The organism is Streptomyces sp. A0592, from assembly GCF_004795115.1.
GTDB classification, from domain to species: domain Bacteria; phylum Actinomycetota; class Actinomycetes; order Streptomycetales; family Streptomycetaceae; genus Streptomyces; species Streptomyces erythrochromogenes.
Map to the genome: position 1 here is coordinate 1 of NZ_SSBM01000048.1, position 41,637 is coordinate 41,637.

A 41,637-nucleotide genomic window follows, 5' to 3' on the forward strand; every position below is an offset into this window, starting at 1 on the left:
CCCGGATGCGGGGCGGGGCCCCGGCCGCGGTGTCCGGGGCTGCCGCGGCGCCCGACCCCGCGCACGGGCAGGGGCCGGAGCGGGGGCAGGCGCCGGCCGCGGCCGGGTACGTCCGGCCCGCCCAGCTCCCCGCCGACATCGCCGACTTCAGCGGCCGTGCCGCCGAACTCACCGCCCTCACCGGCGTCCTGAGCGACCCGGCCCGCACCGCCCTGGCCGTCGCCGCCGTCAGCGGGATGGGCGGCATCGGCAAGAGCGCCCTGGCCCTGCGGGTCGCGCACCACGTCAAGGACGCCTACCCCGACGGCCAGCTCTATGCCGACCTCCGCGGCACCGGCAGCGACCCCGCCGACCCCGGCACCGTCCTGGCCAGCCTGCTCGGCGCCCTCGGCGTGCCCCGCCGTGAGGTACCGCCCTCGGCGGAGGACCGCGCCCGGCTCTTCCGTACCGTCCTGGACGGCCGCCGGCTGCTCCTGCTGCTCGACGACGCCCGGGACATCGCCCAGGTCAAGCCGCTGCTGCCGGGCGCCGCGGGCTGCGCCGTGGTCGTCACCAGCCGGGCCCGCCTGGGCGGACTGCTGTCGGGACGCCACGTCCAGCTCGAGGAGTTCACCCCGGAGGAGGCGCTCGGGCTGCTGCGCCAGATCGTCGGCGCCGACAGGGTCGACCGGGAGGAGGAGGCCGCGGCCGCGCTGGTCGAGGCCTGCGCCCGGCTGCCGCTGGCGGTCCGCATCGTCGCCGCCCGCCTCGCAGCCCGGCCCGGATGGACCGTCGCGCACCTGGTGGCCCGCCTCGCCGACGAGCGGCGCCGGCTCACCGAACTGCGGGCCGACGACCTCGCCGTCGCCGCCGTCTTCGAGCTGGGCCACCGCCAGCTGACCGGGCCCCAGGCGAGCGTGTTCCGCCGGCTCGCCCCCGTCTCCCGGCCCGGCATCGGGCTCGCCGCGGCGGCCGCCGCCCTGGACCTGGCCGAGCCGGAGGCCGAGGAGCTGCTCGAAGCCCTGGTCGACGCCGCCCTCCTCGAATCACCGGCGCCGGGACGCTACCGCCACCACGAGCTCGGTCGGGACTTCGCGCTCAACCTGCCCGCTCCGGCCGGTGAGTTCGGCCCGCCGGTGCAGCACCGCCTCCTGCACCACCTGCTGGGCATGGCGGCCGAGGCCTTCCAGTGGATGATTCCCGGGGACCCGGTCCACCGCTCGATCGTCGCGGCGGCCGCCGAACCGGGGGAGGGGCGGCTCGCGGACCTGACCGGGGCCCGCGACTGGGTCGTCGCGGAGTTCGACTGCGCGCTGCACGCCGTCCAGCTCGTGGTGCGGCGTCCGGACGCCGCGGACACGGAGCCGCTGACGATGGCCGCCGACCTGCTGGTCGCGCTCAGCTCCTTCGGGCAGGACATCCCGTACGCGCGGATCACCGCGACCGCCGCCGAACTGGCCCGGGCCGCGACGCTGCGCGGCAACGACCGCGCGGCCGGGCGCGCCCACTTCCTGATCGGGAACGCGGCGCTCCAGGCCACCGATCTGGGCCGGGCCCGCGCCGCCTCCGAGCTGGCCGTGCGGGCCTGCCGCCGGGCGGGCGACCGGGCGATCCTGCAGCAGGCGTACAACGACCTCGGCGTGATCGCCCAGTTCGAGCACCGCTTCGGCGAGGCGGCCGAGTGCTTCGACGAGGCGCTCGTCCTGGCGGAGGAGCAGGGCCACCGCTCGGGCGCCCTGACGATCACCCTCAACGCGGCCCTGGCCCGCGTCCGCGGCGGCCGGGCGGCCGAGGCGCTGCCCGCGTGCGAGGAGGCCCTGGAGGCGCTGCGGGAGATGGCCGACCACCACGGAGTCGCCCACGCGCTGTGCGTGCGCGGGCAGGCCCTGCACGAGCTCGGTCGGCTGGAGGAGGCGCTGGCCGCGTACGAGGAGTGCCTCGACCTGTGCGACGCGGTCCGGATCCCGGGCCAGCGCGCGCAGGCCGACTACCGCTGCGCCCGGACGCTGAGCGACCTCCGCCGGCCCCGGGAGGCGCTGGCGGCCTCCGCCCGGGCCGTGGCCCATCTGCGCGAGGTGCCGGGCCGGGGCCGGGACCGCGGATACGCCCTGCTGATCCACGCCGGGGTCTGCCTGGCGGCGGGCCGGCGCGAGGAGGGGCTCAGGCACGCGGGTGAGGCGCTGGAGGTGTTCGAGCGGGCGGGCCTCCCGGAAGCCGCGGAGGCCCGCGTCCTGCTGGAAAGGGGCGTGGCGGTCAGGCTCGGCTGTTGAACTCGTTGTGGTCCACGCGCGGGCGGGGCACGGCGCCGTCGCCGGCCGAGACGCTCGTGCTGCGGTCCGCCGTGAGGACGGGGGCGCCGGCGGTGGCACCGACCGCGACCAGCGCGACCAGCGCGACGAGCGCGGCGGGGACGAGGAGGGCCGGACGGCGCGTGACGGACGTGCGGATGTGCGGCACGGTGGATCCTGTCTTTCGGTCCAGGTGCCGTGTGCGGCCCCTGGCTGGCTTGCGGGCTGTTCTGCCGAGGAGACTCGCAGCAGTCCATCTACGTTTCATATACGCGGGCTCCCCGGCCACCGGGCCCTGGCCCCGGAGGCCGCATTCCGGGGCACGAGGGATACCGGTGAGCTCGCCCGCGCAGCCGGGAAATGCGCCGTCCCCGCAGGTGGGCCCTGGTCCCGCGCGGTGCGTCAGCCCTGCGCGGTGTCGTCGTTCGGCTGCGCGGCGGCCTCGGCCCCGCGTGCTTTCTCGCGCATCTTGCGCACCAGCTCCGCCTTCTTGTCGGCGGCACCCTTGCGGTCGAGGTTGCGGTGCGGGCCGTTGTTCTGCCGTTCGGCGCGGGACAGCTTCTTGCGCTGGCCGCCGCCCTGGCCCACGGGGTTGTTGATGTTCTTGCTGTCGGTCACGGTTTCTCCCGGTGGTGATGTGGAGTGATCTACGGATGCATCGGTGGGGGGACGGGCGGCGGCGTCCCAGGACGCCGGCAGGGGCCCATCACGCCCTCACTCGTAGATCGGCCTCTGGAAGAACATGACCACGACGGTACCCGGTTCCGCCGGCCCCGCGCGCCAGCCCTTTCGCCAGCCCTTTCGCCGCCCCGACGTCGGCCGGACCTGCGGCGAGCGCCCGGGACCAGCGGTTCCTTCCCTGAGCGCGCCCGCGCCTCCTACTCGGGCAGCGCCGGGAACACGATCACCGAGCCCTCCTTGTCGCGGGCCATCTCGATCGCCACGTCTGTCGTGCGGCTGCTGACCGTGACGCCGTCACCCAACCTGTGGATCCGGTGTGCCGCGCTCATGAGGCGATCGACTTCACCGGTCGTGAAGACGGGTCGCAAACCGTTCGGTCGTGCCAGTTCCAGTGCCGACAGGCGTAGCAGGACAGCGGCGATGCTCGACTCCAGTTCGTCGAGGCGCTGCTGATCGCGCTTGAGTGCGCGGGTGAAGTTCTCGAAGGGATTGCCGGGGTCGCTCTGGGCGTGCTCGACGGCCTGGAGGACAACCACCCGTCGCTTCAGCGCGACAGCCAGAGAAGCCAGTTCGAGGTGGGTGCGGAACGTGCCGCCGTCGTCGTCGATGCCGGGGAACGACTTGGTCAACGTGCCGAGTTCGACGGCCTCACCCTCGGGCAGTCCGTCCAGTGCGCTCTGCCATCGGGCAAGGCGGCGGTCGGCTTTGCCCAGCGCCGTGTTGATGGCGTGCACCGCCGAGTCGAGTCCCAGCGAGAGACCGGGCCTGCCCTGGTCGAGCAGAATGGCAGTGGCCTTGTCGATGGCGTCCCGGCAGCCGTCGAGTTCACTGTGCTCGTCCTCGAGCTTGTCCTCCTGCAGTTGTTCCAGCAGCTTCGTGATGTGCTCGATGGCCTTCTGGCGCTTTCGGTCGGCGTGCGCGCTCACCCCCACCGCGACGGCCATGAGCACGAGCGGAGCGGCCACCGTGAGTGCCGTCCCGCCGGCGGCCGCGACGCCGGCGCTCGCACCGGCCCCGCCGGCCGTGCCCACCGCTGCCGCCCCTCCGACCGGCACGAACCTCGCCTGGGCGGTGATCCTGCCCGTCGAGTTCACGAGGGCACCGTGGAAGCCGCCCGCCGCCCCCTTCGCCACCATCGGGCGAACGATGCCCTGGCCGAACCGGGCGGCGACCTTCGCCGGGACCACCATGCGGTACAGACCCTCGCCGGAACCGGTTGCTCTGGCCACCGTAAGGGAACTTCGCGCCGATTGAGTGATGAACTGTGACAGGTGCTGGGCCAGCGGACTCGCGGCGTCGAGCGGGATGCCACGGCTGCGGTCGATCTTCTCGGGCAGCGGATGCACCTCGAGAGTGACGATCGGCTCGTCGGCCAGGACGGCCAGCACTCCGCGCAGTTCAGCCAGGCGCTCAGCCGTCATCGACTCGCCCGCGGCCAGACCCGGCACTCGGACATCAGCGGTCGCCAGCGTCCACACGGGCACGGTGGTCCTGCGGTCGTCGGTCATCGTCTCCCCCTCTTGTCCGACAGCAGCCTACGTCTGAGATCGAGCGGGAACGGCGCTCGTGGTCATCCTCTGCCGACCACGACGCTGACGCATCGTTGTCATGACGGTCGACGCCTCGGCCCAGCGCGCCCAGGTCATCGCATGACGGGCATGAAGTCTCTCGGACGAGGGGAAGGACAGGGGGACCTGGGGAGGGACCATGGACAGCACACCGCCTGAATCTCGCACCTTGCTGAGCAGATTCCGCATCGCCCTTGCCATCTGCATTCTCCTGGCGGGATTGAGCCTGGCCCTGGTCTCCAACGGCCGTGACGGCTTCGGCTGGTCCGTGCTCAACGAGCTCGCTGTCTTCGCCGCCGCCGGTGTCGCCATCCCCTTCTACTACGACCTTTTTCTGCGTGACGCCGAACGGCAGCGGTTCCTCGGAGAGATGAACCAGCTGCTCGATGAGAGGCTGCCGGTCCATGAGGGCGCCCGCGGATTGACCGTTCACGCCCAGGGACGCCCGTCGCCGACGGAGAAGGCGGCGTTCATCGCCGGCGCGCATTCCGAGATCATCGAAGTCGGAATCTCGCTGCGCAGCCTGGCGAGCTTGTTCGTCTCACGTCCCGAGCGGGATTTCACCGCACCGGTACGCCAGCTCCTGAGCAGGGGCGTGAACATCACCTACGTCGTGGCGGACCCCGACTCGGTGCTGTTCGGGGAGTACAGCCGGAGCATCGGAGACCCCCGCTTGCCGCAGCGGGCGTCCGACTCCGCTCGCCAGCTGCTGGAGATCGCCCGGCGATTCGAGTCCGAAGGACACCGCGGAGGGCTGACGGTGCGCTTCACCCGACAACTGCCTACCTCTTACATCAGCATCGTGGACCCTGATTCCGAGACGGGCCGCTGTCGGACTTCCCCCTATCTGGCGGGCGTACGCAGGTCCGACTCGCCCGTGCTCGACATTGCGCGGAGCACGCAGCCTGAACTGTTCGAACGTTACTCGACCTATGTGCGGACGACCCTGACCGACAGCACACCGGTGGACTTTCCGTGAGCAGCGGCGGACTGCAGTGTTGCTGACGAACCGCTCCCCGTGAGGCGGCGTGCCCCGGCCGGAAGCACTACCGCCGCGCGCCATCGGGCCGGTCAGCTGGCTTCAGGTGGCGTGGGCGGGGTTCCGGGGTCGTCCCTGCGATCGCTGTCGGCCTTCTTCGCCCCGGGTGCCTCGTCCTGCGCCGGTCCGATGCGGATCTCGAAATCGCCCGCGTACTTCTCGTGGCCCGCGATCACGGCTTCCTCCATCGCCTCCTCCGCGAGCTCGCCCCGCACGATGAGCGGGTCCTTGCGCAGGTCCCGCAGGAGGGCCCAGCACATGCCGATCATCACCAGGACGAAGGGGGCCGCGACGAGGATCGTCAAGTGCTGCAGCCCCGCGAGGGCGTCGCCCTTGCCCTCCCCGACCAGCAGCATCACGGCCGCCACACCACCGGTCACCACCCCCCAGAAGACGACGATGAACCGGGCGGGTTCGAAGGATCCCCTCTGGGAGAGGGTGCCCATCACGATCGAGGCCGCGTCGGCGCCGGAGACGAAGAAGATGCCGACCAGGACCATCACGAGCAGGCTCATCACGCCGGCGATCGGGAACTCCTGGAGCACGCCGAAGAGCTGGGCCTCGGGCGTGGTCGCGTCGGCGAGGTCGCCCTGCTCCTGCAACCGCATGGCCGTACCGCCGAAGACGGCGAACCAGACCAGGCTGACGGCGCTCGGCACCAGGATGACACCGCCGATGAACTGGCGGATCGTCCGGCCCCGGCTGATGCGGGCGATGAACATGCCGACGAACGGTGTCCAGGAGATCCACCAGGCCCAGTAGAAGACCGTCCAGCTGCTCAGCCAGTCGGCGACGTCCCCGCCGCCCGTGGACGCCTCGGTGCGCCCGACCAGCTGGGGCAGCTCGTCGAAGTAGGCGGCGAGGGAGGTGGGGATCAGGTCGAGGATCAGGATCGTGGGGCCGACGACGAAGACGAAGACCGCGAGGGTCACGGCCAGCACCATGTTGATGTTGGACAGCCATTGGATGCCCTTCTCCACGCCGGAGACGGCGGAGAAGACGAAGCACACCGTCAACACGCCGATGATGGTGACGAGCAGCCCCGTCCCGGCCTTGCCCAGCCAGCCCACCTCCTGCATGCCGCTGCCGATCTGGAGCGCACCGAGGCCCAGGGAGGTGGCGGAGCCGAACAGCGTGGCGAAGATCGCCAGGATGTCGATCACCCGGCCGGGAGCGCCCTCCGCCCGTTCCTTCCCGAGGAGCGGGACGAAGACGGCGCTGATCGTCTGCCGCCGGCGCCGCCGGAAGGTGCTGTACGCGATGGCCAGGCCGACCACCGCGTAGATGGCCCACGGGTGCAGCGTCCAGTGGAAGAGCGTGGTCGCGAGCGCCGTCTGCATGGCGTCCGCCGCGTCGGCGGGGTCGGTGCCCGGCGGGGGATCGGTGTAGTGCGCGAGGGGTTCGCTGACGCCGTAGAACATCAGGCCGATGCCCATGCCGGCGCTGAACATCATGGCGACCCAGGAGACCGTGCTGAACTCCGGCTTCTCGTGCTCCTGACCCAGCTCGATCCGCCCGTACCGGCTGATGGCGAGCCACAGCGCGAAGACGACGAACCCGGAGGCGGCCAGGACGAAGGCCCAGCCGGCGTTGTGCATCAGGCCGTTCAGCAGGGTGTCGGAGACGCTCTCCAGCGTGCTGGTGGCCGTGACTCCCCAGAGGACGAATCCGAGGGTCAGGACCGCGGTCACGCCGAAGACCACCCGGTCGGTGACGGGCGCCGCGTCCTCGTGCGGATGGGCACCGGGCAGGGCCGCCTTCACGGGCAGCCGCAGCCGCTGCCTCCGTTTGCGTTCCTCCTGGGACACGGGCGGCACCTTTCGCAAGCACGGACCGATTTGGCCTCGTGTATCCCGTATCACGACGTGCACACCTGTCCCTGCACCAACAGGCCTCCAACGGGTGCCGCTGTCCGCCCGGTTACGCCGCACGGGTGTCGCGCAGGTGCGTCACGAGGCGCGCCCGCCAAGAAGCCCGCCGTCCGATCCCGGAGTGGGGGCGGACGGCGGGCGGTGATCCCGGACCCGGGGGTGGCGATCAGGCGCCGCTGGCGACCTTGCCGAGGTCGATCCAGCCGTTGCCGCCGGCGGGGTCGCCACCGTTCCAGGCGAGGACGGAAGCGCTGCTGCCGGCGCCGGCGAGGACGTAGTCGGCGTGCGTGTCGGCGTTGAAGTCGACGAACTGGACCTTCGTCTGGTCCGTGGTTCGTCCGCCGGTGATCCGGCCGACGACGTTCCAGCCGTTGTCCGGGACGACGTCGCCGCCCCGGTTGAGGTGGAGGTCGACCTTGCCGTCGGGCTTGACGGCGTAGTAGTCGGCCTTGCCGTCGCCGTCGCCGTCGGCGAACCGCACCCGGCCGGGGTCGGTGGTGGCGCCCGTCGTCACACGTCCGACGCCCTGCCAGGGGGCGACCTGGTCGCCGCCCCGGTTGAGGAAGACGTCGACGGCTCCCGTGTCGTTGAAGAAGAGGTAGTCGGTGCGGCCGTCGCCGTCCCAGTCGGCGAAGCGGACCTTGGCGGGGTCCGTGGTGAGGCCGGTGGCGACCTGGCCGAGGGGTTTCCACGGCGCGACCCTGTCGCCTCCGCGGTTGAGCCATACGTTCACAGAGCCGTTGGCGTTGACGACGAGATAGTCGGCCTTGCCGTCCCCGTCGAAGTCGGCCAGACGGACCCGGGAGCGGTCGGTGGTCGTACCGGCCGCGACCTGGCCCATGCCCTGCCAGCCGTTCGCACCGGCAGGGTCGCCGCCGCGGTTCAGCCACACGGACACGGCCCCGTTGTCGGCGACGGTGATGTAGTCGGGCTTGCGGTCCCCGTCGAAGTCCGCCCAGCGCACGCGGTCGCTACCGCCGGCCTCGTTCACCGCTGCGGAGGGACGCGGGTCGGCGGGCAGGGTTCCGCTGGCCCAGAGGGCGCCGCCCTTGCCCTCGCCGCCTTCCTTCCTGTAGACGACGAGGTTGCCGTCGTTCTGGAAGGTCAGGTACGCACCGGGGTTGCCGAAGGTGGCCGTCGACCAGTAGGAGTTGCCGGTCGCCTCACCGCCGCCCTTGCGGTAGGCGACGAGATTGCCGTCACGCTGCATGGAGAGGTAGGAGCCGTCGCCGCCGGCGGCGTCGGAACTCCACACCTGCTTGGCCTGGTTCTTGTCCCAGATGTACAGACGCCCGTCGGCGGCCATGACCAGGATCCTGTGGGGGCTGTCGGCCCAGAAGCCGGCCGGGAGGCGGCCGTCGCCGGGCAGGGTGTTCGGGCGCATTGCCGTCTCCGACGACCACAGGCCGCCGCCGGTGCCCTCGCCTCCGTCCTTCCTGTGGACGACGAGGTTGCCGTCGTTGTGGAAGCGCAGGTAGGCGTCCGCGTTGCCGAAGGTGGCGGTGGACCAGAGGTGGCCGCCCCTGCCGTCCCCGCCGTCCTTCTTGTAGACGACGAAGTTGCCGTCGGCCTGCATGATCGCGTAGGCGCCCGGGTTGCCGTAGGTGTTGGAGGACCACAGCGCGGCGCCCTTACCCTCACCACCGCTGTTGTGGTAGATGACCAGGTTGCCGTCGGCCTGCATGGAGAGCTTGAGGTTCTTGCCGACGAGAGTCGTACCCGACCCGATGGTCTGGCCGGGGCGGATCAGCATCGGATCGGTCACCGTGGCGATCCACTGGCCGAGGTCGTCGGTGCGGGCGGAGATGGCACCGGTGCGGGTCTCGGCGGGGTCGGTGCCGAGGCAACCGCCCTGCCAGGAACGGCTGTTGACTCCGACGAGCTCGCCGGCCGCGTTCAGGAGCGGGCCGCCGGTGTCGCCCTTGCAGAGCGCGTCGCCACCCTTGCCCGTGATCGCCAGGGTAGTGGCGTCGGCCGAGGCGACCGCGAACGTGCCGGTGTGGAGCCTGCCGGGCACCCACTCGGTCTTCGTACGGCCGAAACCGGCGGCGGTGAGGTCAGCTCCGGCGGCGGGGACGGCGGCGGCGGTCTTGACCGTGGCCGCACCCCGGGCGGGTATGCGCAGACGGGCCAGAACCACGTCACGATCAGTGCGCGGAACGAGTTCGGCCACTTCGAGGGCGCGGCCGTCCGCGAGGGTGACGGTCGACTTCGCCGCGGGCTCTCCGCCCGGCACCGGTCGGCCCGCGGTGGCGGCGAAGCAGCTGGCGGCGGTGGCGATCCACCACTCGTTGACGAGCGCAGCGGTGCAGGCACGGCCGGTGGCCGCGTCGCCGACGTTCAGCCTGACGACGGAGGCGAACTGGCCGTTGGGGGCCCCGGGGCCGGTGAGGGCCTGGGCCGGTGGGGCCGATGTGAGACCGGCCGCGACGGCTGTGGCGGCCGCGAGCAGGCCGGTCATCCGCGCGGTCCGCGGACGGGGAGCAGACATGTGTGTTCCTTGAAGCGGTGGGCCGGCCCGTCCCGCCACCACGGCGAGAAGGACCGGCCGGCGTGGGAGGGCGCTGGTTACAGGTGCCAGCTCTGGGTCGCGAAGGACGGGTCGGAGTGGTGCGCCCACTGCTGGGCGGGGGCGCCGTTGTCCTTGCTGGAGTCGCTGATCTCCAGGGTCTTGCCGCTGTTGACGTTGGTGATGTTCAGGCTGACGGTGCTGCCGGCCCGCTTGATCGTCCAGAGCATGGTGGGGATGTCGCGGCAGGTGTACTGCTGCGCGCGGGCCCCGTTGTCCTTGCTGGAGTTGATGATCTCCAGGCACTTGCCGCTGTTGACGTTCACGATCTGGTGGACACCGGCGGTGGCCGTCGGGCGGAACTCCCACTTCGCGCCGGGCTGCGTGCCGCAGGTCCACTGCTGGGCGATGGCACTGTTGTCCTTGCTGGAGTTGACGATCTCCAGGCACTTGCCGCTGTTCGCGTTGCGGATCTGACCGCCGGCGGGCAGGGGGAAGGGCGAGGGCCAGGCGTTGGCGCCGAGGGCCACGGCACCCTGGCCGTTGCCCTTGTAGAAGTTGAAGCGCTGCTGGTTGCTCCACAGGCCGCCGAGGTCGGTCCTGCCGTCGCCGTCGAAGTCACCGGCCAGCATGACGGGCATGTTGTTCCACGTCTTGTCGGGCCACATCGAGGCGCCGGCGTCGAGACCGCCCGCGGCGTTGCCGCTGTAGCGGCGCAGGGCGCCGTCGGGGGCGATGGCGACGACGTCGTCGCGGCCGTCGTTGTCGAGGTCACCGGAGGCGATCTTCTGGATGCCCAGCCAGGTGTTGTCCGGCCACATCTTCCGGCGCTCGCCGGTCAGCACGCCGTCGGGACCGGTGGAGTAGGCGTGGAGCGACCCCTTGGCGTCCCCCGCACCCCAGACGGCGAGGAGCCCGTCGCGGCCGGAGCCCGTCGCCCGGTACCGCTCCAGCTGGCGCATGGCGTCCCAGTTGGTGCTCCCGCCCGTCCACATCACCTTGCCGGCGGCCAGGCTGCCGTCGGGGCGTCCCGCGTACAGGCGCAGAGCGCCGTCGCTCCAGACGGAGGCGATGTCGGTGTACCCGTCGCCGTTGAAGTCACCCCCGATGATCTTTTTGGCGGGGGCCCAGGTGCCGTCGGCCCGCCACAGGGGGCGGCCGTACTCGAAAGTGCCGTCGGGGCGGCCGGCGAACGTATGGAGGTTTCCGTCGGTGGTGACGGCCGCGACGTCACTGCGGCCGTCGTTGTTGAAGTCACCCGAGGCGATCACGTCGGTGACGTTGGGCACGAGGGCCGCGAGGCGTACCGCAGGTGTGGTCCTGCGCACCTGGTCCACCCAGGCCGCGATGTCGTCGACACGGACGGCGAGCGCCCCGGTGCGCGTCTCGGCCGGATCGGTTCCCAGGCATCCGCCCTGCCAGGAGCGTGAGTTGACCGCGGCAAGCTCCAGGCCGCCGTCCTTCATGCGAAGGGCCGGGCCACCGGTGTCGCCCTTGCAGACCACCGCATCGCCCGAGGCGTCCAGTCCGAGCGCACCGCCTTCGGCGGAGGCCACGGTGAAGGCGCCCGTGTGCGCCTTGTCCGGGACCCATTCCGACTTCGTGCGCCCGAACCCGAGTGAGGTGAGCGTCTCACCGATCGCCGGGGCCGTGGTGGCGACCTTGACCGGTTCCACCCCGACGACCCGCCAGCCGAGTCTGACCATCACCAGGTCCCGGTCCGTGTGGGGTACCAGTTCCACGGCATCGACAACGGTGCCCGTGGACTGGGTGAGATCGGTGCGGCCCACGGTCACCGTCGTCTTCGCGGCTGGCTTGCCGGCCGGTACCGGTGCGGAGCCGTTGCGGAAGCAGGACGCTGCGGTGATCACCCACTGGGCGTCGACCAGGGCGCCTGAACAGGATGCTCTGTCACCGATGTTGAGCTTCGCCGTGAAGGCGTGGCCGGTGCCGGGGGCGTCGCTCCCGTTGAGGGCGAGGGCGGGACTTGCGGCGAGAAGGCCGGTTCCCACCGAGGTGGCGATCAGCGTGGCAGCCCACGCGACGCGTGAACCGTTTGCGGGCATGTCGATCCTTATGGTGTGGGGCTGCGTCCCGTCCGCGCCGGGGGAGAGGGCCGCGGCGCGGACGGGTCGGCGATGCAGGGGTCGGGGTGTTACCGGGTGGTGGTGGCGGTGAGGTCGGCCGGCGTGGCGACAGTGCCGGGAACCTGGCGCCAGGCGGTCCACTTGCCCAGGGTGGTGTCGAGGGTCGTGCTCTGGACCTTGCCGGCGGCGCCGATCGCGTAGACGTTGACGTTGCCGGCGGCGGAGGCGCTGGAGAGGCGGGTCAGTCCCGTGCCGCCGACCTTGGTCCAGGACGGCTTGAAGGCGCCGGCGAGGTAGTCGCCCGCCTGGCTGTAGAGGGCGCCGTCGGAGCCGATGACCTGGATCTGCACCGTGGCCCCGACGCGGGAGACCGTGATGTCCTTGGCTCCGGTGATCCCGCCGGGGATGTCGCCCCAGTTGTTCCAGGTGTTGTTGCGGGTGTCGAGGTCACGGCCGTAGACCTTGCCGCCGGCGATGCCGTAGAGGCGGACGTAGGGGCCGGCCTTGACGGAGGTGAGGCTGGTCAGACCGGTGAATCCCGGAACGGCGGCCCAGTTGGCGTTCCAGCGGCCGGAGTTGTAGTTGCCGACCTGCGTGTGGAGGTCGCCGTTGGAACCCACGATCTGCACGTACAGCACGTTGTCGATCATGGCGGCGGAGATGTCCTTGACACCTGCGGCGCCGCCCGGCACCTCGGTCCAGCTGCCCCAGACGTTGGTGGTCGGGTTGTACTCGCGGTCGTAGACCCGGCCTCCGGCCACGCCGACGTAGCGGATCGTGCTTCCGGTGTCGACGCTGGTGAGGTTGGTGATCGGGAGACCGTCGACGTTGTTCCACCCGGCCCCGAAGGCGCCGGTGGCCAGGGTGCCGGTCTGAACGGCCAGTGCGTTGTTCGCGGTCGCGGCCAGCGTCACCTTGGAGGGTGCGGCCAGGATCGCGGCGGACACGTCGCCGGCGCCGGAGATGCCGCCCCTGACTTTCCGGAACGCGCTCCAGGTACCGGTGCCCGTGTCGAGCCGGGCGTTGTCGACCCTGCCCGCGGCGTCGGTCGCGTAGAGCTCGACGCCGTTGCCCGAAGGCGCGCTGGTGATGTTCGTCAGGCCGGCGCCGCCGACCCTGCTCCATGCGTCGTTCCAGCGGCCGGCGTCGTAGTTGCCGAACTGGGTCCACAGGGCACCGTCACCGCCGATGATCTGCACCTGGACGTTGTTGCCGACCATGCTGGAGGCGATGTCCTTGACGCCGCCCGCGCCACCGGGTATCTCGCCCCAGGACGTCCACCTGCTGTTGCGGGTGTCGAAGTCGCGACCGTAGACGCGCCCGTCGGCGACGGCTTGGACGCGGACGATGGGACCGGCGGGCGCGCTGGTGACACGGGTCAGCCCGGATGCTCCGACGGCCTCCCACCGGTCGTTCCAGCGGCCGGCCCGGTAGTCGGCGACCTGCGAGTGGAGGTTGCCGCCGGCGCCGACGATCTGGACGTGGACGCTGGAGCCCACCAGGGAGGCGGCGATGTCCTTCGCGCCGGCGGCGCCACCGGGCACCTCGGCCCAGCCGGACCACCTGCCGTTCGCCGCCAGGTGCAGGTCCTGGCCGTAGACCCGTCCGTCGACGATCGCGTAGGCACGCACCGTGTCGCCGTCGCGGACGGTCGCCACGCGGGACACTTCCTTGCCGTCGACCTTCGCCCAGGACTGGCCGTACTCCCCGTGGCCGAGGTCCCCGAACTGGGACCACATCGCTCCGCCGCCACCGGCCAGCAGGGACACCTGGTCGCCGGTGCGCGGGGCGGTGACCGACCCGATCCACGCCGCGAGGTCGTCGGTACGGGCGGCTGTGGCGCCGGTACGGGTCTCGGTCGCGGGGGTTCCGAGGCAGCCGCCCTGCCAGGAGCGGCTGTTGATGGCCACGAGCTCACCGGCGGCGTTGAGGAGGGGGCCTCCGGTGTCGCCCTTGCAGAGGGCGTCCGCGCCCTTGCCGGTGATCGAGAGGCTGGTCGCGTCGGAGGAGTTCGCGGTGAACGTGCCGGTGTGCAGCTTGCCCGGCACCCACTCCGTCCTCGTGCGCCCGAAGCCCGCCGCGGTCAGCTCGACACCGGCCGCGGGAGCGGTGGCGGCGGGCTTGACCGGAACGATGTCGGTGACGGGAGAGTCCAGTCGGCCCAGGACGAGGTCGCGATCGGCGGCGCTCGCGGAGACCTCCACGACGTCGCGGGCCTGCCCGGCGAATGTGGCGGTGGTCTTGCGCGCGGGCTTCCCGGCCGCGACAGGGCTGCCGGGAGTGGGCGCCAGGCAGCTGGCGGCCGTCAGGACCCACCGAGGGTCGACCAGGACCGCGCTGCAGCCCCGGCTGCTGGTCTCGTCGCCGACGACGAGGGCTGCGGTGAAGGCGTACCGGCCGGCGGGTGCTTCGGGACCCGTGACGGCCTGGGCAGGTGCCGCCGACACGAGGCCCGCCGCGACGGCGGTGGCCGTCATGAGCAGACCGGTCGTCCGCGTGGGGAGGGGACGAGTTTCAGGCATGGTCTTCTTTCGGAGTAGGAAAGATTGCCGATGTCGTCGGAAGGGGTGCCGACGCATGAAAGTTGTTTTCCCCGATGTCGGCTACTTGGAAGTCCTGATCTCCAGAAGCATGAAATCGCGGCCCTGCTCGTCCGCGGTCTGGCCGACGGCCGTCCACGCATTCTTGTCGACGGTGAACGTCTTCTGCTCGGTGCCGGTGGACATCTCGACCTGCGCCGCGTAGTTGTTTCCCTTCACTCCGAAGACGGACGGGATTTCCAGGCTCAGGTAGCCGACGTCCCCGGTGACGCGGAAGCAGACCTTCTCGTTCTTGAGGGGGAATACCTCCATCAGTTCGGGTGCGCCGGTGCATTCCGCAAGGAGGATATGGCCGTTCCCGCTCTTGAGCTTGATCTTCTGCTCGGCAAGGATTTTGTCGGCGTTCGGGTAGGAGAAGTCCTCGACGGCGTAACCCGGACCCTCATCGGCGATCGACTGCGTCGCGAGGCTCTCCGTTCCGGCCCCGCCGGTCACTCCACCTACAAAGGCCCAGGTCAGTGCCCCGGCTGTCAGAGCCGCACCGGCGATCCGCAGGATTGCGCTACGTGCCTTCATTGCCGTCCTTAATGTCGGTCCAACGTCGTTTCGCGAGCGCACTTGAGTGCGCCGCCAGAAAAAATGCGGAGCCCGAGTGCGGGTGCGCATGTAATTGCGGCTATCCCCGGGCATGACTGATCGGCGCACTCGAAACGCAGCTGATTCGAGGGCGCGTCAGTGGCTGACGATCTTCTGAATGAAACCAAGACATTCATCGTCCAGCCAATGGGATATAAGCCCCATAACGGGACATGACTGCCCCTGGTGACGTGACTTGCGCCACTCCGTGGAATGGTTGTGACGATTTCTCGAAAATTCGTGGTCGAGATCCGGCCATTTTTCATCCACGGTGCCGTTCGGGTTCGAGCCGGGCGTGTTCCGGGCGTGTGTGCTGCATATGGTCGGGTCATCGCCGCCCGATGAAGAATCTTGGGCGGGCTATCGCCTCGGCTTCTGCGGGGAATAAAGTCAGAGAGGTTCTTCTGTGCAGGAAACATTCTGGAGTCGGCGTCGCTTCACCACCGCCGTCGCGGCGAGCGCGGCCGTTGTCTCGACGCCCTGGCTGTCCGTCACGCCGGTCCGGGCAGCCCCCCGGGCGGGCGCGGCCGCCTCCGGCGGCGCGCCCGGCGACGCGCTGGCGCTTCCGGACACGGACCGGGCCAGGGCCGTCAAGGCGTGGATTCTGGGCGGCCGTTCGGTCAAGGAGGCGGCCGCCTACGCCCTCGGCGGCACCGACCAGGAGATCACGACCTTCCTCGCCGAGCAGTTGCCGAAGGCCACGCGCATCGACAACCGGGTCACCGCCTTCACGTACCTGGGCTTCGGAGGCCAGGGCGTCCGAAGGGACGCGGGCGCCGCCCTCGGGGGCGGGGACGAGGCGATATCCGCGTTCGTCAAGGAAGGCTTCCGCGCCTCGGTCACGGAGGACATGCGGGTCTCGACGCTCAGCGTCATGGCCAATGGGGGAAAGAGCGTCAAGCGTGACGGCAACGCCGCGCTGAGCGCCGGCACGGACCAGGCGCTGGAGCAGTTCCTGCTCGCCGGCCAGTACGACGCCAGGCTGGAGGACAAGCGGGTCGAGATTGTCCGCAGCCTCGCCACGGCCGGCCCGGAGCTGAAGAAGTACGCGAACCGGGCCCTGAGCGGGAACGCGGACGACGTGCAGTGGTACCTCGACACCGGCCAGCACATCGCACGGGCCCGTGACCAGGAGGCCGCCACCATCGGGCAGTTGGTCGCCATCGTCGAGCGTGAGAGCGCGCGTGCCCGGGAACAGACCGACCTCGCCGTCGAGGCCTCCGAGCGCGCGACGACGGCCGCGAGCAAGGCCAAGGAGAAGGCCGAGACGGCTGCGGCCGAGGCCGAGAAGGCGAGGGACGACGTCCGGCGGTCCGCCGAAGCGGCCCGTGAGGCCGCCACCGCCGCGAGCGGAGCCGCGTCAGCCGCCCGGACGGCCATCCGTGCCTCCTCCGCAGCGGTCGAGGCTTCGCAGCGGGCGTCCTGGGCGGCCACGGCCGCCTCACAGGCCGCTGCCGCCGCCGGCTCCGCGGCCACTCGCGCCTACAACGCCGCGATCGCCGCGTCGAAGGACGCGTCGAAGACCAATGAGGCGAAGAACGCCGCCGTCGCCGCCCGGGATGCCGCCGCGAAGGCGAACTCCGCGGCGAAGGCGGCCGACGACGCGGCCGTCGCGTCCGAGCAGTCCGCGAACGCCGGTGTGGCCGCCGCGGGTGCGGCACGCAACGCCGCGGCCGCCGCCAAGGCCTCCGCCCAGGCTGCCGCCGCCTCCGGCGCCGCCCAGGGCGAGGCGGCCGAGGCCAAGCGCCAGGCCGAGATCGCTTCCAGCGCCGCCAACCAGGCGACCAACGCCGCCTCCACGGCCCAGGCCCTGGCCTCGACCGCCGCGCAGGCCGCACGCAAGGCGAACACGGCGGCCAAGTCGGCCGCCCGACACGCCGAGAAGGCGGCCGACGCCGCGGAAGAGGCCGTCAAGTACGCCGGCCAGGCCATCGACTTCGCGAACAAGTCCACCGCCCACGCCGACGAGGCGGTCAAGGCGGCCAACCTTGCGACGCAGGCCGTCGCCGACGCGATCGATGTGGAGAAGAACGCCCGCGCCGCCGAGACGGCCATGCTGACGGCCGACAAGCTGCAGGGCATGAAGGAGGCCGCGCAGCTCGCCCTCCTGGACAAGAGCGAACGTGCGGCCACGCTGAACAAGCGCACTCAGGCACAGCAGACCGCCCAGGCCACCAAGGACCTGATAGCCAAGGCGGAGGAGGCCCTCGGGAACGAGGACCTCACCGCCGCCGCCGCCCTCGGCCGCCAGGCGGCCATCGCACTGCTGGACTCGAAGGGTAGCTGGAGCCGCCAGGCCGCCCGCTTCGCACTCGCCGGCTCCGACTACGACGTGCACTCCTGGATCGACCTCGACCGGCAGCTCGCCGAGTCCCAGGACGACCGAGAGACCATCCTCTTCATCGCTCAGGTCTCCGAGCCGGCCGTCGCGAAGGCGGCGATGCAGGCCCTCGCCGGCGGCACCCCCGCACAAGGGGACTTCAACACCAGTGGTGTCATCAGGTCGCGCGCCGAGGACAACAGGATCAACATCCTCAAGATCCTGCACGAGAAGCCCGGCGCATCCGTCACCAAGGCCGCCAACGACGCGCTCAACAAGAACACGCCGGAGGCCCTCCAGAAGTTCTTCGACGAGGACCTGCCCAAGGCTGTCGAAGAGGACGACGCCGTCCGGACCCTCAAGATCATCACCAGTGGTGGCGAGTACTCCAAGGCGTACGGCGAGGTGGCCATGCAGGGACCGGCATGGCTGCGCCGACGCTTCGTGGAGGCCGTCCAGCACAAGGCCGCCCAGCTCGACTACGACTCCCTCAGTCACGCCGCCGCCATGCAGGCGACCATCGCCGCGGCATCCAAGATCGCCCATGAGGCACAGAAGGACGCGGCACTCGCTTCCAAGGTCGCGGCGGACGCCCGGAACGCGGGCCAGAAGGCGCAGGAATGGGCCGACAAGGCAGTGGCATCGGCGCAACTGGCCGATGACTTCGCCCTCAAGGCCCGCCAGCACGCGGACGCGGCGGACAAGTCGGCCGCCGACGCCCAGAATTCGGCGAACAGGGCCAAGGACGCCGCCGCCACCGCCCAGAGCGCGTCCCGCGCGGCCAACCACTCCGCCAACCGCGCCGTCGACGCGGCCCGCAGCGCACTGGCCTCGTCGTACAGCGCCCAGGCCTCCGCCGCCAATGCCCACCAGTCCGCGCTCGCCGCGGGGCAGGACGCCAGGACCGCCGCCACAGCCGCCGCCCAGGCGCGCCAGATCGCCGCCGACAAGCGGACGGCGGAGGTGCAGGAAGCCGCGCGTCTGGCCGCCGAGCAGGCGCAGAAGGACCGGGACGCCCAGCGCAACCCCTCCGACACGTCGCAGAACGACACGGTCAATCCCAAGGGGAGCCAGCCCGGCAAGGACGAATGGTGGAACGACGCCAAGTGGTGGGCCGACACCGCCGACAAGGTGAGCGTGGCCGCAGGGCTCCTCGCGGCGGGCTTCGCCGTCTCCTGCGTGTTCTTCCCGGCGGCACCCGTTCTCGGCAGCATCGCCGCGGTCTGCTTCGGCGTCTCCGTCGTCGCGGCCGGAGTCAGCGCCATCGCCAGCGGAATCGAATACGGCTTCAGCAGCGGCGAATTCGCCTCGTCCGCCGGCCGCGCGGCGCTGGGGCTGGTCACCCGCGGCGGCGGACGGGTCGCCACCAAGGTGGCCAAGCCGGTCGTGCGCACGGTGGAGAAGGCGGCCGGTGCGGCCTCCAGGGTGCTCTACGACCTCGTTGCCTGACAGTGCAGCCGCCCGACTGACCTGGCGGCGCGTCAGGTCAGTCCTCCCCTGTCCCCCAGCCCGCTCCGCCCCCGGCCCACGGCCATGGGGCGGGGCACGCACGCCCAACAGCTGAATCGTTTCGGCGTGCGCCTTTCCCCTTGATGCCCCACTCCTCACCGAAAGCAGCCATGTCAACATCACGCAGGAGACGGATACTTCCCGGTCTCCTCCTCGTACTGAGCCTCACCGCCACCACCACGGGCACCGCCGCCGCCGACGGCCGAGCGGCCCAGGCTCCTGCGCCCACCACCGTGTCCGCGAGCGCCGGCGTCATCGGGACGCCGGGGTCGTCCCCGGACACGGCCGGTCCCGGCAGCACCCGTCCGGCCACGGTGAGCACCAAGGCGGAGTGCGAGCCCACGCCCGCCGGTTCCCGTGAGCGCGAGGCGGGCGCCGTGCAGGCGTGCGTCACCACGATCGCCACACCGTTGGCGGCGGCCGTGCGCAAGCCCCGCGCCGCCGCGCCGCCGGCCGCCGCGCCCGCTGCGGCGGCCGACACGGGCAGCTGCGCCGTGGCCGGCGGGACGTGGTGGTACAGCCGCTTCGCGTACTGCGTGCACAGCCTGACCGTGCTCTACACGCTCAAGGACACCAACGGCGCCGTGGTCGGCACCGGCACGCTCAACGTATCGAGCAGCTCCGTCCTGCCCGCCCAGGGCACCACGTGGAAGGAGAAGGTCGCGGTGACCATGACCGGTGCGACCGGCGCGGTCACGGCCCTGAACGTGAAGTTCAGGGCCGCCTGCTCGGCCGGCTGCACGGTCACCAAGGCTGCCCCGTGGACGGGCAAGAAAGTGGTCAAGGACCAGCTCATCAGCGGCGACGTGTCCTACGAGTCCACTCCGGCGGCCGGCACCGCGGTCGACTTCACGACGTCGTACCTCATGTACGTGACGATGCCGGGCGCCCAGATCACGGACCCGAACGCCTCCTGGGGCAACCCGGAGAAGATCCGCTGCGACAACTCCGTCGGCACGCCCGAGCCCGGCTGTGTCGTGCCCAGCCAGATGCCCGTCGTCAAGATGAGCGACCAGCCCAGCCCTTCGGGTGCGGGGGCCGCTGCGGCCGGCTACTTGTGGGCCCAGAACAACCTCGCCGGCTGGGGGAGCGCCAAGCCGCTGACGCGGGCGAAGGACGGCGTTGCCGACCGGTCGGCCAAGACCTGTGGAACCTTCCAGGCCCGGACGGACATCGTCCCCGGCGACAGCTGCGGGGAGTTCCCCTTCGGGGAGAGCCGCGAAGGAGGAGTCGACGGCGCTCAGTGCACCGAACTCCTGCCCCGCCACAGCACCAGCGGCGGATGGGTCGTGGACGTGCTGGACGGTGGTACGGGCGGACCTTGTGCCCGCTCCCACGTCCCGCTCGCGGACCGGCAGGCGGCTCAGAGCCGGCTCTCCGAGGAGTTCGCCAACCAGCGAGTGGTGGACGGCGAGCAGTTCAAGCTGGAGGTGTCCGGTTCGATCGTCGAGCCGAAGGCGGTCTGCCGGCAGACCCTTCCGGCCGGAGCGTTCAGGTCCGGCAACGGGTGGGTCAAGAACACCACCGAACCGGTCCCGCACACCGACAAGAACACCACGCCCCAGGGTCCGCCCGGTCTCCGGGCGTCCGCCGCACAGGCCTGTCTGGGCACGAACACGGTCGAAGGAACCCACGCCGAGGGGGACATCACCGGCTGGGGGGACGCCGCGTGGTTCCGCACGGCCAACCGCCAGACGGCCGGCCTCGCACGCTGCCACCTGATCGCCCACATCCTCGGAGGAACCGGCGAGAAGAACGACGGCGGGCCGGCCAATCTCGTCCCCTGCTGGCAGGTGGGAATGAACACCGGAACGCCCAGCATGCGGACCTACGAGGCCTTGGCGCAGAATGCGGTGAAGGCGGTGAAGGACGGAGGCATCCTGGGACCGAACGACGCTGTCTTCTACCAGGTGACGCCCGAGTACCGCGACAGCACCAGCACGATTCCCCACCGGGTTCTGATGAGCGCCAGGGTCGAGCGGTCGGACGGGAAGTCGCAGCCGCTGTTCCCCGATGTCTACATCGACAACACCCAGGGCAAAACCGGACTGCTGAATCTCGGAAACTAGTTCCGTCCAGCATGCACCAACGGGAGCCAGAATGAGACGTACCACTCCGCCGCGACCCATCGACGTGACCGCGGTCCTTCCTCAACTGGCCCCGCTGGCGCGCCCGGCGATCCGGTTGCATCCCCGCCCCGGTTCGCCGACACCGCTGGACAGCTCGGTCGGCGGGCCACTGCTGTGGCCCGCCGGCGAGCCCTGGCCGCACTGCGACGAGCTGCACGAGTGGTACGACAGTGAGCTCGACGAATGGCGGGAGGGCCCGAACGCCATGCTGCCCGTGGCCCAGTTGTACGTGCGCGACGTGCCCCTGCTGCGGCCGCCGGGGCAGGCCGACGTTCTCCAGCTCCTGTGGTGCCCGTTCGAGCACGAGCCGGATTACAAGCCGCCGACCAGGCTGTTCTGGCGATCGGCTGCCGAGGTCACCGACCTGCTCGCGGTGCCGCCCGTGACGGCCGCCGTGGAGTACGACGAGTACGTGCCGGAGCGGTGCGTCATCGCGCCGGAAGAAGTCACGGAATTCCCGCATTCGCTGCAACTGGGGAAGGAGTTGCAGCAGCAGCTGGAGGACTGGAACGGCGGGCAGGAGTCCGGAGCCGCGTTCTACAAGCACGAACTGTCCCTTGCCCCCGGCTGGAAGGCCGGCGGCTGGACCCCGTGGGGTCTGACCGATCCGATTGTCCAGAACTGCGCCGTCTGCGATGCGGAAATGACCCCGTTGCTCACCATCGCCTCGAAGGAGTGGCATTCCCGCCGACTCAGCTGGGTCCCGTACGAGGACCGGGACATCGCCGCGGTCGCCGGCTCCGGCGTGGAGAATTCGCCCCGGGTGCAGATTTCAGGGGGCAATCACCTGCAGCTCTACGTCTGCCCGGAGTCCCCGGAACACCCGCACTCCGACCTGATCCAGTGACATCGCCCGTCCGTGGCCGGCGGGGGGACCCCCTCAGCGGGGGTACCTGCCGCGGGCCGCGGTGAGGATTTCTCCCGTCTGGGCGGAGCGGAGGGGGCCGGGGCACGCGTGGCCGCCCCAGGCCCGGCCGCCCATGCTGTGGATGCCCAGGCCCCGGCCCAGCGGGGTGGGGGCGGGGGCCAGGGGCCAGCCGTGCTGGGCCATGCCCCAGGCGTAGATGCGGGCCACGGCGTCCACCTGCTGCGCGGTGAGCGGCCGGCTCGCGAACCCCGAGGTCTCCACCGAGAGCCACGACGGGTTGCCGGTGCCCTGGGCCCAGGCCCGGTCGTGCGCGGAGACGTACTGTTCGATCTCGCCGGACTGCGAGACCCAGAAGTGCGCGGAGGACCTCACGGCCGGGTCGCTGAAGCGGTCGTGGAGTGAGTTCTCGCCCTCCTGCACATGCAGGACCAGACCCCGCACCTCCCGGAGCCCGCCCGGAGTGAAGTTCACCGACAGGGGCTTGAGGGCCGCGTCCGGCATCCACGGCTGCGCGGGCACGGAAGCCGCCTCGACGGGCGACGGCCCCGTCCCGCCCTCGTCCTCCGCCTCCAACGGCCCGGGTCCGGGGTCCGGGATGATGCCGGCACCCCCGCCGAAGTCGGCGACGACGCCGAAGGCGGTGGCGATGAGTCCGCTGCTGGCGCAGACCATCGCGTCGCGGCGCGACACGGCCCGCCGTTTCGGCGTCGGCTTCGGTTTGCGGTGGGTCACGCGCGCGGCGCCCTGGCTGCGGCTCGGCGGGAACGGAGCATCGGTGGGTCCTTTGCTGGACTGACGTTCTCCAGCGGAATGCTTCCCGACCATTAATGTCGGAACGAGACCGAATGATGACCGTTTCGTGACAGGCGGAAGGGCGCCTTCCCGTAGACCCGGCCGATGGCCGGCTCGTCGTGCCGAGGTCAGCTGAGGGTCGCCGCGCCGAAGGAGACATCGAAGCGGTCGCACCAGATGGTGACGCTGCTGTAGTCGGACAGGTTCACGTCGGCCGGGATCTCGTAGTTCTGGTCGCCCTTGTTGCCCTTGAGCTTGCCCAGGCTCACGTACTTGCCGTCGTCGAAGACGCGCCATCCGGCGACGCCCTCCTTCACCGGTGCATCGGTCAACCAGACGCGCAGATCAGGGCCGTTGCTGGTGTCGAGGTTCTCCAGGCGCAGGGTCTGCGATCCGTCGGCGAGGCGGATCAGCCTCGCCGTCCCCGTCGTGGTGTGCTCATGGCTGATCAGCGTGCCCTGGGCGAGGGTCTGCGGGCCGGCGGCCGGGGCACCGGAAGCCGCACCGCCCGCGGAGGGCTGCTGCGGGGAGGCCGCGCTCGGCAGCGCCTCGCTGACGGTGTCGTCCCGCCACAGCTTCCACGGCTGGAACCAGTACGAGCCCATGCCCAGCACCAGCACCACCACCCCCGCGATCAGCGCTCCGAGCCACGTCCGACCGCGCCGCTTCGTATCCGCCACTGCATCCCCACTTCCTCACCGGTCCGCTCGCCGGCCCGTTCACCGCAATTCAACGCGGCGCAGGCCCGTGGTGCCATGACCGGCCTGATGACGAAGTTCTTACGTCTTCTCCGGTGGGTGCGGGAAAAGGTGACAGGATCTGTCGGTTCTGGCTCGGACGATGGGTGGATGAGCCATGAGAACAAGACCATCCGGAACACGGCCCCCGGCCACCCGCGGCGTCCGCTCGCCGATCGGATCGCGCTGGTGGCGGGAGCGACCCGCGGTGCCGGCCGCGCCCAGGCCGTCGAGCTCGGCCGGGCCGGCGCCACCGTGTACGTCACCGGCCGCACCACCCGGACCCGGGTCAGCGAGGTCGGCCGGACGACCGAAACCATCGAGGAGAGCGCCGAGTTGGTCACCGCAGCGGGCGGCACCGGCATCGCGGTGCCCACCGACCACCTCGACGGGGAACGGGTACGCGCCCTCGCCGACCGGATCGACCGGGAACAGGGACGGCTCGACGTGCTCGTCAACGACCTGTGGGGCGGCGAGCACCTCCTCGTCGGCTCCGTCTTCGGGAAGAAGAGCTGGGAGACCCCCCTCGCCGACGGCCTGCGCATCCTCGAACTCGGCGTGCGCTCGCACGTGATCACCGCGGCGCTGCTCCTGCCCCTGCTGATCCGTTCGGACGCGCCCCTGTACGTGGAGGTCACCGACGGCACGGCGCACTCCAACCGCCGCTACCGCGAGAACATGTACTACGACCTGGCCAAGACCGCACCGATCCGGCTCGCGTTCGGACTGGGCCAGGAGCTGGCGGAGTACGGGGGCACGGCCGTCGCCGTCTCGCCGGGCTTCCTGCGCTCCGAGCAGATGCTCGCGCACTTCGGGGTGAGCGAGGAGAACTGGCGCGACGCGATCGCCCAGGAGCCGGCCTTCGCCGTCGCCGAGTCCCCGCAGTACCTGGCCCGCGGGGTCGCCGCGCTGGCCGCCGATCCAGGCCGGGCCGCCCGCTGGAACGGCAAGTCCGCCTGCAGCGCCGAACTCGCGAGGGCGTACGGGGTACGGGACGTGGACGGCAGCCGCCCCGATGCCTGGGCGTACTTCGAGGCCGCCGCCCACGGCGGCGAGGAGGTCTCCCCCGAGGACTACCGCTGACCCTCCGCGCCCGGCGCCTCCCCGGGCGCCGCGCCCGGCGCCGCCTCCTTCGCCTCCGGCCGGTAGAGGGCGGCCAGGGCCCCTGCACGCTCACGGAAGCGGGTGCGCAGGGAGGCCGGGGCGAGCACTTCGACGTCCGCGCCGAGCCGGGCCAGCTGGTCGTAGGCGACGTCCTCGGACTCCGCGGGCAGGGCGAGGGTGACCAGGCCGCCGTCGTCCGGGGGGCCGGCGGACGCCAGCGCGTCCTCGACGGCGGCTCCGTCCACCACGGACGGCAGCCGGTCCAGCCCCCATGCGGTCAGCCGCACCGTGACGGTGGTGCGCAGCAGGGCGCGGGCGAACTCGTACGAGCGCTCCTCCCAGTGCGCGGCCAGGTCGAAGTGCGCGTCGCGCACGAACACGTCCTGGCCGCCGGGGGCGGGTGCCAGGGCCGTGACGCGGTCGACGCGGTACGTGCGCCAGCCGCCGCCCGGCTCGCCCCCCTTCCCGGCCGTGTCATCGGCCCGGTCGCGCAGGCGGGCCACGGCGTACCAGGTGCCCGCCTTCAGGACGAGGCCGTACGGCTCCACCACCCGGGACACCGCGGAAGCCGGCGAGCCGTCCCGGCCCGGCCGCGCGTAGGACAGCTCGACGATCCGGTCCGACCACACCGCGCGGGCCAGTTCCGGCAGCAGCTCGGGCGCCGAGGGCTCGCGGAACCACGCCGGGGCGTCGAGGTGGAAGCGGCGTACCGACGCCTCGGCGGCCGCGCGCACGGACGGCAGCAGAGTGGCCGTCAGCTTCAGCCGGGCGGTGTCCGCCGCGTCCGACAGCCCCAGGTCCCGCAGCGCCGACGGCAGCCCGGACAGGAACAGGGTCTCCGCCTCGGACGGGCGCAGGGTGGTGAGCCGGGTCCGGTAGCCGGGCGCCAGGTGGTAGCCGCCGGTGCGGCCGCGCTCCGACCGGACGGGGACGCCGGCCTCCTGCAGGGCCTGGGCGTCGCGGATCACCGTCCGCTCGGAGACGTCCAGTTCGCGGGCGAGGGCGGCCGCGGTCAGGCCGGGGTTCGACTGGACGAGGAGGGCCATGCGGATCAGGCGGGCGGCACGCATGCCCCAAGGATCACGGACCCGGCGGACGCATGGCGCCACCCGGTCCGTTTCGTCCGGCCCGCCCGGCATGATCGGCGGCCGCCGGCGGCAGCGTCCGGTGGATGAGCCGGAGTGCGGCCGAGCGCGGAGGCTGCCAGACGCGCCGGTCCTCGTACGGCCAGGCGTAGATCGGGGCCCCGTCGCGGACGCAGCCGAGCAGGCCCGGCTCCGAGAGCTCGTGGGCCGACCACTCGTAGAGCTGTTGCAGGCGCGGAACGATCATCCCGAAATCGAGGAGGCGGCCGAAGCCGATCTCCCGGTCGAGGTGGGACTGCACCGTGCCGCGGAGCGGGTACTCGTCGGGGAGCACACGCGACAGCTGCAGGAAGATCCCGGTCATGCCGAGCCTCGGATCACCGAGGAACGGCGCGAGCGGACGCAGCGGGCCGAGCGAGATGCGGGGCGCGGCGACGAGGGTGTGGGCGTAGAGCACGCGGCAGAGGACGACGTTCATGAAGAACCGCTCGACCTCGTTCTCCGCCTCCGCGAGGCCGCGGTTGTCGAGGTACGCGGCGACCACGCTCCCGTTGTGCGCCCGGTACCAGGCCCGGGCGGTGGGGTGGTCGGCGAACGACCGCCAGAGGCCGACCGCGGGCGAGGACGCCGGTCCGCGCAGCCCCCCGCTCAGGGCCACCGCCTCGCAGCCGTCGCGGAGGATGCGCTCGTTCACCGCACGCCACCACTCACTGCCGGGCCGGTCGCCCGACGGGGGCCGCAGGACGCCCCGCCGTAGCTGCCAGCCCATGAACGACATCGCGGCCCGGCGGAACGGCAGGTGCCGGGGTGCCTTGCCGAACGGGCCCGAGTAGCAGCGCCTCATCAGGGCCGTCCGCCCGGCGGGGTCGTCGCGGACCCGGGCGACCTGCCGCGCCGCCCACACGGCGGCCGTGACGTCGGACGTCATGCCCACAGGATGACACGCGCCAGGCCCGCGGCACCGTTCCCGGCGGCGCGGCCGCGCGGCCGTGGTTCCGCAGCCCCGGCCTGCTGCCGGGGCCACGTGACCGGGGTACGGTTCGGGGCCGTCCCCCACCGAACGGCAGGGTGTCTCCGACTGGTACGACCCCCTGCCCGCGTTCCACGGTAGCCGCACCCGATTCCGGCTCGTCGCCGAATCCCCGTCCGGATGAAGGCGCCCCCGCCCTTGACCCGTGTTCGAGGGCCGGGCCGTCGGCCGCGGCGCGCCTGACCTCCTCGGCCGACGGGTCATGCGCGGCCGGTGACCCCGTACGCCCGGGCGAGCGCGCCCACCGTGTCGGCCATGGCCCGGCGCAGTTCGGCGGGTGCGACGACCTCCACGTCCGCGCCGAGCCGCAGCCATTCACCGCATGCGTGCGCGGTGCTCTCCGTCGGTACGACCGCCTCCACCCATCCGTCTTCGCCGACGGCGGTCGCGGTGGCGTCGACCGCCCGCACCACCTGCGGCGCGACGTTGTCGGGCAGGCGCCGGCGTCCTCGCGGGGAAAGGCGGATGGTGGCCGTGCCCGTGCAGCGGCGCGCCTCGAAGTCCGCGAGGTAGGACGCCCAGTACGCGCCCAGCTCGAAGTCTCGTGGCCGGTCGAACCGCTCGTCGCCCATCGTCGCGTCGAGGACCTGGGCGACCCGGTAGGTCGCCGCCGTTCCGTTCTCCGAGGCGGCCACGACGTACCAGACGCCGGACTTGAGGACCATGCCGTAGGGCCGGAGGCGGCGGGACACCTCCTGCGGTGCGCGCCAGCGCCGGTAGCGCGCCTCCACGACCCGCTGCGTGAGCGTCGCGTCGACGAACAGCGGCAGGTACGGGGTCCGCTCGGGCTCCCGGTACCAGCCCGGGGCGTCCACGTGGAACACCGTCGCGGTCCGCGCCGCCTCCTCCCGCGCCCCGGCCGGCAGCGCGGCCAGCAGCTTCAGCCGCGCCGCCGACACCTCCTCCGCCAGCCCCAGGTCGGCGGCCGCGTCCGGCAGCCCGGCGAAGAGCAGCGCCCGCGCCTCGCCCTCGGTCATCCCGGTCAGGCGGGTGCGATAGCCGTCGAGCAGCCGGTAACCGCCCCCGCGCCCGGGCTCCGCACAGACCGGTACCCCGGCGCCCTGCAGCCGTTCCACATCGCGGTAGGCCGTCCGCACGGACACGCCCAGCTCCTCGGCGATCGCCCGGGCGGACATGCGGCCACGGGATTGCAACAACAGCAGGACGGACAGCAGGCGACCGGCAGACATGCGCCCATTCTCCGCGGAAACCCTGACAGCACCTGGCACACCCGCGGCCTACCGTCAGTGGACCCGACGCGACAGAACGCAGCAGAGCAGAACAGGAGCTCGTCGTGCCACCCATCGACCCGGCCCGCCCTCTCACCGTGATCGAGCTCCGGCAGTACACGCTGCGCCCCGGCCGGAGGGACGACCTCGTCGAACTCTTCGACCGGGAGCTGGTCGAGCCGCAGGAGGAGGCGGGGATGGCCGTCCTCGGCCAGTTCCGCGACCTCGACGCCCCGGACCGCTTCGTCTGGCTGCGCGGGTTCCCCGACATGGCCTCGCGGCACGACGCGCTCACGGCCTTCTACGGCGGCCCCGTCTGGGCACGGCACCGCGCCCGCGCCAACGCCACCATGACCGACTCCGACGATGTCCTCCTCCTGCGCCCCCTGACGCACGACAGCGGCTTCCACGCCGCCCCGTCCACCAGGCCCCGACCCGGCACACCGGCCCCCGGGCGCTTCGTGACCGCCACGGTGTGGTCCTTCCCGCCGGCACGGGCCGACGGGACCGCGCTGGTCAGGGACGGCCTCCTGCCGCTGCTCCGCAGCACGGGAGCGGCACCGATCGCCGCGTACGCCACCGAGACGGCACCCAACACCTTCCCCCGGCTTCCGGTCCGCACGGGGGAGAACGCAGTGGTGGTCCTCACCTCCCATCCCGACGAAGAGGCCCACCGCCGGCACCTGACCGCCCTGCGTGCGCATCCCGTCGCGAGGGGCGAGGTCCTGCCGGGCATCGAGCGGGAGCAGACGTCACGCCCCCGGACACTGCGCCTGGCGCCCACGGGCCGTTCACTCATCTCCTGACGGGCGGGGCAGGGCGGGCGGGGCACGGCACTCCTTGTTGCACATATATTGCAGGTGTTGATGACGTGCAAAAGGAGTGGGCGCCGTGGGCGGACCGGTGGTTCTGGGGATCGAGTCGTCGTGCGACGAGACCGGGGCGGGCATCGTGCAGGACGGCAGACTGCTCGCCCACGTCGTCGCGACGAGCATGGACGAACACGCCCGCTTCGGCGGTGTGGTGCCGGAGATCGCCGCCCGGGCCCACCTGCACTCCTTCAACCCGGTGGTCCGGCAGGCCCTCGACCGGGCCGGGCTGCGGATCGGCCAGATCGACGCCGTCGCGGTCACCACCGGCCCCGGGCTGTCCGGGGCTCTCCAGGTGGGGCTGGCCGGGGCGAAGTCCGTGGCCTACGCGGCCGGGGTGCCCCTGTACGGGGTCCACCACCTGGCCGGGCACGTCGCCGCCGACACCCTGGAGCACGGCCCGCTGCCCGATCCGTGCGTGGTGCTGATCGTCTCCGGCGGCCACACCTCGCTGCTCCTCGTACGGGACCTCGTCCGCGACCCGATCCTCCACCTCGGCGACACCCTCGACGACGCGGCCGGGGAGTGCTTCGACAAGGTCGCCCGGATCATGGGCCTGCCCTACCCGGGCGGCCCCGCCATCGACAGGGCCGCCAGGGACGGCGACCCGAAGGCCGTGGCGTTCCCGCGCCCGCTGACCCGGCCGGGCGACGACCCGTACGCGTTCTCCTTCTCCGGCCTCAAGACGGCCGCCGCCCGATGGGTCGAACGGCACGTCCAGCGCGGCGAGGAAGTCCCCGTCGCCGACGGCGCGGCCGCCCTCCAGGAGGCCGTGGCCGACGTGCTGACCCGCAAGGCTCTCGCCGCCTGCCGCGCCCACGACGTGAAGACGCTGATCGTGGTCGGGGGAGTGGCCGCGAACTCCCGTGTCCGCGCCCTGGCGGAGAAGCGGTGCGCCTCGGCCGGGATCGAGCTGCGCGTCCCGCCGATGACGCTGTGCACCGACAACGGTGCGATGATCGCCGCGGTCGGCGACCTCCTGGTCCGCTCCGGTGCCGAGCCGGCGCCCCTGGACGTGTCGATCGACCCGTCCGCCCCCCTGGAGTACGCCGCACTGACCCCGCTCGCCCGGCCGGCGGCCCGGGTCGCCTGATCCCGCGGACCGGGTCGGACCGGGTCGGGTCGCTAGAGCGCCTGCCGGGCGGTGCGTTCGGTGAGGGCGCCGTAGATCTCGGGGCGGCGGGTGCGCATGAGGCCGAAGTCGAGCCAGTCCCGGCGCTGGTCGAGGTCCAGGTCGGCGACGAGCACGGCCGGGGTGTCGCGGGGCGCGCGCAGCATGACGCGGCCGTAGGGGTCGGAGATGAACGAGGAGCCGTAGAAGGTGGAGCGGCCCTCGGTGCCCACGCGGTTGGGCACGATCATGAAGAGGGCGTTGGCGAGGCCGTTGGCGCTGATCGCGTGTTCCCACATGGGCCGGGTGTCGAAGTCGGGCAGGTCGACCTCGGAGCCGATGGCGGTGGGGTGGACGAGGACGTCGGCGCCCGCGAGGGAGTAGGCGCGAGCCAGCTCCGGGAACCATTCGTCCCAGCAGGTGGGGAAGCCGAACCGGGCGCCGGCGTGGGCGATGACGGGGAACCCGCTGTCGCCGGGGCGGAAGCACAGGTCCTCGCGGTACCCCGGGAACGCCGGGATGTGGTTCTTGCGGGTGCGGGCGATGAGTCTGCCCTCGGCGTCCACGCACACGGCGGTGTTGTAGCCGAGCCCGCCGTCACCGGCCCGCTCGTACAGGGACGCGTGCACGGCGATGCCCAGTCCGGTGGCCAGTTCGGCGGCGAGGGCCACGGTGGGGCCGGACTCGACGTCCTCCAGCCACCGCTCGGCGCCGTCCGCCATGGGGTCCTCGGTGTTGCAGAAGTAGGGGCTGCGCGTCAGTTCGGGCAGGCACACCACCTTCGCGCCCTGCGCGGCGGCCAGGGCGGCCCCCTCGCGCAGGCGGTCGTCGTGCTCGGCCGGGTCGGCGTACCAGCGCATCTGGACGAGCCCCACCCGCAGCGGTTCGCGTTCGGCGGGCCGGGTGCGGCCCGGGGAGCCGAGGGGGGAGTCGTAGGAGGTGAGGAGTGCGTACGTGGTCACGGGCGTTCTGCCTTCGGGAGTCGAAGTCGGGAGTCGGGAGTCGGTCGGGAGGTCTGGTTTCTGACTGAAGTTTCAGTCAGAAGCCGCCGGGTGAAAAGGCCCGGCCGGAGGGTGCGGCCGGGCGGCGGGGGTGTCCGGGTCCCTGGCGGGGGCCGTCAGGGGGTGGCGGTCAGCGGCGCGTAGGCGTCCGGGCGGCGCGTGGCCAGGAACGGGAAGAGCTCCAGCCAGTCCCGGCGGGCGTCGAGGTCGAGGTCGGCCACGAGTACGGCGGCCTCGTCGCGGGGCGCCTGTGCCAGGACCCGGCCGTAGGGGTCGGCGACGAAGGAACTGCCGTAGAAGGTGAGGCCGTTCTCGGAACCGATGCGGTTGGGGACGACCATGAACGTGGCGTTGGCGGCGGCGTTTCCGGTGATCACGCGCTGCCAGATCGGCCGGGTGTCGAAGCCGGGGTGTCCGGGCTCCGAGCCGATGGCGGTCGGGTAGACCAGGATGTCGGCGCCGGCCAGGGAGTAGGCGCGGGCCAGCTCGGGGAACCACTGGTCCCAGCAGGTCGGCAGCCCGAAGCGGGCCTGGTCGACCGCGACCACGGGGAAGGCGTCGTCGCCGGCCGGGCCCCGGCGGAACCAGCGGTCCTCGTAGTAGCCCTCAGTGATCGGGATGTGGGTCTTGCGGGTGCGCAGGGCGAGCGTGCCGTCCGGGGCGACCAGGACGGCCGTGTTGTACCCCAGCCCGTCGTCGTCGCTGCCGTCCGGGGCCGGAGCCGCTTCGTACAGGGAGGCGTGCACGTACAGGCCGTGCGTACGGGCGGCCTCGGCCGCGAAGGTGAAGGTCGGACCGGTCAGCAGGTCCTCGGGCTCGGCGGGCTCCGGGTGGTCGGCCTTCGGTACGACGGCGAAGTACGGCGACAGCGTCAGCTCCTGCAGGCACACCACCCGCGCCCCTTCCGCCGCGGCGAGGGCGATGCCCTCCAGGAGGGCGGCGCGGTGCTCGGCGGGGTCGCGGTGCCAGCGCTGCTGGACGGCTGCGACGCGCAGGGCGGCCCTCTCGGCGGGCCGGGTGCGGGAGGGTGATGCGGGCGGGTCGTACGCGGTGATCAGACGCATGTGAGATCCAGACGGGCGCGGGGAGGGCACGCGGAAAGGGTCGCGTTCGGTCATGCCGGAACGTTCCGGCAGGGCCTGAATGTAGACCGTGCCGGAACGTTCCGGCAACCCTCGTGGCGGACTGTGCCGGAACGTTCCGGCACAGGCGTCGGGAGACCCCCTAGAATGCGGAAGCGTGAACGCCGCCCGTACCGTGACCCTCCTCGACGTCGCCCGCGCCGCCGGAGTGTCCAAGAGCACCGTCTCCGACGCGCTCCAAGGCTCCGGACGGGTCGCCGAAGCCACCCGTGACCGGGTCCAGGAGGTCGCCGACCGCCTCGGCTACCGGCCCAACAGCGCCGCGCGCCGGCTGCGCCGCGCCAGTACGGGGGCCGTCGGTCTGTACCTGCCCCAGACCGCGACACGGCTCGACTACTACATGAACCTCGCCTTCGGGGCCGTCGCCCGCGCCCAGGAGGAGGGCCTCGACGTCGTCCTGCTCGCCGCCGCCGCCGGCGGGCCCGGCCGGTACGCCTCACGGGTCGACGGCCTCCTCGTCATCGACCCCGAGGTCGGCGACGCGGCGGTGCCCGCTCTCCTCGACGCCGGCGTCCCCGTCGTCACCGGCGAGCGCTACCTCGGCCCCGCCCCCGCCCCGACCGGCGCCGTCGTCTGCGACAACTCGGCCTCGCTGACCGCGCTCCTCGACCACGTACGGGCCCGGGGCGCCCGCCGGCCCGCTCTGCTGGCCCCCGCCGACACCTCGGCCTGGGCCGCGGCCCTGCACACGACCGCCGCGGGCTGGGGCGAGGAGCACGGCACCCCGGTGGCGATCCACCCGGTCCCGTTCGCCGCCACGGCAGGTGAAGCGGAGCGGGCCACGCTGGCACTGCTGTCGGAAGAGCCCTCGATCGACGCCGTCGTCTGCGCCCCCGACGGCGCGGCGCCGGGAGTCCTGCGCGCGGCCGCCGTCCTGGGCCGCACCGTCGGAGCGGACTTCCTCGTCGCCTCCTGCGTCGACGGCACCGCGACCCGCAGCAGCAGCCCGCCCATCACCGCGGTCGACCTGCGCCCGGCCGAGTACGGCCGCGCCTGCGCGGACCTCCTGTGCGACATCCTCGCCGGCCGCGCGCCGGCCGACACGGCCCGCCGGCACGAGTGGAGCCTGGAGACCCGGGGCTCGACGCTGCGCGCGGGCTGAGTGAGGGCGACCCCCTCGCTCAGGCGCGGGAAGTGCCGTCGGGAGGCGGCGTGTTGACGATGCCGAACGGCACGTGGACGCTGGGAGTGGCCGGCGCCGTGCCGTTCAGGTGGGCGACCTGGTCGTCGAAGAAGATGTGCGGATCGAGGGTGCTCATCACGGCGGCCTTGTCGATGCCGCCGAGGAAGAACGCGTCGTTGACCCGCAGCCCCCACCGCTTGAGGCTCCGCACGGCACGTTCGTGCGCGGGCGCGTCCCGGGCGGTGACCAGGGACACCCGGAGTCGCAGCCGGTACGCGGGGTTCTCACGGCGCTTGTCCTCCTCGCGGCGCTGGATCCGGTTGATGCCCGCGAGGAACTCGCTCAAGGGGCCCGGGTCGTGCGGGGTCGTCACGTTGAGGACCTCGTGCGCGCGGAAGCCGTCGATGCCGACGTCCTGGAAGACCCGCTCGGAGGAGTCGCTCGCCAGTACGCCGTCGAAGTCGAAGGCGATGCGGAGTTCGCGGTCGTCCTCGTCGTCGACCCGCGCCGTCTGCAGGACGTGCCCCGCGGGCAGCCCGTCGGCCACCGCCGCACGGACGTCCGCCCCGTCGGCCGACAGGAACAGAGACATGTTCAGGGCGCGCATGAACCGGTGCGCCGACCGGCCCTGCCGGAAGACGGCCCGGCTGATGGGCAGACCGTGCGCGGCGATCGAGCGCATGACGCGCAGGCCGCTGTCCGGGTCGTTGCGCGAGAGGATGATGACCTCGACCAGCGGGTCCGAGGGGTCCGCGAGGTCGTTCAACGACAGGAGCCGCCGGACGAAGGGGAAGGCCACGCCCTTGGCCAGGACATCGTCCACGTGGGCCTCCTGGTGGGCGCGGTACGCGTCCTCGCCCTGCTCCCGGAAGACCGCGTCGCAGTCGGCCAGGTCGAACAGGGCGCTGGAGGCGATCCCGATCACCAGGCGGTCGGACAGGTCGTACTTCATGACGCCCCCTGCTGGCACATGGGCGACATCGCGATGATGATCACCCGTTCCTACATGCCGAAAATACATGCCCTCGCGCGCCTCCACCGGCCGCCGGCTCGTGAGCGGGCGGCAGCAGTCGTACGGTGGTCAAGGCGACCGGAACCGGCAGGCACGGCCAGGAAGCCGTCGCGCTCTTCGCCGTCCGGTCGGGTGACCGCACACTGAGAGCAGGTGCATCCCCTTGCGCACATCAACTCGCACGTCGACCCGTATCGCCGGAGTCCTCACCGGACTGGCACTCGCCCTCGGCGGCGCGGCTCTGGCCGCCCCCGCCGCCCACGCGGACGTGACGGCCTGCATCAACCAGGTCGAGCGCGAACTCCAGGGCGGCGAAGCCCCGGACTCCATCCGCATGGCCTGCTACGTCGGCCTCACCGGCGACCACGAACAGTGCGTGAGCGGCCTGACCGCGAGCGGTGTCACGAACGGGACCGCGGTCACCGCCTGCCGGGTGGCCCCGCAGTAGCCTTCCCCGTCCGCCGCCCCGACTGCGGGGCGTCCGTGGCCACGAGGGCGGCCTCCTCCACGGAGCCCGGCCGAACCGGGCCGTCCCCGGAGTGGCCGCCCTGAGCCTCGGCTGCGCCGCAACACCCTCCCCCCCCCGGCACGTGCGGAGTCCGTCAGTGCAGTTGGCGGCGGACCAGGGTGTGGAAGAGGCCCGTCGGGTCGGCGAGGAGTTCGGCCGGGGGGCCCTCTTGGACGATGCGGCCGTCCGACATGGCGATCACGCGGTCGGCGTCCATGACCGTGGACAGGCGGTGGGCGATCACGAGGCGGGTGGTGCGCAGGGCGCGGGTGGATTCGATGACCACGCGCTGGGCCTCGTTGTCCAGCGCGCTCGTGGCCTCGTCGAGGAAGAGGACGCGCGGTCTGCGGATGAGGGCCTGGGCGATCATCAGGCGCTGCCGCTGGCCGCCCGAGACCGTGCCGCCGCCGTCGGACAGGATGGTGTGCATGCCCATCGGCATGGCCTTGATGTCCTCCGCCAGGCCCGCCATCGCGGCGGCCTCCCACGCCTCGTCGAGCGAGAACGTCCCGGCGCCGCGGATGCAGTCGAGGATCGATCCGGTGAGGGGCTGGGCGTTCTGCAGGACGACGCCGCACTGGCGGCGCACGGCCGCCTGGTCGAGGGCCGCCAGGTCCTGGCCGTCGTAGAGCACGCTCCCCGAGACGGGTCTGTCGAAGCCGATGAGCAGCCGCAGCAGCGTCGACTTTCCGCAGCCGCTGGCCCCGACGATCGCGACGAACTCGCCCGGCGCGACGCGGAGGCTGACGCCGTCGAGGACGAGCGGGCCGTCGTCGGCGTAGCGGTAGGAGAGGTTCTCGGCTTCGAGGGCGCCGGTCAGCTCCCCCGGCCGGGTGCTGGAGCGGGCCACCTCGGGGGTCTCCCGCAGGACCGGCTCGATCTGTTCGAACATCGGCAGGACCGCGGCGGCCGAGATGAGGGCCCCGGTCAGCTGCGTGACCGACGAGAGCAGCATCGTGAGCGCGGTGCTGAAGGTGAGGAACTCGCCGGCGGACATGGCGCCGCGTGCCGGTCCGGCCAGCAGCACGAACATCACCAGGGTGCACAGCGGCAGGTGGACGGCCCCGAGGACCGTGATGACGTTCTGGATCCGGCCGATGCGCTGCTGCAGGTCGCGGGTACGGGCGAACTCCCGCGCCCAGGCCGCGTACGCGAAGCTCTCGGCCGCTGCGACGCGGAGCTTGGGCAGGCCGCGCAGGGTCTGGAAGGCCTGGTTGGCCAGTCGGTGGCCGAGCGTGTTCAACCGGCGTTCGTAGCGCAGCTGCCACAGCCCCAGGCCCAGGAAGACCACCGCGACGACGACCAGCATGCCCAGCGCCGCCAGCGCCAGCGGCACGCTGTAGAGGAGCAGCAGCACCAGGTTGACCACACCGACCGTGCACGCCTGGACGCAGACCGGGCCGATGCCGGACAGGACGCGGCGGATCGTGCTGATGCCCATGGCCGCGCCGGCCAGCTCGCCGGTGGAGCGGCCCGCGAAGAAGGTCGCCGGCAGCCGCAGCAGCCGGTCCCACACCGCGGGCTGCAAGGTGGCCTCGATGCGGCCCTCCATGCGCAGGAGGGCGGTGTTCTGGAGCAGCATGAAGACGGCCGCGACGATGCCGGCCGTGATGAGGGCCAGCCCGGTCTGCACGATGAGGCCGTTCTCCCCCTGGGGGACGAACCGTCCGAGGACCTGGCCGGTGGCGATCGGCACCAGTGCGGCCAGCACCACCGAGACCAGGCCGCCCAGCAGCAGGCTGCGCAGCTCGGGAAGGGTGCCGCGCAGGGTGAAGCGGAGCAGCGCCGGCAGTCCCACCGGCCCGTCGGGCAGGGGGCGGTACAGCATCACGGCGCGCGGTTCGAAGGCCGCCTCGTTGGTCCTCCCGACGCGCTCGCGCGTGCCGGCGGCGGGGTCGACCGCCTCGTAGCCGCCGCGCCGCCACAGCAGGGCGACGGGCGTGCCGTCCTTCTCGCGGCGGCCCACCAGCGGGCCGCTGTTCTCCCGCCACCAGCGCCCGGCGAGCCGGACCGGGCGGGTGCGGATCCGCGAGGCGAGCGCGATGCGTTCGACGGGGTCCAGCTGCTCGGACGTGCTGCCGCCCCGGTTCGGCGGGGACAGGGCGATGCCGGCCGCGCCGGCCACGACCCGGCACGCGGCGAAGGTCGCGTCGACGTCCCCGCCCCGCCGGGGATCCCGGCCGGAACCGGAAATGGACGCCAGCAGGGTCCGGTCCGCCTGGGTACGGGCGGCGCGGCCCGCCTCGATCCCGGCGGCCGTACGGTCCTCGTGGGCGCGCTCCAGCTGTTCGATCCAGCTGTCCAGGGCGTACAGCAGCCGGTACTGCTGGTCCACCATGCCCTGCCACATGGCCGCGTCGACGAGGAGGGTGCCCACCGCCTCCGCCTCGTAGACGGCGCCGTACCGGACGCTGCCCGGGGCGATCCGCATCCACAGGATGTCGTCGTCGGCCCCGCCCAGCCCGGTGGCGGCCGCGCCGTCCAGCGGGGCCTGGTACAGCACGCGCAGGCCCCGGCCGATGCCGCGCGCGAAGGCGTCCTCCAGAGGGCTCGGCCGGCCTGCCGCGGGGCCGGCGGGGCCGTACCGGCCTTCGTCGGCGTGCCACGCCCCACCGTCGAACGGGCCCGAGTGCTCCGGATGGTGCGGGTACTCCGGGCGCTGCAGCTCGCGCAGTTCGATGCGGCGCAGCAGGCATCCCTGCAGGGGCCGCCCGACCAGGGTGTGGTCGGGGCCCTCGGCCGGACCGAGCAGCAGGGTGCCCGGCTCCAGCCGGCCCAGGAAGTGCCAGTGCCCGGCCTGCGCGGCGTCCACCGCGAACAGGTCCAGCTCGCCCTGTACGACCAGCCACAGGACGAGCGGGCCCTCCAGGGACAGGCTGCGTACGCCCGCGCAGTCGACGGGCCTGCCCAGGGCGCCCAGAGCCGCCACGACCGGGTCGACGGCGGCATGGGTGTGGTGCGGGTGTGTCACCTCAGTGCTCCTTGACCAGGGAGGCGTATGCGCCCTGTACGGCGACCAGGTGTTCGTGCCGGCCGCGTTCCACGACAGTGCCCCGGTCGAGCACGACGATCTCGTCGCTGTCGCGCACCGTGCTGAGGCGGTGGGCGATCACCACACAGGCGCAGCCGCGGCGGCGCAGGTTGTCGATGATCACCTGCTCGGTGACCGCGTCCAGTGCGCTGGTCACCTCGTCGAGCACCATGACGCTGGGGCGGCGCACCAGAGCCCGCGCGATCTCCAGGCGCTGGCGCTGGCCGCCGGAGAAGTTGCGGCCGTCCTGTTCGACGCGGCTGTGGATGCCGCCGGGGCGCCGGGCCACCACCTCGTACACGGCGGCGTCCTCCAGGGCGGCGACGACGGCCTCGTCCTCGATGGTGGGGTCCCACAGCGTGACGTTGTCGCGGACGGTGCCCTCGAAGAGGAAGACGTCCTGGTCGACGAAGGAGACGGAAGCGGCCAGCGCGCCGCGCGGGATGTCCTCCAGCCGCATCCCGTCGATGCGGACGGCTCCCGCCCAGGGGGTGTGCAGGCCCGAGATCAGCCGGGAGACGGTGGACTTGCCGCTTCCGGAGCCGCCGACGAGAGCGACCTGCTGGCCGGGGCCGACCGCGAGCGAGAAGTCCTCCAACAGCGGTGGATCCAGCGGGCTGTAGCCGAAGGTGATGCCGTCCAGCTCCACGTGTCCCTTGAGGCGCCGGGTGGAGGCGGCGGGCTCGCGCCGGGCGTAGACCGGGTCGACCGGGAAGTTCTCGACGTCGCCCAGGCGCGCGACGTCGGCCGCGAAGTCCTGGATCCGGCCGGCGACGCCGCCCAGCCGGGAGATCGGCGCGGTGAAGCTGGTGACCAGGGCCTGGAAGGCGACGAGCAGGCCCACGGTGAGATGGCCCTCCACCGCCCGCAGGCCGCCGATCGTCAGGATCAGTGCGCTGTTGAGCGCTGCCAGCGTGGGTGCCACGATCGCCAGCCACGCGCTGGGCACGCCGAGCCGCTGCTGGACGTCGAGGGTGACCGCGTGCTGTCCGGCCCAGCGGCGGAAGAAGCCGTTCTCGCCGCCCGTGGCCTTCATCGTCTCGATGAGCTGGAGCCCGCCGTACGAGGTGTTGGTCAGCCGGGCGCTCTCGGCGCGCAGCTTGCGCGTACCGGTGGCCCTCAGCCTGATCGCGATCCGCAGGGCGACCACGTTGAGCAGCGCCACGGCCACCCCCACGAGCGTGAGCTGCGGATCGTACGTCCACAGCAGCACCGCGTAGAGGACGACCACCACGGCGTCCACGCCCGCGGCGGACAGGTCGCGCGCGAGGGTCTCGGCGACGGCGTCGTTGGACTGGAGGCGCTGGACCAGGTCGGCCGGGTTGCGCTGCGCGTAGAAGGCGACCGGGAGCCTGAGCAGGTGCCGGAAGAAGCGGGCGCTGCCCAGGGTCGAGGAGATGACGCGCCCGCGCAGCAGGTTGGTCTGCTGCAGGGCGGTGAGGGTGGCGGTGAGCACGAGGGCGACGGCCATCGAGGCGAACAGCACGCCCAGCAGGGACGTCTGCTCCCCGATCAGGAACATGTCGATGTACGTACGGCTCAGCGCCGGCACCGACGCACCGACGGCGACCAGGAGGAGGCTGGACGCCACGGCGGCGGCCATGGTGCCCGAAGTGCCCCGCAGGCGGGCCGGCATGGTGCCCAGGACGCCGGGCCTGCGACCGCCGCGGCGGAAGCCGTCACCGGGCTCGAAGGTGAGGACGACTCCCGTGAAGCCGGTGTCGAACTCGTCCATGGGGACGAACCGGCGGCCCTTGCCGGGGTCGTTGACGTACACGCCCCTGCGGCCGAACCGCCGGGTCGTGCCCTCGTAGACGACGTAGTGGTTGAACTCCCAGAACAGGACGGCCGGGCCGCGGACCTCGGCGAGCGCGGCCAGGTCCATCTGCATGCCCTTGGCGTTCAGCCCGTACCCGCGGGCCGCCTTGAGGAGGTTGCTGGCGCGGGAGCCGTCGCGGGAGACGCCGCAGGCGATGCGCAGTTCTTCGAGGGGGACGAAGCGGCCGTGGTGGCCGAGCACCATCGCCAGGGCGGCGGCGCCGCACTCGACCGCCTCCATCTGCAGCACGGTGGGGGTGCGTACGGGCCGGGGCGTCCGCCCCCTGGGGGCGGGGGCGGGTCTGCGGCGGGCGCCGCCCTTCGGCTCGGGGCGCCGGCGCCGGCGCCCGGCGGGCGGGAGCTGGGGTGCCCGCGGCGGTGTCCCGGTCTGCGGCGCGCTCACGGCAGGAGCCAGTCGACCGGGCGCTGCGCGGCGAGGCGGACGGCGCCGCTGACCGGAGTCCTGGAGTCGACGGCGTACGGGGGGCCGTCCGCGGAGGACCACCGGTAGCCGGACGCGGTGGCGGAGGAGCGTTCGAGCCGTACGACCACGGCCACCGGGCTGCCGTGGCGGGAGAACTGTTCGGCGAGGCCGCCGTCGCCGAGGAAGCCGGCGATCTGGGCCTTCGTCAGGGGTGCGCGGCCGACCTCCGTCACGCGCCCGCGCAGCGTGCCGTACTGCTGCCGGGGGACGGACTGGACGCTCAGGTCGACGGTGGCGCCCACCGGGATGGCCGGGCCGCTGCCGCCCGGCACGTACAACACGGCCACCAGCGGGTCCTCCGGATCCTTCACACGTTCCACGGTGGCCACGTCGGCACCCGTGGCGACGACCGAGCCCACCTTGGCCACCAGGGTCGTCAGGCGGCCGCCCGTCACCGCGCGCACCGGTCGTTCCCCCTGCTCCGTACGGACGTTGAGCAGGGGTGCGCCGGCGGCCAGCGCCTGGCCCTCCTCGGCGAGGACCGCGGTCACCTGTCCCGCGACCGGGGTCTGCAGCACGTAGCTGCCCTCGGCCCGGGTGAGGATGCCGGGTGCGCTGAGCTTGGACGACACGGTGCCGGTGAACGCCCAGTGGGCCGCGGCCGCCATGACGGCGATCGTGACCGTCAGGACGAGCCGCCCCTGCGGGCGCGCGAAGCGAACGGGCAGATCGAGCTCTTCGGGCGATTGCAGCTTGGAAAGAGCCTTTTGGCGAAACTGCACGGACGATTCCTTCGACTGCATTTGTATCGGTGGGGCACGGGTACAGCCGTGAACCCCGGAGCCGTGGGGGATGCTCCGGGGTTCATCGGGATTTCCCGATCAGAGGCCGGCGCGACCGGTGTTCACCGAAACGCCGGTGATGCCGGTGGCGAGGCCGGGGACGTGGGAGACGATGCCCGTCGCGGCCTGGACGGTGTCGAGGGAGCCCACGACGCCCACGAGTCCGCTGACGTCGCTGGTCACGGCGCCGGCCAGGCCGCCGGAGACGCTGATGATGCCGCCGGAGACGGCGTCCAGCTCGGTGTCGTCGATCTCGCGGGTCTCGATGTCGTTACGCATGGCGCGCACCTTTCATTGGGGGGAGGAATTCACCGCAGGGAGGCGGGCGGCCCGAATCCGGGCCGCGGTGCCTGATTGCTGCGGTGGGCACGATGAAAGCACGCGAACGGGGTACCCAACCAATCCCGTTGACTGCCCATCACGGGCGGACGATCACCTCTGGCGAGGGACGTGCAGCTTGATTCACCGAATGGTGGCGACTTCTTCACGAGATCGAGTAACAGATACGGGCCGTGCACTGCTTACACAGAACCAAACGGACGAACCATGCCAATACGGATGGTGCATAACCGGCATTCCGGTGAGCGGGGGAGGCTGCCTGTCGAGATCGGGGACACGGTGTGCAGGTTTCCGCATGCCTGTTGCGATCCGGCGTGACGCTACTGCCAGTCGTCGTCCCACGGCGGCGGATCCGTCTCGTCCAGGTCGAAGGGCGGCTCGTCGTGCTCCGGCGCCGCGGACCGCGCCGCCGGAGC

General features: G+C 72.2%; 30 protein-coding genes. 10 read left to right on the forward strand and 20 right to left on the reverse strand.

The window, feature by feature from the left end; all coding sequences use genetic code 11:
- Window positions 1-2,249 (forward strand): tetratricopeptide repeat protein (locus E6U81_RS35510; RefSeq protein WP_136234127.1); only part of this gene is annotated, 2,249 nt, incomplete at its 5' end.
- Here the strand turns inward: E6U81_RS35510 and E6U81_RS35515 are convergent.
- The 3 genes from E6U81_RS35515 to E6U81_RS35525 form a co-directional block, all read right to left on the reverse strand.
- A complete protein-coding gene (locus tag E6U81_RS35515) occupies window positions 2,233-2,436 on the reverse strand; it encodes a hypothetical protein (protein WP_136234128.1) in 204 nt (67 codons plus the stop codon). The two genes, E6U81_RS35510 and E6U81_RS35515, sit on opposite strands and share 17 nt — an antisense overlap.
- A 233-nt stretch (window positions 2,437-2,669) precedes the next feature.
- Window positions 2,670-2,885, reverse strand: coding sequence for a DUF6243 family protein (locus tag E6U81_RS35520; RefSeq protein WP_136234129.1), 216 nt, complete (start codon window positions 2,883-2,885; stop codon window positions 2,670-2,672).
- A gap of 260 nt (window positions 2,886-3,145) precedes the next feature.
- Window positions 3,146-4,456 (reverse strand): hypothetical protein, encoded by a 1,311-nt coding sequence (locus E6U81_RS35525; protein WP_136234130.1) that lies wholly within the window; start codon window positions 4,454-4,456, stop codon window positions 3,146-3,148.
- A gap of 199 nt (window positions 4,457-4,655) precedes the next feature.
- Between E6U81_RS35525 and E6U81_RS35530 the strand changes: the two genes are divergently transcribed.
- Window positions 4,656-5,495, forward strand: coding sequence for a hypothetical protein (locus E6U81_RS35530; RefSeq protein ID WP_136234131.1), 840 nt, complete (start codon window positions 4,656-4,658; stop codon window positions 5,493-5,495).
- Window positions 5,496-5,587: 92 nt separating this feature from the next.
- Here the strand turns inward: E6U81_RS35530 and E6U81_RS35535 are convergent, their stop codons facing one another.
- The 5 genes from E6U81_RS35535 to E6U81_RS35555 form a co-directional block, all read right to left on the reverse strand.
- A complete protein-coding gene (locus tag E6U81_RS35535) occupies window positions 5,588-7,324 on the reverse strand; it encodes a BCCT family transporter (protein WP_136234150.1) in 1,737 nt (578 codons plus the stop codon).
- Between the two features lie 268 nt (window positions 7,325-7,592).
- Window positions 7,593-9,917: an FG-GAP-like repeat-containing protein gene (locus E6U81_RS35540; RefSeq protein ID WP_136234132.1), complete on the reverse strand. Its 2,325-nt coding sequence runs from the start codon at window positions 9,915-9,917 to the stop codon at window positions 7,593-7,595.
- A 77-nt stretch (window positions 9,918-9,994) separates the two neighbouring features.
- Window positions 9,995-12,001 carry an RICIN domain-containing protein gene (locus E6U81_RS35545; protein ID WP_136234133.1) on the reverse strand — a complete coding sequence of 669 codons (2,007 nt, stop codon included), beginning with the start codon at window positions 11,999-12,001 and terminating at the stop codon, window positions 9,995-9,997.
- Between the two features lie 89 nt (window positions 12,002-12,090).
- Window positions 12,091-14,544 carry a trypsin-like serine protease gene (locus E6U81_RS35550; RefSeq protein WP_168714833.1) on the reverse strand — a complete coding sequence of 818 codons (2,454 nt, stop codon included), beginning with the start codon at window positions 14,542-14,544 and terminating at the stop codon, window positions 12,091-12,093.
- Between the two features lie 81 nt (window positions 14,545-14,625).
- Window positions 14,626-15,138: a hypothetical protein gene (locus E6U81_RS35555; RefSeq protein WP_136234135.1), complete on the reverse strand. Its 513-nt coding sequence runs from the start codon at window positions 15,136-15,138 to the stop codon at window positions 14,626-14,628.
- Window positions 15,139-15,604: 466 nt separating this feature from the next.
- Here E6U81_RS35555 and E6U81_RS35560 point away from each other — a divergent pair, with 466 nt between their 5' ends.
- The 3 genes from E6U81_RS35560 (at window position 15,605) to E6U81_RS35570 (ending at window position 22,003) form a co-directional block, all read left to right on the forward strand.
- Window positions 15,605-18,967 (forward strand): ALF repeat-containing protein, encoded by a 3,363-nt coding sequence (locus tag E6U81_RS35560; RefSeq protein ID WP_136234136.1) that lies wholly within the window; start codon window positions 15,605-15,607, stop codon window positions 18,965-18,967.
- Between the two features lie 374 nt (window positions 18,968-19,341).
- Window positions 19,342-21,096 (forward strand): DNA/RNA non-specific endonuclease, encoded by a 1,755-nt coding sequence (locus E6U81_RS35565; protein ID WP_168714834.1) that lies wholly within the window; start codon window positions 19,342-19,344, stop codon window positions 21,094-21,096.
- A gap of 31 nt (window positions 21,097-21,127) precedes the next feature.
- Complete coding sequence (locus tag E6U81_RS35570; protein ID WP_136234138.1) at window positions 21,128-22,003, forward strand: hypothetical protein; 876 nt, start codon at window positions 21,128-21,130, stop codon at window positions 22,001-22,003.
- 33 nt (window positions 22,004-22,036) lie between these two features.
- On the opposite strand, the gene E6U81_RS35575 is transcribed toward E6U81_RS35570, so the two are convergent.
- Window positions 22,037-22,756 carry a peptidoglycan recognition family protein gene (locus E6U81_RS35575; protein WP_240804204.1) on the reverse strand — a complete coding sequence of 240 codons (720 nt, stop codon included), beginning with the start codon at window positions 22,754-22,756 and terminating at the stop codon, window positions 22,037-22,039.
- Window positions 22,757-22,944: 188 nt separating this feature from the next.
- Window positions 22,945-23,421 (reverse strand): DM13 domain-containing protein, encoded by a 477-nt coding sequence (locus E6U81_RS35580; RefSeq protein ID WP_136234152.1) that lies wholly within the window; start codon window positions 23,419-23,421, stop codon window positions 22,945-22,947.
- 243 nt (window positions 23,422-23,664) lie between these two features.
- On the opposite strand from E6U81_RS35580, the gene E6U81_RS35585 reads away from it, so the two are divergent.
- Window positions 23,665-24,636, forward strand: coding sequence for an SDR family oxidoreductase (locus E6U81_RS35585; RefSeq protein WP_136234139.1), 972 nt, complete (start codon window positions 23,665-23,667; stop codon window positions 24,634-24,636).
- Here the strand turns inward: E6U81_RS35585 and E6U81_RS35590 are convergent.
- The 3 genes from E6U81_RS35590 to E6U81_RS35600 form a co-directional block, all read right to left on the reverse strand.
- Window positions 24,627-25,727, reverse strand: a complete 1,101-nt coding sequence (locus E6U81_RS35590; protein WP_136234140.1) for a WYL domain-containing protein — start codon at window positions 25,725-25,727, stop codon at window positions 24,627-24,629. The genes E6U81_RS35585 and E6U81_RS35590 overlap by 10 nt on opposite strands.
- A 10-nt stretch (window positions 25,728-25,737) precedes the next feature.
- Complete coding sequence (locus E6U81_RS35595) at window positions 25,738-26,670, reverse strand: hypothetical protein (RefSeq protein ID WP_206310105.1); 933 nt, start codon at window positions 26,668-26,670, stop codon at window positions 25,738-25,740.
- 302 nt (window positions 26,671-26,972) lie between these two features.
- Entirely contained in the window at window positions 26,973-27,962 is a 990-nt protein-coding gene (locus E6U81_RS35600) for a WYL domain-containing protein (protein ID WP_136234141.1), read from the reverse strand.
- A 104-nt stretch (window positions 27,963-28,066) separates the two neighbouring features.
- Between E6U81_RS35600 and E6U81_RS35605 the strand changes: the two genes are divergently transcribed.
- Entirely contained in the window at window positions 28,067-28,807 is a 741-nt protein-coding gene (locus tag E6U81_RS35605; protein WP_240804205.1) for an NIPSNAP family protein, read from the forward strand.
- Window positions 28,808-28,892: 85 nt separating this feature from the next.
- Window positions 28,893-29,963 (forward strand): tRNA (adenosine(37)-N6)-threonylcarbamoyltransferase complex transferase subunit TsaD, encoded by a 1,071-nt coding sequence (gene tsaD, locus E6U81_RS35610; RefSeq protein WP_240804206.1) that lies wholly within the window; start codon window positions 28,893-28,895, stop codon window positions 29,961-29,963.
- A 32-nt stretch (window positions 29,964-29,995) separates the two neighbouring features.
- On the opposite strand, the gene E6U81_RS35615 is transcribed toward tsaD, so the two are convergent.
- Entirely contained in the window at window positions 29,996-30,943 is a 948-nt protein-coding gene (locus E6U81_RS35615) for a nitrilase-related carbon-nitrogen hydrolase (protein WP_240804207.1), read from the reverse strand.
- A gap of 155 nt (window positions 30,944-31,098) precedes the next feature.
- Entirely contained in the window at window positions 31,099-32,046 is a 948-nt protein-coding gene (locus E6U81_RS35620; RefSeq protein WP_136234142.1) for a nitrilase-related carbon-nitrogen hydrolase, read from the reverse strand.
- Between the two features lie 175 nt (window positions 32,047-32,221).
- On the opposite strand from E6U81_RS35620, the gene E6U81_RS35625 reads away from it, so the two are divergent.
- The gene (locus E6U81_RS35625) at window positions 32,222-33,226 is read left to right on the forward strand and encodes a LacI family DNA-binding transcriptional regulator (protein WP_136234143.1); all 1,005 of its coding nucleotides are present in this window, start codon (window positions 32,222-32,224) and stop codon (window positions 33,224-33,226) included.
- A gap of 19 nt (window positions 33,227-33,245) precedes the next feature.
- Here the strand turns inward: E6U81_RS35625 and E6U81_RS35630 are convergent, their stop codons facing one another.
- Complete coding sequence (locus tag E6U81_RS35630; RefSeq protein ID WP_136234144.1) at window positions 33,246-34,199, reverse strand: 5'-nucleotidase; 954 nt, start codon at window positions 34,197-34,199, stop codon at window positions 33,246-33,248.
- Window positions 34,200-34,422: 223 nt separating this feature from the next.
- Here E6U81_RS35630 and E6U81_RS35635 point away from each other — a divergent pair, with 223 nt between their 5' ends.
- Window positions 34,423-34,707: a hypothetical protein gene (locus E6U81_RS35635; RefSeq protein WP_136234145.1), complete on the forward strand. Its 285-nt coding sequence runs from the start codon at window positions 34,423-34,425 to the stop codon at window positions 34,705-34,707.
- A gap of 154 nt (window positions 34,708-34,861) precedes the next feature.
- Here E6U81_RS35635 and E6U81_RS35640 read toward each other — a convergent pair whose 3' ends face one another.
- The 4 genes from E6U81_RS35640 to E6U81_RS35655 form a co-directional block, all read right to left on the reverse strand.
- Window positions 34,862-37,738: an NHLP bacteriocin export ABC transporter permease/ATPase subunit gene (locus E6U81_RS35640; protein ID WP_136234146.1), complete on the reverse strand. Its 2,877-nt coding sequence runs from the start codon at window positions 37,736-37,738 to the stop codon at window positions 34,862-34,864.
- A 1-nt stretch (window position 37,739) separates the two neighbouring features.
- A complete protein-coding gene (locus tag E6U81_RS35645) occupies window positions 37,740-40,019 on the reverse strand; it encodes an NHLP family bacteriocin export ABC transporter peptidase/permease/ATPase subunit (RefSeq protein ID WP_136234147.1) in 2,280 nt (759 codons plus the stop codon).
- Window positions 40,016-40,822 carry an HlyD family efflux transporter periplasmic adaptor subunit gene (locus tag E6U81_RS35650; protein ID WP_136234148.1) on the reverse strand — a complete coding sequence of 269 codons (807 nt, stop codon included), beginning with the start codon at window positions 40,820-40,822 and terminating at the stop codon, window positions 40,016-40,018. The genes E6U81_RS35645 and E6U81_RS35650 overlap by 4 nt, the downstream gene beginning before the upstream one ends.
- A gap of 99 nt (window positions 40,823-40,921) precedes the next feature.
- Window positions 40,922-41,161: a hypothetical protein gene (locus tag E6U81_RS35655; protein WP_136234149.1), complete on the reverse strand. Its 240-nt coding sequence runs from the start codon at window positions 41,159-41,161 to the stop codon at window positions 40,922-40,924.
- Between the last annotated feature and the right edge of the window lie 476 nt (window positions 41,162-41,637).

What these genes read in the sequence shown, in the direction of transcription:
- E6U81_RS35525 (WP_136234130.1), bottom strand. Translation starts at nt 4,456, where the DNA reads ATGACCGACGACCGCAGGACCACCGTGCCCGTGTGGACGCTGGCGACC.
- E6U81_RS35530 (WP_136234131.1), top strand. Translation starts at nt 4,656, where the DNA reads ATGGACAGCACACCGCCTGAATCTCGCACCTTGCTGAGCAGATTCCGC.
- E6U81_RS35540 (WP_136234132.1), bottom strand. Translation starts at nt 9,917, where the DNA reads ATGTCTGCTCCCCGTCCGCGGACCGCGCGGATGACCGGCCTGCTCGCG.
- E6U81_RS35545 (WP_136234133.1), bottom strand. Translation starts at nt 12,001, where the DNA reads ATGCCCGCAAACGGTTCACGCGTCGCGTGGGCTGCCACGCTGATCGCC.
- E6U81_RS35550 (WP_168714833.1), bottom strand. Translation starts at nt 14,544, where the DNA reads ATGCCTGAAACTCGTCCCCTCCCCACGCGGACGACCGGTCTGCTCATG.
- E6U81_RS35555 (WP_136234135.1), bottom strand. Translation starts at nt 15,138, where the DNA reads ATGAAGGCACGTAGCGCAATCCTGCGGATCGCCGGTGCGGCTCTGACA.
- E6U81_RS35570 (WP_136234138.1), top strand. Translation starts at nt 21,128, where the DNA reads ATGAGACGTACCACTCCGCCGCGACCCATCGACGTGACCGCGGTCCTT.
- E6U81_RS35580 (WP_136234152.1), bottom strand. Translation starts at nt 23,421, where the DNA reads ATGGGCTCGTACTGGTTCCAGCCGTGGAAGCTGTGGCGGGACGACACC.
- E6U81_RS35585 (WP_136234139.1), top strand. Translation starts at nt 23,665, where the DNA reads ATGAGCCATGAGAACAAGACCATCCGGAACACGGCCCCCGGCCACCCG.
- E6U81_RS35590 (WP_136234140.1), bottom strand. Translation starts at nt 25,727, where the DNA reads ATGCGTGCCGCCCGCCTGATCCGCATGGCCCTCCTCGTCCAGTCGAAC.
- E6U81_RS35595 (WP_206310105.1), bottom strand. Translation starts at nt 26,670, where the DNA reads ATGACGTCCGACGTCACGGCCGCCGTGTGGGCGGCGCGGCAGGTCGCC.
- E6U81_RS35600 (WP_136234141.1), bottom strand. Translation starts at nt 27,962, where the DNA reads ATGTCTGCCGGTCGCCTGCTGTCCGTCCTGCTGTTGTTGCAATCCCGT.
- E6U81_RS35620 (WP_136234142.1), bottom strand. Translation starts at nt 32,046, where the DNA reads ATGCGTCTGATCACCGCGTACGACCCGCCCGCATCACCCTCCCGCACC.
- E6U81_RS35630 (WP_136234144.1), bottom strand. Translation starts at nt 34,199, where the DNA reads ATGAAGTACGACCTGTCCGACCGCCTGGTGATCGGGATCGCCTCCAGC.
- E6U81_RS35655 (WP_136234149.1), bottom strand. Translation starts at nt 41,161, where the DNA reads ATGCGTAACGACATCGAGACCCGCGAGATCGACGACACCGAGCTGGAC.